Here is a 57,671-nt window from a genome sequence, read left to right as displayed (position 1 = left end):
AGGACCTAAAATCAGGCACTGGAGGTTTAGCAGATTCGGCTGCATTTTGGGCAGATGATTTAAAATCATGCGCTGCATCTTTAGCAGATTCGGTTGCATTTTGGGCAGATGACTTAACATCCTGCTTAACATCCTGCGCTGCACGTTTAGCAGATTCTGCAGCATTTTGGGCAGATGACTTAACATCCTGCGCTGCAACTTTGGCAGATTCAGCGGCGCTTTGAGCAGATGACTTCATTGATTCCGCTGCACTCTTACCAGATGACTTAAGCGATTCGGCTGCGCTTTTTATAGATGGCTCAACTGCTTTCGCTGTATCTTTTACAGTCGATCTCAGATCCTTAGTTGCCCCCTCAATTTCCTGAGCTACAGCTTTGGCAGAAGGCTTAACTTCATCAGCAGTACTCTTAATAGAATCCGCTGCACTTTGTATAGAAGGCTTGATACCTTCGACTGTCTGCTTGACTGAATCTTTTACTTCTCTAATCGTAGGTTTGACTTCCTCGGATGCGCTCTTGACTGCATCTACTACAGAAGGCTTGGCTTCCTTAACTGTCCGATCGACAGATTCGGCTATACTTTTAATCGAAGGCTTGGTTTCCTCAACAGTCTCCTTGACTGCTTCTGCTGTAGCTTTGATAGATGGTTTAACTTCCTCAGCCGTTTCCTTTACGACTGTCCCTAGGTCTTCTACAGTGTGTGTAATACCGTCTGCTACAGCGTGTGCTGCATCCCCTAAATTATCTACAGCACGGTTAACAGTATCAGCAGTACCTTTACCAATCATAGCGCCAGCAACTGAGCCTGCTACAGCACCAACAATGCCTCCAGAGCGAGCACCGAGTATACCACCGACTGCTGCTCCAGCTATCCTCGCACCAAGGCCTGAGCCTGATGATTGCTCTTCCTTTGATTCTGAATTTTCGTTAGTCTGAGCCTGAAGCTGCGCGTTTTCGCTATTGTCAACATTCTTTTCCTGGAAGTCAGGATTGGCTTCAGGTTGGTTAAAAGGCTGCTTATTATCAGTCATAGATATCCTTGGGTATTACTGTTACATTTACTAGGCTAACTATATACTTCTCATAAAATCTACTGCCTAAGAACTAGATTTTGACTGTTACTTAAGAAGTAGATTCTCAAAAATACTTACCGCTACCGCGCTAGGGACTCGCTGTTCATTCGACCTTGAACAAGTTGGAGGCGCGCGATGGCACATCGGGAACAGTCTTAGCTTAGCGATGCAAAAATAACTCATGTATACAGACTTGTTTACAGATTAAATGATTAATAAATATTCTAAAAATATGTGGAGTGCCAGCTTATAAATTAACGGTTTTTAAGAAAATATCTTATATTTGTTTAAAAAAATTAGCTATTAAATTATTGAATTAAGTGATTTGTTTTGTGGACGTTGCTGATTTACGCTAGGAAAGGTTAAATATGCAAGTCAGAGAAACCAGTATCCACAAAGATTCGGGATTTTCAACTGATTTTTTTGATACCCTGATTAAGCAAGGCCAGATTTTGGAGTGATCTAACTCACGAGGAGAGCTCTTTGAACAGCAACTTGACCGCTTTAGCCGCCAGAGGCGATCGCACTTACGTGTAATTGGGCATAAGTGCGATCGATCCCTAACTTTTAGCGTGACATACGGCACTTTGCCGTATATAATGGATAAATGAGATAAACCGTATTTTGTATGACTAAAACTACTAAATCGGAACCGTCAGCCCGATTGGAGGCTCGTATCAGTCCAGAGATTAAAGCCCTTTGGCAAAAAGCCGCTGACTTAGAAGGACGTACATTAACAGATTTCGTCATCGCCAGCGTTCAAGCAGTCGCTTCCAAAGTTATTGAACAGCACCAAAGACTGAAACTTGACCTTGACGACAGCGAGGCTTTCGTAAATGCCCTCCTGAATCCAACCCAGCCGAATCAAGCTCTCAAAGCAGCAGCCTTGCGCTACAAACAAGTGATGGGCGATGGTACTCACAATTGAACTCTTAGATAGCAGCAGACATCACAGAGAGCTTTTTTGTTGTGGACAAGATAGTTTGGACAACTACATCCGTAAACAAGCTTCTCAGGATCTCAAAAAGAAAGTCGCAATCGTATTCGTTTTAGTGGAGTCTCCAAACACTGATGTGATTGCCTATTATACGCTTTCTGCATACACCATTGAACTCGCAGATTTGAATGAATCTTTTGCAAAAAAGCTGCCCCGCTATCCCCTTCTACCTGCTACATTGCTAGGTCGTTTGGCAGTCGATCGTACTTATCAAGGTCAACATCTCGGCGAGTTGATTCTGATAGATGCTTTGAGAAAAGCACTCTTGGCAACTGCACAAGTTGCATCTCTCGCTGTCATTGCAGAAGCTCTGGATGAGCCAGCAGCCAATTTCTATCAAAAATATGGTTTTCAAAAGTTTAAACAAAACCCGATGAAGCTTTATCTACCAATGAAATCGGTTGAAGAACTTTGTCAAACTTCTAACATTTAGTTGATTTTGTTAAAAACCGATCGCCAATCCCACTCTCCAACCCCGCCACCGCAGACGCGCGATCGCACTTACCTGTAATTGGGCTAAGCTCGATCGCCCCCAACAAACTCAACACAATCCAATTACTACCGGATCAGCGCTCAAAGTACCCGATATCGACTACAGTAAACACAAAATATTATTGGCGGTGATTTGAGTGATTGAGACTTTAGCAACAGGAATCGCAGCAGCCGGTTCGCTGCTAGCATTGGGCGGATTGGGCCTAGAGTTGAACTATCGCCGGACTGGGAGTGCAAATAAACTAGAACTAACAGCCGGAGAATGGCACTTAGCCATCTCCGAACCCAACCGCTATCTTTTAGTCGGGGAAATGGAGTTCCGCAACCTGACACAGCGGTTTGAGATTATGTTGCCGGAAGTGCGGGCACAAGTGAAACTGCTGTCAGACGGAAGTTTGGATGGCGTTACCTCCGAGACAAAGGTGATTCCTTGCCACAAAGACGCAGCAGCCAGAGCAGACGATTACTGGTTCGGCTATATTGTTAAAGCCCAAAAAAACACGAAAATTAAAGTTTCTGTAGACATTCAAGGGCAAGATTTAACCAAATTGCAGTCAGCTTGGGTGCAAGTACATTACGTCACCTACGGCCCGGGCGGCCGCATCCCCAAAGTCCGTAACGTAGTAGTTCCCCTGCAATTTCCCAACTCGGAGACAGTACCTAATGCCCGAAATGTAGGAGTTGCCGAAGTTTTGCCGATTCGCACCCACATCCTGACGGAATTGGACAATCCCGTCGAAATTGTCAAGCGGTACGTGCTGCCACGCGCCCAGAAAGGCGATATTGTCGCCCTCGCAGAGACTCCCTTGGCTTTGATGCAGGGACGCTATCGCCATCCCAGCGAAGTCAAACCCGGATGGGCGGCAAAGCGAGTGTGCTTGTTTTTCTTGCCGATGTCGAGTTTGGCCACGGCTTGCGGGATGCAGACGTTGGTTGATGTAGTAGGCCCTTGGCGCGTAGTCGCAGCATTTGCGATCGGCGCTGTGGCTAAAATATTCGGTAAACCGGGAGTCTTTTACCAACTTGCAGGGGAACAAGCCAGACTGATTGACGACGTTACCGGGACTTTGCCTCCCTTCGACCAATTTATTGTCCTAGGCCCGGACAATCCCCAGCAAGTTGTAGAAGAAATTCAACGAGAAACCGGACTTGCGGCGGCGATCGTAGACGCTAATGACTTGAAAGCAGTTAAGATATTAGCAGCGACCTCCGATTTATCGGTAACATTCTTAGAGCAAGCCTTGCGAAGCAACCCCGCCGGGAATGCTGACGAGCGCACACCAGTCGTTGTAATTCGACCTCTGCCACAAAAATCTTGAGTTGAAAACAGAAAATTAAAAATTCAAAAAGATGATTTGCAATTTTTAATTTTCGATCGAGCAAGAAAGGGAGAAGAATCAAAAGTTATAAGTTTTGAACTCAAAATTTACCCATTCAAAACTCAAAACTTCTCTAACTCTTCCCCTTTCTGAATTTTTATTTTTAAATTTCCATTCTCCACTTTTATGCTATGACTTCATTTCCCTCCCAAAACCAAAACCAGGTTGTGATTCGCCCGTTTCAGTATCGCGACATCGAGGTGATGGAACAACTGTGCGCGGAAACAGCCGAAGAGCCAGAAAACCGCAAGGGCGCAAGCTGCGACGTGGTACTAGGTAGAAAGTTGCAGCAGATACGTCGCTGGTACGGACTACTAAAGATTTTTAGCTTGTTTCCCAACCCCTGTCAGTCCCTGTTCCGGGCCCACGTTGCCGAAGAAGAGGGGAAAGTTAAGGGCATAATTCAGATTTCTCCTTTCAACCGCACCCGCAGCACTTGGCGGATAGATCGCATAGGAGTAGACCCGGAAGCCCGCAGCAAAGGAATTGGTTCCATGCTGCTGCGGTACTGCTTTGAGGCAGTCTGGGAGGCGCGGACATGGCTGTTGGAAGTGAATGTCGGCGACAAAACTTCCTTGGCTTTGTATCGGCAAAACGGGTTTCAGCCTTTGGCCCAGATGACTTACTGGACGATCGCCCCAGAACGCCTGCAAGAAATGGCTTCCTCGACGCCAGATTTGCCCAACCTGCTGCCGGTGAGCAACGCCGACGCTCAGTTGCTATACCAACTGGATACCGCGTCTATGCCGCCCCTGGTGCGCCAAGTATTCGATCGGCACATTCAAGATTTCAAAACCAGTTTTTTCGGCGCTTTAGTCGAAGGTGTCAGACAGTGGCTGGCCAAAACCGAGGTAGTCAGCGGTTACGTGTTTGAACCGCAGCGCAAAGCCGCGATCGGCTATTTTCAGGTGCAGCTATCCCGCAACGGCCAGCAACCGCACGTCGCCCAGTTGACTGTACACCCGGCCTACACTTGGCTTTACCCGGAACTGCTGTCTCAGATGGCGCGCCTTGTTCAAGATTTCCCGATTCAAAGCCTGCAACTGGCTTCCGCTGACTATCAGCCGGAACGGGAAGCTTATTTAGAGCAATTTGGAGCTGTGCGCGTGGAACACAGTTTGCTGATGTCTCGATCGGTGTGGCACAAATTGCGCGAGTCCAAGTTGGTCTCTCTCGAAGGACTCCAGCTATCAGAAATGCTGCAAAGCTTCCAGCCAACTCGCAAACCCGTACCGGGCCGGATGTCCTGGCTCGGCCCGATGGCTGGGGAAGCAGCAGCAGGGCCCGCATCCTCCGAGATAAAACCCCTCTTGACTGACTCAGGAAACAGCCAAACGAATCAAGTTAACCCCTTGAACTTCCAAAATTCCGAATCCTCGGCAACAGATAGCAGCAGCATTTTGCCTCTAAAATTGCCCGAATTGCCTCTAGACGAAGGCTCCCAAGACAAAAGTTAATACTTAATAGTTAAAAGCAGAAGGTAAAAGGTAGAAGGCAGAAAAAAAGAGAATTAATCATCAAAGAAATTCCTTTTTTCTGTCATAATTCCAAAACCTCCCTTCTGCTTTTAATCTTTTAATTATTAATATCAACCTAAGATTACCTATCTTATTCTTACTTTCTTCACTTCTTCCTTCGCGTCCTTCGCGTCTTCGCGGTTCGTTAAATAAGATTATTTCCGCAAAAAAATAGTAAATCTAAAATCTAAAATCTAAAATCTAAAATCTAAAATTGAATGTCCAACGATAAATTATGGATTTCAGCACTGGGATTAGATATCGGCCTCAAACGAGTCGGCATCGCCGGATGTGACGGCACCGGTTTAATAGCTACGGGAATTACAACACTGGTACGATCGTCCTTCGATCGAGACGTAGCTTATCTCCGAGAACTCGTGCGAGAGCGGAGAGTGCAAATTTTAGTGGCAGGCTTGCCCTACTCCCTGAGCGGAGAATTGGGTGCTCAAGCCCGACAGGTGCAGAAATATGCCAATCGCATCGCCACAGCCTTAGAGCTCCCCCTAGAGTACGTGGACGAGCGCCTGACTTCGGTTGAGGCAGAGGAATTGATGAAAACACAAGGGATTTCGGTGTCGCAAAATAAGGGTGCGATCGATCGCAAAGCAGCAGCCCTGATTTTGCAGCAGTGGCTAGACGAACGGAGGCAAAATATCTCCGCCCTTCCCAATCCTTGATAGCTGGTAACAAAGGCGTGATATCCTGGTTGTGCAAGTTTGCTACGCACACCTGTAACCCTTGACAAACTGGAGAAAATTCTGCTGTACCCTCGGTACTGAAGAAGCACAAAATCGTGATTTGTCCTCAGTGTCGCTTGCTGACTCGACTGAGATTTAAACGCTGCACTCGGAGCCTGTCGAAAAGGCAGCGAGTCTCGCGGTTTAAGCTGGTGGACTGGCGATCGCCCATTTAGCCAGAATATCGCCACGAAAATTCCCAATTGTCAAGCCAACGTTACTGAATTATTGACGGAAAACTAAGATACACGCGATGTCCTCATCCCCATACCGCAAAAAAGAGAATGGCAATTCCAACGAAGAGTCCGTCACCTTGACGGATGAAGTTGGGCGATCGCTAACTTGCAACATAGAATATTCTATGAACCTAGAAGGTCAAGAATACGCTTTGCTGCTTCCAATTGACTCACCCGTAGAAATTTTTACCTGGCAGGGAGACGAGACGGACGAAGCAGCAATTCCTGTAGAAGACGAGACCGAAATTGACAAAATTTTTGAGACTGCTAAAGTTGTCCTGCAAGAGCAGAACTTGACGCTCCGACGCACAGCGGTGACGCTGACTGTAGTTGGCGAATTGCCGGAATTTCCCGAAGAGGATATGGCATCCGATGTCGATCCTGATGAGGAGTCGGAGTTCGAGGAGCTGATGTGGCTGACCAGTTTCTACCACGAAGAACAGGAATATGCGATTTATACGCCTCTAGACCCGTTCTTTATCTTGGCTAGAATGGATGATGACGGCAAGCCAGAATTGCTCTCGGAAGAGGAGTTCCAAAGGCTGGAACCGATGTTACCTATGCTGGAAGACCAGTTTTTTGACGAGCTTGATTAGATATGAATTGCAGGCAAAAAACCTGATGGCAAAAAGCAGAATTTTTTACTATTTTATAAAACAGTAAACTGCTCGCCCGATCGAACTTTTTCGAGGTGGCAGCTTCTGCCTTCGCGATCGGGCTTTTGAATTGGGCCGCGTGGATTGGGTCTTTTAAAGGGCTTGTATTCGTAACTTTTCGGTCATCAATCGCAGGTCATCAGTCATTAGTCGCTAGTTAACCGCCGCTTATCCAGGACAACGGACTATGAATAAAGAACAAATGACAAAAGGCAGCGCGCGCGAGAGCCGAAAAGGTACTCCGCAAGTCTCTAAATGGTTGTTTTATCTGGCTTTGCTGCCGGTAATCTGGGGAGTTTGCGCTTGGCAAGGCTGGGCTTGGTGGAGCTGGGCTTCGGCGCCTCCTAAAATAGCTGAAACGTCAACTTCCACGGCAGAGGAGGATGCTGTTTCTATCCAAATCCCGGAGGGTACTCCCAGTCAAAAAATCGGCCGGGATTTAGAGGCTGCGGGGTTGATTCGATCGAGCTCGGCATGGAATATGTGGGCCCGCTGGATGACTCTGCAAAACCGCGAGGGAGGTTTTCAAGCAGGAACTTACCAACTGTCGCCGACTCAGCCTCTGAGTGCAGTTGCTGACAAAATTTGGAAGGGCGAAGTCGCACAGCAGAGTTTCACGATTCCCGAAGGGTGGTCGCTGCAACAAATGAGCACTTATTTTGAAGCGCAAGGCTTTTTTCCGGCTAAAGAGTTTATGGCGGTCGCGAGTCAAATTCCTTACGCTCAATACCCTTGGCTGCCGAGCGGATTGCCTCATTTGGAAGGTTTTTTGTACCCGGATACTTATCAGCTAGACGGCGATAGAATTACTCCTCAAGCTGCGATCGCACAAATGCTCACCCGTTTCGAGCAGACAGCTTTGCCGGTATATCAAAAAAATCAGAATAATACAACGCTATCTCTCAAAGAATGGGTGACTTTGGCCAGTATTGTAGAAAAAGAAGCTGTGGTTGCTTCCGAGCGGAACCGCATTTCTGGAGTGTTCAACAACCGTCTGAAAAAGGGTATGGCGTTGGGATCTGACCCGACAGTTGAATACGCTCTCGGTATCAGGCAAACTAAGGAAAAGCCTCTGACTTTTAAGCAAGTAGAAACGCCTTCTCCTTACAATACTTATATAAATCCAGGACTACCCCCAACTCCGATCGCATCTCCGGGAATAGCAAGTTTGGAGGCGACTCTGACTCCAGAAAATACAGAATACCTGTATTTTATGGCGCGGTATGACGGCACTCACATTTTCAGTCGCACTCTGGCCGAACACAATGCTGCTGTGGCTCAAGTTGACCAAAAAGTGCGATCGGGTCAATAGATGGGCAATGACTAATAAAAAAGTAAAAAGTCAAAAGTAACCCAGGAAAAGCAATAATTATTCACTTTTGATTTTTTACTTTTTCAATCTTTAACTCCCAATTTCTTATTTCTCAATCTAAAATCTAAAATCTAAAATCTAAAATCATTATGACTTGGGGTAAATTACTACAGCCTGACTTAGTTCTAGGCGATTCAGTCATGAAGTTAACGGCTGATATTCTGCAGAAATATCAGATAAAAGGATTAGTATTGGATGTGGACGAAACTCTGGTTCCCATTACGGCAATGAATGCTTCTCCTGAACTCAGCTTGTGGGTACAAGAAATTAAACCGGTGGTATCCCTATGGTTGGCGAGCAATAATTTAAGTCAAAATCGGATCGGTCGAATTGCTGAGTCTTTGAATTTACCATACATCACTGGTGCGGCTAAACCGTCCCGCCGCAAGTTGCGAACAGCAGTGACGGCGATGAATTTGCCGGTGGAACAGGTGGCGATGGTGGGCGATCGACTTTTTACTGATGTTTTAGCAGGCAATCGTTTGGGTATGTTCACTATTTTAGTGGAACCAATGGTTGATGCTGGGTATGCGCTTCGCAAGTATCCGGTGCGCTCTTTTGAAGTTTGGGTTTCTCAAGCTTTGGGGGCTTCTCTGAAAATTAAAGATTAGTCATTAGTCATTAATGCGGAGGGGGGGTTTATAAATATCCAGGACGTGAATCATAGAAGTTGGTGAACCCGCCCCTACAGTATTTGTTATAATCAACTAGACATTTCCCGAAAAGCCAGCTTTGAACAGGCAGGATGCCTGTTCCACAATAATAATTATTGGAGATGTCTACTGGAAATGATATTATCACTAATAACTAATAACTACTGACTGCTGACTACTGACTATTGACTACTGACTAATGACTAAAACTATTGTTGTTAAAATTGGAACTTCGACTCTGACTCGATCGACTACAGGAAACTTAGCTCTTTCAACTATTGCTGCATTGGTCGAAATTTTAGCTGATTTGCGGCAGCAAGGCCATCGAGTAGTTTTGGTTTCTTCGGGTGCGGTTGGGGTTGGCTGCGCCCGCTTGGGTTTGACGGAACGCCCGCGAAATATTGCTATGAAACAGGCTGTGGCGGCTGTGGGCCAAGGGCGGCTGATGCGGGTGTACGATGACTTGTTTACTACTCTACAACAGCCGATCGCTCAAGTATTGCTCACCAGGGGTGATTTAGTGCAGCGTAATGGTTATGTTAACGCTTGCAATACTTTTCAACAACTGCTCAGATTGGGCGTGATTCCGATCGTCAATGAAAACGATACAGTAGCGGTAGACGAGCTTAAATTTGGCGATAACGACACGCTTTCGGCGCTAGTAGCGAGTTTGGTAGAAGCAGATTGGTTGTTTGTACTCACAGATGTCGATCGACTGTATTCCGCCGATCCGCGCAGCAATCCCGACGCACAGCCGATCGCCCTAGTCCAAAGTATGGCACAGCTCACAGAATTTCAGGTGCAAACAGGAGATTCCCGCAGCGGTTGGGGAACCGGCGGTATGGTGACAAAAATTGAAGCAGCCAGAATAGCAACTGCATCGGGAGTACGGACTGTCATCACTGACGGCTGCTTTCCTGGTAATATCGAGAAAATACTTAACGGAGAGTCGATCGGTACGCAATTCGAGCCTCAACCGCGCCCTGTAAACGCTCGCAAACACTGGATAGCTAACGTGCTAATTCCCGCCGGAAAACTATATTTAGATGCGGGTGCTGTCAAAGCAATTTCCCACGGCGGAAAATCGCTTTTAGCTGCGGGTATTGCTCAAGTAGAAGGAGAATTTCAAGCTGATGATTCCGTGCAGTTGTGCGATGCGGCCGGCAAGCAAATTGCTAGAGGACTTGTGAATTATAGCAGTTTAGAACTGAGACAAATCCAAGGCTGCAAGTCAGAGAAAATTGCTGAGATTTTAGGCTATGCAGGCGTCGAAACGGCGGTACACCGAGATAATTTAGTGATTGTTTAAACTAACAAATATCGAGAAAGTCGATCGGGCAATGAGCAAAGGCAGAAATTGAGGATATTTGCAGCACAGTCTTGCAAGAATTTGTTTGGCTGTGTCTGAACAGCTCGTTCATCGCTTCTGTAAACAGTTCAAATACATTTTGTGCTAATTCTAAAGCTGCTTGGCATTCCGCATTAGTAAGTTTAATCTCTGCTAAAACTTCCAACATCTCTGGCGTGTTTAAAAGGTGATAATTTTCTAAACCCCCATAAGATCCTCCAAAATCAACAGATTCTTTTTTGTTAATTTGCTGTAATTCCATTACCACTGCTAGCGCCGCTTCAAAAAAAACTTGGGCCGTTCCTTCGAGGGCTTCCACTAACACCAGTTTCTGAATAGGAGAGGCTTTCCAAGCGTAGCGTTCGATCACTGAACATAGCGATCGAGTTTTTTTAGTTTCTTCACCCCAAAGCATTCTGAAATCGCCGCAACTCATTAATTGGTTTAAGCCCAGCTCATCTAAGTATTCTAGATAGTCGTGCCAGTAATAGTTTTTTTTATACGTATATTTATTAATTAGTTCCTGAACTTGGCTATTACTAGAAGATTCTCGCAATACATATTTATTTAAATCGCTCAATCCTACAGCCAAAGGAGCGAGTACAGGTGCAAAAATTAGTCGTTGATTCGCGTGAATGTGTTTATTGGCTAGAAAGTCAAACAAGGGCAATTTGGCAAACTCTTGCTTTTTGGGTTCAATGAATGCTACAATGGCTTTCATACTTTTTTCGCCTGAATAGTTGCTGTCAAGATAATTTTCATACCTCTGTTAATTATCTATATTTTTGAGCATAAATAATTGTGTTTCTTATCATACATATTTGTATTTAAGATCGTAGGTAAGAGTGTTTGCAGTCACAGCAAATTGTGACCGAAAGCATACATGATACAAGCCCCCGGATTCATCCGTGGAAAAATAAAAAACCTGTATCCGATAAAGGAGCCCCGAATTTATCCGTGGGGTCGATGGCTTCAATTCTAAAATCTAAAATCTAAAATCTAAAATCGCGCAATCGATTGACTTGTATCATGTTGTGCCAGAAGTTCGAGCATATTGTTCCCTAGACATAAAATGTTCTAGATTTAAATTGGGTATTTCTGGCGTTGCTCAAAGCCACCCCACAAGAGTTTGATTATTTATTGACCGATAATTTAAAGACTGATTAACTTAATATAGGCAAATGAGCATTCTGCTCAAAGTCCTAAAAAATGCTGTTTACAAAATCGGGATGCTCCCTGCAAATCAGTCCTAGACGCATAGGAGTCTCGAAACCAGGTTTCTTTGCAGATTCATCCCTGCTCAACAAAAATTTATCGTAGAAACCCGGTTTCTTTAACCCTTGCTTTTATTAGACCTCTTGCAAAAATAGCTGGGCCGGAGATCCCGTCCGAAAATTTGCTTAAAAGGACTTTTGCAAAAAGTCTATTGCTTCTTCCCTCTTTTCTCTTCCCTCTTCTTATTCCTTCTTCCTTCTTCCTGCGGCAATAAGCCTCCAAATGACAATTTCCAATTCTCAGAATTGCCTTTAGGTGCGTTGTGAGTTACTCTATCTTTTGGATCAGTTAACACAATTATAGGAGTTAATCTTGGAACGGACTTTTTTAGCGATTAAGCCCGACGGCGTACAACGCGGACTCGTCGGCGAAATTATCGGTCGTTTTGAAGCCAAGGGCTTTAAGCTAGTTGGTATGAAGCTAATGACGGCGAGTCGCGAACTAGCGGAACAACATTATGATGTTCACAAAGAAAAACCCTTCTTTGCTGGATTGGTAAACTTTATCACTTCAGGCCCTGTTGTGGCGATGGTGTGGGAAGGCGACGGCGTTGTGGCATCGGCGAGAAAAATCATTGGTGCTACAAATCCTCTGAATGCAGAACCTGCGACAATTCGGGGAGATTTTGCCGTGAATGTCGGCCGTAATCTCATTCACGGTTCTGATGCTGTCGAGACTGCCCGCTCGGAAATTAGCCTTTGGTTCAAGGAAGAAGAATTGAGTGCTTGGACACCTTGTTTAACTCCTTGGATTGTGGAATAGTTTTGATATTCTCCCGATGGTTAATCGGGAGATATAACCTTTCTCAGACAGATGAAATATCCTGTTGCGGACTCACTCATAACTGTAAAATATAGAAGAGTTTGACAGTTTTACTCGTTACCAAGCTATTTCTAGTAACGAGAATAAAAAACGTTAATCGGAACTTAAAAACTCCAAATAATTATTAGTCAATTCTTTGACTGCTAATTCGTAAAACTGTTGACCGTGTTCGGCGGTTGCTAAGCCCGGATTTGAACCCATTCTCCCGTCGGGAAATCGGCGACGGAAGTCAGCGGCACCGTAAATTTTGTGCCCGGAAGCGACTTCTTCCGAAAGCGGAGCTTGCTTGATTGCTTCTGGATAAAGGTACTGGGTTAAGGCGATTTCGCTGGGGGTGGCGTGGGAGCCTTCTTGGTTTCCGTACAATTCTTTTGCTAGTTTGTAGACTGATCCGCACATAAACCAGTTGCCGATTTGACACTGGATTCGATCGGCATTCGGTAAATTCAAGTCAGACAAATGGGCGTATGTCTCGGAAAATGCTGCTTTCATCGTGGCAATGTTGCCGCCGTGACCGTTGATGAAGAAATATTTCTCAAATCCCGCTTTTGCCAAAGATGTGATGTAATCCCGGATTACCAGTATCAGCGTCTGCGGTCGGAAACTGATTGTGCCGGGAAAGCTGGTGTGGTGCAAGGCCATCCCGACATTAATTGTCGGGCCGATTAAGGCATTGGCAGCTTCGCCGACACCGTGGGCGATCGCCTTGGCAGCAATGGCGTCAGTGCCGATCAAGCCGGTGGGCCCGTGCTGTTCGGTGGAGCCGATCGGGATAATTATGCCTCGCGAGCTTTCGAGATAAGCTTCTACTTCGGGCCAGGTACTCAAATGCAGCAACATGATAGGCAGTCTACAGAATTTTTACTTGCTATCGTCGATCGTAGCCGGCACGGGAAGAATAAGGAATTTGGAGCAACTTATTATTGTATTCTTAAAAAAAGCTCTTAAAGTGCGATCGCTACTTTACTGTTATATTACTTAACGTTAATAATTTAACCAATTGATTACCAAAATTTTACCTTTTAATAACCTTTTAACAGTAGTATAACAAGCATATCCCTCTAGATTGGGTGTTACGTGGTCAATTAACAGCGGGCAATGTTTTATGAAATTAACACCGACCCCGAAAAATGACCAGACTTCTGTGGCCTGGACGCAGGCAGACAGCGCGGTTCCGGCAACTGCTCTACGGCTGTATTCCTTACACGAGCAAGTAGCAAAGGTCGAGCGCGTGTCTGTGGGATGGACTGGCGAAGGATTCTAAGCGATCGAACTTTTTGGCGATCGTACAAGCGATCGCAGCGCGAGAGTGCCTCAGCTACTGAAGAAGGTACCTCGCGCTAGCCACATACAAACATCACTCCCACTTATATTTATGTCTTCTGCTGAATTAAGCGAAAGTCCTTCAAGGTTGGCTGTTGGACAAGCCGGCCGTATCTTGTTATTGGAAGGTGAAGATCTGTTGCGGGAAATGCTAGCTTTAGCCCTTAAAGAACAGGGCTATGAGGTGGTGGTTACTAGCGACGGGCGCAACGCGCTGCCTTCTGTACAGGCTGCTTCGTCATACCACGGTGAATTTGCCTTCAACCTGTTAATTATGGATTCAATTAACGGTTTGGATCTGTGTCGAATGTTACGGCATCAAGGAAATCCCGTCCCTATTTTGATTATCGGTGCTAGAGGAAGTGCCAACAATTGCGCTTTTTACCTAGAAGCCGGATCGGATGATTATCTGACTAAGCCTTTTGGAATGCGGGAGTTTATCGCTCGCTGTCGGGCGCTGATGCGACGCCAGCGCCTCGGTCAGTTGCGACAACCGATGATGCTGCAATATAAGAGCATAACTCTGTATCCTGAAGAGTGCCGCGTGTTGGTTCGTGGTCTGGAAGTGAAATTTTCTCCTAAACAGTTTCGCTTACTAGAACTATTTATGAGTTATCCCCGGCGAGTTTGGTCTCGCGATCAGTTGCTGGAAAAAATTTGGGGTCAAGATTTTATCGGAGACAGCAAAACAGTTGACGTTCACATCCGCTGGCTGCGCGAAAAGTTGGAAATAGATCCGGGCCAACCGGAATATATCATTACAGTACGCGGGTTTGGCTATCGATTTGGTTAAATTATTAAATCAGTTGTAGGGTGGTAAATTGCAGTCGAATAGACAAATAAGGACACAACATTTTTGTGTCCTTATTTGTCTATGGAGGGGGGGCAATACAATAGCTTGGAGGTGCAAGCAGTAGAGCTATTCCAGCGACTGTTGCCGTTTTCTTTTACTCGCTCGCGATCGGTATAAACTCACATATTGCAGCATTTTCAAGAACAGGCAAGATGCCTGTTCCACAAATAGTGAATTTTCTTTCTTGTGGAACAGGCATCTTGCCTGTTGCTGATGCAAAATGCCTGTTCCACAAATAGTGAATTTTCTTTCTTGTGGAACAGGCATCTTGCCTGTTCATAAAAAGCTTATTGAGAATGCTGCAACATCTCAGCATAAATCAAAACTCCCCTGTCCACTCCCAACAATCAAGTTTAGAGCAATCTCCTGGAACCGCAACAGCCGCCACCATATCTGAACTGGGAATTAATTCAATTAAAGACCATCTCGATGCTTCTTCGGGGTTTTCTTCAACATTTAACAGCGCTGCAGGTTCTCCTGGTGCGAAGCTGACATCAAACTGATTCAGGGGAATAGAAAGTCCTTTACCAACTGCTTTGATATAGGCTTCTTTGCGAGTCCAGCAGGTGAAAAAAGCGCGGGGTTGGAGATGTTCTGGGAGCGAACGCAACACAGAATATTCTAAGGGTGAAAAAAACTTTTCAGCAATCTCCTGACAAGGAAAGTTGGGATTTATTCCTTCAATATCGACACCAATATCTCGATTTTTGGTAATCGCAATTAGAGCCATGTTTCCTGAGTGAGACAAATTGAAACGCAGCGTATTTCCACCTTGGGCGGCGATGAGAGAGGGTTTGCCGTAGGGATTGTAGTCAAAGCGCAAAATGTGAGGATTTATGTTAAGATAGCGACTCAGAATCGCTCTGAGTGCGCCACGACTCACAATAAATTGCGATCGACCTTTGGGAAAGTGAAAACCCTCGGCTTTTGTCCGCTCGTCGGTAGAGAGAGTCTGTTGTAAACTCTGCAAGCAAGATTCTGTTTGAGTCAGAGACACGCGCCAAACATGAATTTCGCCCAGATCCAATATCAGGTTTTGCGGTGGGGACTTCCACGAATCAAAAGCAGCAATCATGTATTTATCTTTTTTTCTGAGTCACCTCATTCAGCATTCCCAGAAACAGGCAAGATGCCTGTTCTACTTTTGTTCTACTTTGAGAAACAGGCAAGATGCCTGTTCTACTTTGAGAAACAGGCAAGATGCCTGTTCTACTTTGAGAAACAGGCAAGATGCCTGTTCTACAATAGATAAATTTCAATCCCAAGAATCAATTAATCCAGGTTTGTACAACTTTTCCTGCTAATTGCTGTCCCAACCAAGGCGTATTTGCCGATCGCGACTTCAGACTTTGCCCGTCAACAGTCCAACTCATTTGCGGGTCGAACAAAATTAGCTCAGCAGAGACTCCCGGTGCAACCGTGGCGGGGGTTTGTCCGATACAAACGGCCGGCCGGGTACTCAAAACTCGCCACAGTTCCAAAGCTGAAAATTCGCCCGTTTCTACGAGTCCGTGCCACAGCAAAGGCAAAGCTAATTCCAAGCCGATCGCCCCGGGCGGACTATCAGCAAAAGCCACAGTTTTCTCCTCATAAGTATGCGGGTTGTGGTCGATCGCGATCGCATCAATTACGCCATCTTTCACAGCTTGAATCAACGCTAATTGATCGCTGAGATTGCCCAACGGCGGTTCTAGGCGTAAATTCGGATCGTAGGGCAACGAAGCAGTCAGAGCATTTTTCCCGCCGGAATCTTGAGAGTTTCCTGAAATTGCCCCGACATTCAACAGCAAGTGCATCCAAGTCACACTCGCAGTCACCGGCAAACCCCGCGCCTTCGCATCTCGAATCAATTCCACGCTGCGCGCCGTAGAAACGCGCATAATGTGAACCGGAGTTCCCGCAGATGCCACCAACTCCAGGATTGCCGCCAAAGCCGAAGTTTCTGCACTCGCCGGAATTCCAGGCAAACCCAAGCGCACCGACACCGCACCCTCCCGCGCCGCCCCGTTTCCTGCCAAAGTTCGATCGCACGGCCACAAAGCCACCGACTTGCCCAAAGGCTTGATATACTCCAGCAAACGCCTCACCAGAGCCGGATTAGACAGCGGCGAACCGTCCGCAAAACCCACCACTGCACAGGAGGCCAGCTCGCCCAACTCGGCCATCTGCTGCCCTTTAACGCCCGCTGTCAGCGCGCCCCAAAAATACAAGCGGGGCAGCCCCGGCCGCAAATTGCGGATATGTTGCTGCAACAAAGCTAAACCGGCCAAATTGTCAACAGGTGGCGAAGTATCCGGCAAAATCGCCACTCGCGTAAAACCCCCAGCCGCCGCAGCCTGCATCAAAGATTCCAGCGTTTCCCGATCCTCGAAACCCGGTTCTCCGCTGTGGCTGTAGATATCAGTTAGCCCCGGCCCCAAAATCAGTCCCTGGCAATCCCGCACTTCTGTGTCAGCGGGAAACTCAGCAATTTTTTCCTCAACTGCTTTGATATTACCTTCAGCAATCAGAATATCAGCGATGCGATCGCTCCCTGAAACTGGATCTAGCACTCGTACATTTTGTAGCAGTTCGCGGCTCATATAGCAGAAGGAAGTTCGGCAACGGATTATGTAACGGATGTAACGGATGTAACGGATGTAAAGGATAGAAAGAAGAAGGAAGAAGGAAGAAGCAATCCAGCGCATTAGTTTCAGGAATTAAGAACTTCCAAAGCGTCGGGCGCGGTTGTTATCAAAATTCAAACATTTTTCAGGCGGGCGAAGCGTAGCGGTGGGCGTTCCTTCCGCTACGGGTTCGCGATCGGCACTTTACTAATTAGAGTGCTCCGGCTGCTGTTTTGTCAAAAACGCCGCCGCTCAAATGAGTTGTGACATTCATCGCTTGTAATACTGGCAAACCATCGGGGCCGTGGGGATAATCAATCACGCTAACGGCTCCGTTTCCTTGTTTGAATTTCCAGAAATGTTCGGGTTCTAAACCGAATAGGTGGCAGAGAATTGCTTTGTTAATGGCGTCGTGAGCAACGACAATGCCAGTACCTGAAACAGATTGTACGATTTCTCGCCAAGCTGCGATCGCCCGATCCCAAACTTGCTGCAAATTCTCTCCTTCGGGCATTTGCACTGTTTCAGGAGATGTTTTCCATTCTTCTAGCAAACCGGGATAGGATTGTTCGATTTCTGATTCAAACTTTCCTTCCCAAAGTCCGTGGCTAATTTCTCTCAATTCGTCGCGGAGTTCTAGTTGCAAACCGCCGTGATGTTGGAGAATAATTTCCGCTGTTTCTTTCGGGCGCAGCATCGAACTGCTAATCGCAAAATCTAATTTTACATTCTTGAGAAATTCTGCTGCCCGCCGGGATTGTTCGCGGCCGTTATCGTTGAGAGGTACGTCTATTTGCCCCTGAAATTTACCTGCTTTATTCCAGTCGGTTTCGCCGTGACGCACCAGCAACAAGCGGGGGCCTTGGTGTCCGTCCCTCGGTTTGGGAAAATTTTCCCCGGTATGGGAAGTTAAATTCACTGACTCTAATTGAACTGGAACTTTCTTTTTTGGCTCTCCTGGCTCGTCGTTGGTAACAGGGGAAGTTCCAAAATTAATTACGCTAATTCCGCAATTTGACTGTTGGATTGATTGATAGTAATCTGGGGTAATTTCTGAGGCTGTGGCGATGAGAGCGCGGTTGATTCCGTTGTGACCTACTACTAGAATTGTGCCGTCTTGGTGACGCGATAAAAGTTCTTGCCAAAAATGACGGGCGTTAGCAAAAACGGCTAATACGGGAAAGTGTTCGATTTCTCCGTCAGCAGATGGCAGTTTCATGGAAAATTTGTCGGGCTGTCTTTGCCACTGCTGATATGCTTCGGGGAATTTGTCTATAGCATCTTGCCGCAGCATTCCTTCCCACAGAGGCAAATCGATTTCCATCAAATTATCAGTTGGCTGGAGTTGTGGCGGATTTGTCAAGCGCGACAGGATGATTTCCGCTGTTTCTTTGGCTCGTTGCAGGGGACTGGTATAGGCGGCATCAAAGGCGATACTGCTGAGTGTGTCGCCTACTTGCAGGGCGGCGCTGCGGCCTGCTTCTGTCAAAATTGATTTATCGAGGCGGCCTTGGATGCGGCGTTCTTGATTGTATGTGCTTTTGCCGTGACGGACTAAGATAATGCGAGTCATTCGATTTTAGATTTTAGATTTTAGATTTTAGATTTAGCCTGTTACTGCGCTTCGGGTGCGGGGTGCACGCCTTACCCAGTATTCGGGTGCGAGGCGAGTCAAAAAGATGAGCCAGTGAAATTTTACCAGTTGTCGGGATACTCTCGTCTGCAACGACCTATGATTAAAGACGGAAAAGATTTAGCCACGGATTCGCGCGGGACGGAAAAGCAGGAATGACACTGAAGCGGGTTATTTTAGGTATTTTAACGGCGATCGCGATCGCCCTGGTCGGTTTATCTTTACTTGCTAGTTGGAATCAGCCGCAAATTCAAAGCCGGCTGGAACTCTACCAGACAAATTTGCTGCTGCACGCCTCGGAGTGGCAAGGAGAAAATAATCAGAGTGCTAATTTAAGTTCGGCGCGCAACAATATTGTCGGTGCAGATCCTTTAAATACGGCTTTGACGCAATATCAAGAAGCGCGAGACTCGACTCGCAAAACTCTCGAAACATCTCAAGCACAAGTTAAAGAAATTCAGTCGGCAATTGCCTCTAAGTCTGAGGATAATACTCTGAATTTGGCTCAAAATAAGGCGGCGTCCGAGTCGATCAAGCAACAGTCAGTGCTGCTAAACGAACTTGACTTGCGATTGGGAATTTTGCAGGCAAGCAGTGGTAAAACTGAGGCGGCGATCCAAACTTGGAAAAATTTAGTTGAGCGGTACAACACTCAAATTGATTACGATCCTGCGGCGGTAACTGCTAAAGTTTTAACTGGAATTTGGAGCAATCCGGCTCAACTTCTGCCGGATGCCGAGCAGAACATTCAAAAGTCTTTGGATGGCTGGTTTCGCTATCGCGCTCTCGCTCAACTTTACAAGCTGCAAGAACGTTCTAAAGAGCTGGTGGCGCTGCAAGCAGCAGAGCAAGTAACAGCCCAGCAAGCTGTAGAAAAGTTGGCAATTATTGTCGGCGTTCCGGCTATTTCGCTTTGTATTGGTACGGTTTTGCTGGTTGGTTTGAGCCTGCAGTGGCTGTTGCAGCGGCAGCAGTTAGATACAGCAGGTTCCGGCCCGGTGTTGGCGCGAAATGCAAGCTTGACTTGGGATGTGCCTTGGGATGGCGAGATTGTTTGGCAGGTGCTGGTGGTCGGCTTTTTCTTTGTCGGGCAAATCTTGATTCCCTATTTGCTGCTGCCTGTTTCTCTGGCTGTTTTAAAACTGAATCCTGCTACTTTTGACCCGCGCGAGAAGGCTTTTTATATCTTTGCTACTTATTTGTTGCTGTCGGCGGGGGGGCTTTCGGTACTGTATTTTTCGGTGAAGTCTTTTTTGCCTTTGCCTGATGGTTGGTTTCGGATTAATTTGCGGGGAAATTGGTTTTTGTGGGGTTTTGGCGGCTATTTTGCGGCTTTGCCTTTGGTGGTTTTGGTGTCGCTGATCAATCAGCAGTTATGGCAGGGACAAGGTGGCAGTAATCCGATTTTGCCGATCGTTCTCGAAGGTAGGGATAACGTGGCTTTGGCGGTGTTTTTCGGCACTGCTGCGATCGCGGCTCCGGTTTTTGAGGAAATTGTGTTTCGGGGCTTTCTACTACCTTCTCTGACTCGCTATTTGCCTGTTTGGGGGGCGATCGCAGCTTCTGCTTTCTTGTTTGCTGTGGCTCACTTGAGTGTGTCTGAGATTCTGCCTTTGGCGACTTTGGGTGCGGTTTTGGGGTTTGTGTACACGCGATCGCGAAATCTCCTTGCTCCTATGCTTCTCCACAGTCTTTGGAATAGCGGTACTCTCTTGAGTCTGTTTCTTTTGGGCGGCGGCGCGAGTTAATTGGGGCGGTTGTTAATAATTGTGAATTAACCGAGTTTTTTTGACAGTTTTCGTGCGGGCGATCGACTCTTGCCAAAAACAGCAGTAGGCTGTTCGCTGCGCCCCTGATATCTAGGCCGGTACAATAACCGGAACTCCCATAGGGGCGGGTTCACATTAATCTGTAATATTAGCCACAGATCCAGATAGACCCGCCCCGGTTCCTTACTTTAGCGGAAAAACAGGGTTTAAGATGGAAGTAATATCTTGTCGGCTGTTGATTGAGAGACTCACGCGGGCGATCGCACCCAGCGGAAGTTGACAATCCGGCTAATTTATAGCTAAATTTTAATTTAGGATGAGGCTTAAACCCATGAGCAATTTGAACAGCCGCAACTTAGAGGGAACGCCGAGTTGGATGCGTTTCGCACCCTACGCAGCCTTGGGTCTGTTAATATTTTCTTTCAATTCAGGCAGCGAACTCAATTATTTCTTGAGAGGCTACTTGGTCATTATACAAGCTCAAGCCGGTATTGTTCTGCTGTATTTTGCGATGTCTAAGTTTCGCAAAAACCCAAATAAATGAGTAAAAATTAGTAACATTACTTAGCTCGATCGTTCAAGGTCGTGCATTCAAAGTCGATGGCGGAAGTTAAAATAAAAAACTGGGGAAAGTAAAAATGGTAAAAGATAAAACCGTAGCAGTTCTGTTAGCTTTCTTTGTAGGAGGTTTCGGAATTCACAAATTTTATTTGGGCAATAACTTAGCAGGGGTATTATACTTGCTATTTTCTGGGACATTAATTCCGTTCGTGATCGCATTTTTCGATTTTCTGGGACTGCTGCTGATGTCGGAACAAGCTTTTCAGGTTCAGTACAATGGCGGCACGTTGCCGTCGGGCTATGTCCTCAGAGCGGCAAAAGATGTAACCGGGGCGATCGGCGAATTGAAAAAACTTTACGATATGGGCGCAATTACCGCCGAAGAATATGAGGAAAAACGCCAAAAACTGTTGCGAGAATTGTAATTAAGAAGGAAGTTCGGCAACGGATTATGTAACGGATGTAACGGATGTAACGGATGTAACGGATGCAACGGATGCAACGGATGTCAGTCCGATGGAAGAAGGTAGAAGAAAGCCCACTATTAAAAAAGTGGGAGTGAAATAAGTAAGTGTGAGATCACAACTATTATTTAAGGATAAAATTAAAGTGTCTCAAGATTTATACTGGCTACGTCAAACTCCAAATTGGGTGTGGTATTCTTTTATTCCCTACTTCGGCGGATTGGCGATCGCCTATGCCGGCCAAAAATCAAATATTCGTAGTTGGATGGGATGGGGTGTTGGCATTACTTTAGCAGCACTCGCGGTATCTTCTTCAACTAATTTGGGTACGATCGTGTGGATTGCTCAAATTGTTACTGCTTTTAGTTTGAAAAAGCGCTATCTCATCAAAACCGCACCCAGAGGTTTACTGGTTCCGGCGAGTGCGACGAATGCCGAAGAATTGGCAAACGTGCGCGGCAAAATAGATATTAATGAGTGTACCAAAGACGATATGGTCAGAATCTTGGGTTTGCCGATCGTCTACGCCAACGATATTGAATCTCTGCAAAACGAAGGCTACATTTTTACCTACGCCGAAGAGTTATCAGAAATAGCAGGAGTTCCCGAAAGTCACGTCAGACGCATCGCCCCGATGATTTGCTTCAGCTACAATTATCAAAAAGAATCGCAGTTTACTTGGAAACGGTTAAATATTCTTTCGCCGGAAGAGTTAATCGCCAGCGGTTTAGATCGATATGTTGCGGAAAAAATAGTTAGAGAAAGGCAGAGAAAAGGCGCTTACAAATCAGTTGTCGAAGTCAAGCGGCGGACGGGACTGCCTTTTGATTCATACCGCCATATTTGTTGATTTACAGTTGTTAAGTAAGTCCAAAGCAAAAAAAACAAACAATAATATGCGATCGAACCTTGTAGGGCCGGGTTAGACCAACAATAATTGCCTAAAACTAATCATCTCGTAAACCCGCCCCGGCCCAACTAAAAAGTATTATGACGACAAAATTAGAAGTAGAACGACAAAAATTGTATGATACAGATTACCTGAGATGGATTGAAACTACTGTGGAAAAGTTGCGGGATCGCGACTATTCAAACATCGACTGGGAAAATCTGATTGCAGAAATAGAAGACATGGGGCGAAGTGAACGCCGGAGTTTAGAGAGTAATCTGGTGGTAATTCTCCTGCACTTGCTTAAGTGGCAATTTCAACCGGATCAAAGAAGCGGTAGTTGGAAAGGCAGCATTGCCGAACATCGCAGACGCATTCGCAAAGCTATCAAAGATTCCCCCAGTCTCAAACCATATCTTGAAGAGGTATTGACTGAATGCTATGCGGATGCAGCAGAACAAGCAATTGCTGAAACTGGATTGCCTGTAGAAACGTTTCCGCAATTATGTATCTACACTTGGGTCGAGGTTCTAGATTCTGAATTTTTGCCAGATTTTCTGGCAGATGAGATGATTCAAGGGTAGTATGGCAAAAAACTCGATCGCCTCCTGGTAATTGACATTCAATGCACCGGCTGGCAAAAATCTCCCCAAGCAGGCGGGCCCAGCAAAATTATTAAAAAAAGTATTTATCCTCTTGACATTTACACAGAATAATGATATTAAAATAAGTTGATGAAACCCGTACTTTTCCCTAGCATTAACTCCAAGACGGGGTAAGTTTTCAAGACGATGCCTTAAATATCAGTGGTATCCTATCAGAATTATTATTGAAACGCAGAACGACACAATAGTAGCAGTACCGCTAACATCACACTTATGTCTGACTCTCCTCCCTCCCCAATCTCCCCAGAATCTGCACCGGAAAGTGCTGCTACCGAAAACCGCAGTTCCAAAACTCGGCAACTGTTGGGCATGAAAGGGGCCGCTAGCGGGGAAACTTCCATCTGGAAGATTCGCTTGCAATTGATGAAACCGATTACCTGGATTCCCCTGATTTGGGGCGTGGTGTGCGGGGCGGCCTCTTCTGGAAACTATGTTTGGAATCTAGAGAATTTCTCGATCGCAGCAGCTTGTATGTTGATGTCAGGGCCGTTGCTGACCGGGTACACTCAAACTTTGAACGATTTTTACGATCGCGAAATCGACGCCATTAACGAGCCCTACCGTCCGATTCCCTCCGGTATCATCTCGATTCCCCAAGTAGTAACGCAAATTTTGGTATTATTAGGCGCTGGCATTGGGGTGGCTTATGCTCTAGACTTGTGGGCGGGTCATGAATTCCCGATAATGACTGTTTTGACTCTCGGCGGCGCGTTTCTAGCTTATATCTACTCTGCGCCCCCGCTGAAACTCAAGCAGAATGGCTGGTTGGGAAATTATGCCCTGGGTGCTAGCTACATTGCCCTGCCTTGGTGGGCGGGTCAAGCTTTGTTTGGTACACTAGATCCGACCATTATGATCTTGACCCTGTTTTACAGTTTGGCTGGGCTGGGAATTGCGATCGTCAATGATTTCAAAAGTGTTGAGGGCGATCGGCAATTAGGGTTAAAATCTTTACCAGTGATGTTTGGCATCAGCACCGCAGCTTGGATTTGCGTTTTGATGATCGACATCTTTCAAGCTGGGATTGCAGGCTATCTGATCAGCATCCACCAAAACCTTTACGCTGTCATTCTGCTGCTGCTGATAATTCCCCAAATTACTTTTCAGGATATGTACTTTTTGCGTAATCCCCTGGAAAATGATGTTAAATATCAGGCAAGTGCTCAGCCTTTCCTGGTTTTGGGTATGCTGGTAGCAGCCTTGGCACTAGGTCATGCGAATTAAGCAGAGTTTTGAGTTTTGAGTTAAAAAATTTTGAATTAAAAAAATCTAATTCACTTCTCAAAAAAATACCAAGTTCTGCAGCGTTAAGAAAAGTTTTGAATTTTGAGTTTTGAATTAAAAACTTTTTAATTCAAAAAAACTAATTCAAGGCAGCGTGTTATTCAAGAAAAAATGTCGAATTAAAAATTAAGAATTGAAGAAGGCTAGCTTTTTTAATTTTTAATTTTTAATCGGACTTGATGAGGTTTGAAGGTCTGATCGTGGCAGAATTTTTCTCAAATATCAAAGATACATTGAGCAAAGTCACTAACGCAATAAGCGGTAATTCCGATCGAGAACCGCCGAAGGCAGCGAAGGGCAATAAGCTCAACTCGCCGGAATCCGAGGCGGAATTTTCTACACGGACAAGGGATGAGCGCTCCGAGTATGTGGTATCAGAAGATGCTGCATCTCTAGAAGAGTCAGAATATTTAGACTCAGAATATTTAGACTCAGAATATTTAGAGTCAGAATATTTAGAGCCAGAATACGCTCGATATCCAATAGTCAAACGCAATTGGCAAGGGTTGAAGCGCTTAATTGCTTGGTTGGAAATTGAACCTCAAGTTACCAGCTTGCAAACCAAGGGAAAAGAATTGTTGGGGCCGGGATTAAGTTTGCTGGGAACTAAATCACCCCAAAAATCCGATAGTAGCGAATTGCCGGAAAATAGCGAATCGCAGAACACCCAACTGCAGAGACATACGGAACTACAGGAAATTAGCACACCGCAGGAAAATAGCGCACCGCAGGAAAAAACTAAAAAACGGATCTCCCGCCGCCCTAGATTTTGGATAAGTTTAGGTGTGGTAAGTATAGGCGGGGGCGCTTTAATCTACGGTTTATGGATTTTGTACACCTTAGACAAAGGTTTGCCAGATGTTAACGATTTGTCAGCGTTTAACCGCGACGGAACGCTGACAATTAAGGCAGCAGATAATACGATTTTGTTGCAGTCGGGGCCTGCAACTAGAGATAAACTGAAACTTAAAGAAATTCCCGAACTCTTGGTTCAAGCTTTTATTGCCATAGAAGACCGCCGTTTTTATCAACATCGCGGGGTGGATTATCAAGGTATTGTGCGATCGATTGTTTCTAATTTGATCGCGCGAGATTTAGTGCAGGGCGGCAGTACAATTACGCAACAATTGGCTCGCGTTGTTTTTCTCAATCAGGAAAGAAGTATTAGGCGGAAAGTTCGAGAAGCTCTTTTAGCTCAAAAAATAGAGCGGGAGTTGAGTAAAGAGCAAGTTTTAGAAAGATATTTAAATCTGGTTTATTTGGGTTCAGATGCCTACGGAGTGGCAGATGCAGCGTTGGTTTTCTTTAGCAAAACAGTCGATAAATTAACTTTGGCAGAGATGGCAACTTTAGCGGGTTTGCCCCCGGCACCGAGCGAATATTCGCCTTTGGTTAATCCCGATATTGCTAAGCAACGCCGCAATCTTGTGCTGCAACAAATGCAGGAAGCGAAGGTAATTACAGAGGCTGAGGCGAAGGCGGCGATGGCGGAACCTATCGCCGTTAAACCAAGTCCGCCGAAGCGATTTAAAGTGGTCGCGCCTTATTTTGCTAGTTACATTCGGAAGGAATTGCCACGCTATGTTTCTCAGGATGCTTTGGAAGCTGGCGGTTTGACTGTTGAGACGACGGTGGATTTGAAGTGGCAGAAAATAGCGGAAAAGGTGGTTAAAGATGCGATCGAAGTTGATGGCCGCCGTCAGGGTTTTGAACAGGCCGCTTTAGTTTCTATGGACACTAAGACTGGGGAAGTTAAGGCCCTGGTAGGAGGTGGAAATTTTAAGGAAAGTGAATTTAATCGCGCTACGCAGGCTTTGCGGCAGCCCGGATCGACGTTTAAAGGGTTGGTTTATGCCGCGGCGATGGCGGCTGGTTTTTCTCCCTATGACGGTTACGAAGACGAACCAATTATTATCGACGGCTATCAACCGAATAATTATGGCAAAAAATTTAGCGGTTGGCGATCGATCTCTGATGCTTTGACGCGTTCGGTGAATGTCGTAGCTGTGAAGGTGTTGATGGATGTGGGGTTTGAACCGGCGATCAAAGTAGCCAACGATATGGGAATTAAGTCGAAATTGAGTCCGATTTATTCCCTGGCTTTGGGATCTTCAGAGGTGAATTTGCTGGAGTTAACCAATGCTTACGGTACTTTAGCAGCGCAAGGGAATTTTATTGAAGCCCACGGAATTAAGCGGGTGATTAATCAGCGGGGAGATGTGATTTATCAGGCTAATTTTAAACCGAAGCGGGTTTTGGATAAGGATAGTGCTGCGATTACTACTTGGATGTTGGAGGGTGTTGTGCAAGACGGTACGGGGGGGCCTGCGGCTTTAAACGATCGCGCTGTAGCAGGCAAAACTGGTACTTCGGAAAATGTCCGGGATTTGTGGTTTATTGGTTACATTCCACAGGTTGTGACTGGAGTTTGGCTAGGAAATGATGATAATTATCCCACCTGGGGAACTAGCGGTACGGCGGCCTACAATTGGCGCGATTTTATGAGTCAAATTGTTAAGGGAATGCCGGTAGAGAAGTTTCCTAAGTTGCCGGAGTTGGAGGGCCGCAAAGGCAGTATTAAGGCTAAACCGGTGGAGCCTAAGAGGATTATTCGGGGAATGATTGTGAATGAGGATGGTGCGATCGTACCTTACAATCCCAATCCTCAACCCCGGTATCGCCAGTGGGAAGAGCCTGCTTATCAAGAGCCTGCTTATCAAGAGCCGGGATATTAAGCGGGTTTTACCAACAATTGCCACCCGTAGGGGCGGGTTTCACGAACAATAATCGCCTAAAACCAATAATCTCATAAACCCGCCCTCACCCAACGGCAAATTTCAATATACCTCTCCCATAATTATTGTGGAACAGGCATCCTGCCTGTTCAAAACTGGCTTTTCTGGAGATGTCTAATATCATGTCCGCTCGATTGACCATAATATCCCGGCCGGGCGGGTTTTTGAGATTGTCCATTATTGGCAGATATTATTGGTGAACCCGCCCCTACCTAATTTCGGGCGAAGCGAAGCGGAGGGAATCGACCGGACATGATATAATGTACAAAAAAATCTAATCTCGTTTGATCCGCACCATAAAAAAGCCGTCCATGTGATGTCTGTGCGGCCAAACTTTCACCCATCCTTCGGGTGATGGCTGTACTGGTAAATCAATTGTTGGCGGTTCGATTTGCCAGTGAGGATTGCTGTCTAAGAACGATCGAATAACTGTTTCATTTTCCAAGGGATGAATTGTGCAAGTTGCATACACTAATACGCCGCCGGACTTGACAAATGTCGCTGCATTTGCTAGCAATTCCGATTGCAGTTGAGATTGTTGTTGAATGTTTTCGGGCGTGTGGCGCCAGCGGGCGTCGGCGCGGCGGTGGAGGGTTCCGAGGCCGGAACAAGGTGCGTCTAGTAAAACTCTGTCTGCGAGGTTAACAAACTCTGGGAAATGGCGGCTGTCTCCGGTATGAATTTTAATGGATTTCATCTGGAGTCTGTCTGCATTTTCTTTAAGTTTTTTGAGTCTGCTGGCGGTTTTGTCGCAGGCATAAATAGTGCCTTCATCCTGCATTAATTCGGCGCTGTGGGTGGTTTTTCCCCCCGGCGCGGCGCAGGCGTCGATGATAGTTTCCCCTGGCTGGGGCGCTAGTAAATGGCTGACTAATTGAGCGCTGCTGTCTTGGATTGTCCACCAACCTTCGCTGTATCCGGGGAGGTTTTGAATTGCGCCGATGCTGCCATTTAGTCTTAATGCTTGTGGCAAGTTGGGGATTCTGCTAACCCTAATGTTGTGGGATTTGAAGGCCGCTTCGATTTGGGCGATCGAGCTTTTTAAGGGATTGATTCTCAGGTCAATTGTGGGGGATTGGTTGAACCATTCACAGAGTTGTTCGGTTTCGGTTTCGCCTATTTGTTCGATCCACAATTCTATTAGCCATTCGGGGAAGCTGTGCAAAATTCCTAGGCGTTCAACGGGTGATTTATAATTGGTAACTGTTAATGGGTTTAAGTCGTTATCTGTTAAACGGATGTATTGGCGCAACAAACCGTTGACAAAACTGCTGAGTCCTGAAAATCCGTTTTCTTTTGCTAGTTGAACGGTGGTGTTGACGGCGGCGGAGGGGGGAATCTGGTTGAGATATTCGAGTTGATATAACCCTAAATGTAAGATTGTGCGGAGTTCGGGCGGTTGTTGGGAGGATTTCTTTGTCGCTAGTTTGTCGATGATGAAGTCGATCGATCGCATTCTCCTGACGCTACCGTAAACTAATTCTGTGACTAAACGCCGATCGAGGTCGTTGAGTTGAGAATTGCTGAAAGCGCGATCGAGTGCGGCATCTGCGAATGCACCGCGGCGGTGGACTTCGCGGAGTGCGAGAAAAGCTATTTGGCGGGGATTTTGCATGGTTAAGATATGGAGACCTAGAAACCGGGTTTTTTACGATAATACTTCGTTACAGCCCGCAGATTCGGTGAAAAACCCGGTTTCTGACCACCCGTGCGTCCAGGACTCTAAAAGTTTCAAATTTCCTCTGGATTTATCCCCATTTCTCGGAGTTTTTCTGAAAGGCGATCGGCTTTTTGCTGTACTAACTCTTTCTCCTCTCGTTCTTGTTCCATTTGTCTTGATAACTCCACATAAGACAAAAACTTGAGTCCATCGGGACGATAAATTTCTAAATCTCCCGATGCAGTTTCAAAACGTGTCTGCAAACGCGGACTTACCCAACCCTCCATTGATTCAATATAGTTGAGTTCTCCGTCACTTCGCACCCAACCCATTAACTCATTATCCTTTAAATCGTAGAAATAACATTCTTCAACCCCATAATTATCGTAAAACTTAAAAAGCTTAAATATTGTTCCCATGCGGTTGCCAGGGGAAATGATTTCAAAGACAACTTGCGGCGCAATATTATCTTCAAGCCACTGTTGGTAGGAACCTCTGTAACCTTTCGGTCTGCCAAACACTACCATAGTATCAGGTGCTTGGCAAGTTTTGTTATCTCCTTCGACAGGATACCACAGCAAATCACCTGCTACAAAGACATTTTCGTGGTCTTTGAATAAGGCATCTATTCCGCCTTGAATTTTTACTATTAATTGGAACTGTTTGGTGTTGTCAGACATGGGTTTTCCGTCGCTGTCTGGGTAGATGATTTCTGGCAAAGTTTGAGAGGGAATTGTTGTTGTCATGGGGATGACTCCATTGCTAGTAGCATCAATTTCTATTTTAGATCGATTTTATAGGACTTACCCAGGGGGCCCAGAAACCGGGTTTTTCACGAAAAGACTTCGTTGCAATCGGCAGATTAGGTAAAAAACCCGGTTTCTTTGTCGGAGTGCGTAAGTCCTGTTTTACTTATTCGGGTTTTGTTGACACCCATGGTTCTAATACAGCGGCTTCCAGGTTTATAAAGTACACCCCAGAAACCGGGTTTCTTCTGGATTTCTCGCCAGAAACCGGTTTTATTCAAGAAACCCGGTTTCTCTGTACTTCACTTACCTGGAAAGTGCTGTAAATTGCGTTCTTCTATGAGAAGTTCTAGCAAAACTCGTCTGTCGCCCTTTGTTTTCTTAGGAACGCGAATTAAATAACTTACAATTTTAATTGTTATTGTGGGATGGGCGTCCCGCCCGTCCAAAAAGGATGGGCGTCCCGCCCATCCCAATTTCAAGAGTGGAAGTTATTTAATTCTCATTCCTTATAGCGGACAAACGATCGCTATTTTTGATCGACAATTACCCCCTCGGAGTTATCTCCTAGCAGCTTTTCTTGAAGAAGCTCGGTCTACGAAAGGACAAATATACCTAGAAATTATTGATAAAATTGAATGTAGCAAAATATGAGGGATGTAAAAGTAACTGAAGTGACTGGCAATTGTATAGATGCTGAACTTTATACCGACCGTATTGTAATTACAGAACTATGGCCCACAGGTGAAGAAGATGCAGAACCAGAAAGCACGGAGATCCTTTTGACAGAAGCAAAAAGGCTACTGCGGGAGTGGTAAGCAATTTTGAATCTGTGGTGTGAACAGCAGGCACAATAAATCATTAATCAGCAGATTAAGTGGTTCTCAGGCTCTGCCGGGGAACCGATATCACTCTTGAAGAGCCTCGCAAGTCATAGACTCGCGGGAGGCAGAGCCTCCAAATCTGCGTCCCCCGGCAGAGCCGGGGAACAAAAAAAATATAAAAAATCTACTTTAAGATTTGTTACAATACACAAAACTTCATACTTTCCCCAACACTGGATGACCTTTTTCAACGCCTCCGAACCCCTAATCCGCTGCAAACAGGAACATCTCGACGTACAAGACATCGAAGGCCTGTTGCAACTCCGCTGGCAAATTGGAAATATTACTCTTTTCTCAGGATTTTATACCCGCATCGACCAAACTTTTCTGCTTTGGGGTTTGGTGACAGGGGGGATTTTTTTTACGGCTCAGTTTTTCCCCCTCAGTTGGAGCTTTCAGGCGATTTTGTGGTCAACTTTGACTCTAATTGGCACTGCGGTAATGGCCGTTTTGACTTTGTTTTGGGTAAGAGTCGAGCGTGTTAGCTGGATTCTTTACTCTTGGGCGATTTTGATGATAACTGGTTTGGTTCTGACGGATTGCAGTATTTTTGCCGGTTGGGGAGGTTTGTTACTGCACCTTTGCGATTTGTGGTTGGGATTGAGCGCGATCGGCTATTTGTTGACGGGACTCGGTTTGCGATCGCGCACTTTTCTCCTGATTGGACTAACTCATTTATTTAGCATCCCTCTATTAACTTTTGTTGCACCTTGGCAATATCTAACCACAGGCATAATTATGGCCGGCTGTTTGTTGTTATTGTCCGAATTGCAGTGGGATATGCGATCGCCGATCGACAATAGTTTGCTAAGCGCAGAACAGAAAGAATTTAATAGAATTCAACAGCAACTGCGACAGAGTGGCGCGATGGTATCCAAATAAATCACAAATGTAAAGAATTCTGAACGAGTGCTGACACTTTCCACAAATCGTACACAATAGTAAAGATACAGCATCAATAAAAAACAAAGTTTAACCAGAACAGGTGTTTTGCTGTTTTACCTGTGAATCGCCAACTTTAGGGGAACGGTGTCCGGGAGGCGACGGGCTAACAATGCTGTACTTGCGACGAAAAAAGTTAATTCCGGTTGAGAGTAGTTGTTAAAACAAAAAAAGTGGTGCAGGGTTTTTACCGTTTCCCCTGCTTCGCAGTCTCTGAGGAGAGGCTAAACCCTCTACTAGAACAGCCCGACGAGATTGACACAAGTTTTGACAGTTGCTCATGCCGATTTATGAGTTCAGTGTTTAAGAAAATTGAGGAAATGCTCGCTGACGAGCATTGCAGGACTTAGGATTAAATAAGTCCTGCTTTAGTTTGGGAAATTTAAGTTCTGTTTTACTCTGACGTGCGTTTTCGCAATATTTCCCTTACTTCCATTAAAATCTGGCCCAACATATTTTTGCCGCTGCCATCTTTACCGCAACCCCAATAGTAATCAACTGGGGAATTTTCGACTATTTCCTCATCCGCTGTAGCGAGTAAAATTTCTCTAATTTCGGCATGAGTTTCAAATTTTCGGAGTACGGCTTTTCGCATGATATCATCTTTTACTTTTTCCCAATCTTTACGGAGGGGACGAGAGCGATCGCGCCCCATTTTTGCGGCATCTTTCGGCGTTTTTGCTTGGCGAATTTGGTCGCAATGAGCCGTTTTGGGAAACTTTTGTGCTTGAAAATAATGCTCGGTAGTTGGCCAATATTCTCCGTCTAACTCGAATCCATGACTGGAAAAATTAGAAAAACAGCCGTATTCGCTGGCAGTGGTGTAGAAGTATATAGCCATAAAGTCTGCGATTTCAATTTCGTTAATAATCTTGGTTTATAGTCAGTTTTACCTCTGTGGATTATCCACTATCTTCAACCGCAAATCAATAGTTTCAAGATAGGAACCGATGTAAGACAGCAGGGCATAGATAAATACTATCACCCCTACCATTTCCAAAATTTCCTCAACAGAAGCCAACAAACCGTAGATCAAGTTTCGCTGGCCAACCGCATCTGCATAATAGCCACAAACCATTTCCATGCCAAGTGCTCCACCGACATATATACTGCCTGCCAGTAAAAATAAATCCCTTGTTTTTCGGGGTAGGTGCCGGAGAAACTTGAGATAAGCCAGCGCAGTAACCGCAACAAAAATCGCCCCCGGAATTACCCAAATGAAGTAAAAAATGCCCCCTAAATCCAGTGCTTTTCGCAAGTCGTTAATAATTAATATTTCGTGCAAACTCAAGATTTCATCTAAAGAAAAAAATACAAAGATGAACGCCAGCGCTTTCCAGTGTCCAAAATACCGATCGCCCTCCTTCTTCTTAGCACTAGCAATAATACCTAGCAAAATCGCGCAAAACAGCAAAGTAAATGACGAGTACCACGAAGGATAATTTATTTCTCTGTCTAAGTTAAACAAACTAATCCAGCGTTCTTGATAGTTGAAACCGTACCGCAGAACTTGTACGATGCAACCAGCAACAGCAAAGAAGAGCACCCAAATGCTGAGAGAGAAAGCAACTCTCTTCGGCGAAACAGAAATAATGAATTTCATCAAATTTTTGATAAACTAGAACAAGCAAAATCAAACTATAAAGTAAAAAGTAAAAAATGGCAATAGCGGCGCAATCCGTCCCCTCGGATTTTTATCTACAAAAAATTACCAATCACTGACAATGCACGTTCAAATTGAAACTTTCACTGTCCGCAAGCGGTTTGCCCTTACCATCAGCCGCGGTACAACAACCCAAAGTACGAATTTATGGGTAAAATTAGCACACGAAGGCATCGAAGGTTGGGGAGAAGCATCGCCTTTTTCCACAGGTTCTCGGCCCCAAACTACCGAAATTCTGCTAGCTGCATTGCAGGAAGTTGCACCGCTGCTAGAAAAGTTTACTCCGTTCGATCGCCAAAAAATCGAACAAGTATTAACAGAGGTCAACTTACCCTCAGCCGCCCGCGCCGGCATCGACATGGCAATGCACGACTGGCTGGGCAAAAAAGCAGGCTTGCCGCTGTGGAAAATGTGGGGATTAGATCGATCGCGCATCGTCCCCACCTCCGTCACAATCGGCATTAATTCGCCGAGGAGTGCAAGAGAAAGAGTGCGCGATTGGTTTGGTAAAGATGCGACAGATCCAGCAAGCATCAAATACCGCGCCGTTAAGGTTAAATTAGGAAATCCCGCAGGAATCGAAGCCGACAAAGCTATGTTAATAGCAGTGCTAGAGGAAGCACCAGCTAACCTTAAAATCAGTGTAGATGCTAACGGCGGTTGGAGTTTGAGCAGCGCGATCGAAATGTGTCGTTGGCTGGAAAAATACCAGATAAATTATGTCGAACAGCCGCTTTCACCTGTCGCAGATATGGAGGAATTCTCAGAACTGTACCGTCAATCGCCCCTGCCAATTTTTGCTGATGAAAGTTGCTTTAATAGTTCCGATATACCCAAGCTAGCGCACTGCGTTCACGGCATCAATATCAAAATGATGAAGTCAGGCGGATTGACTGAAGCAATGCGGATGATTCACACAGCCAAAGCCTGCAATTTGCAAGTAATGTTCGGCTGCTATTCAGATAGCGCGATCGCAAATACAGCAGCAGCACAACTTTCACCGCTAGCTGACTATTTGGATTTGGACAGTCACTTAAATTTATTAGACGATCCTTTCACCGGTGCGATCGTCGAAAATGGGTGTTTGTTGCCAAACGGGCGATCGGGATTGGGAGTGCAGCGAATGAAGATTGTAGAATAGAAGTATCGCTCAAGATAAATCTGGAGATAGTATGATACCAGTAGAATCAATAGGACAGGGAATTGATAGAGAAGCCAAACTTTTTTTTGAAGAACATAAACCACCGACTGATTTAATTTTTGATGATGGTGCAGAAATGGAAAGCAACCGCCACCGTATAGCAATGACCGTTTTAATCCGTTCCGTAGAACAAGGTTTAGCTAACCGGAACGATTTTTTTGTCGGTGGCAATATGTTTATTTATTACAGCGCTAAACAGATTCGGAATCAGGATTTCCGAGGCCCGGATTTTTTTGCTGTGTTGGGTGTAGACAGCAATACTTCTCGACAAGGCTGGGTAGTTTGGGAAGAAAACGGACGTTACCCGGATGTCATTGTGGAACTGCTGTCGCCGTCAACGGCAAATCAGGATACAGGGAAAAAAAAGGATATTTACGAGCAGGTTTTTAGAACTCCTGATTACTTTGTTTTCGATCCTTTCGAGCCCAATTCTTTGCAAGGATGGCGTTTAGATTCCAACCTGCGCTATCAGCAGTTAGTACCCAACGAACAGGGTTGGCTGTGGTGCGAAACGTTAGGTTTTTGGTTGGGCACATGGGAAGGAATTGTCGATCGAGAAACTGCGACTTGGGTGCGTTTTTTCGATGAATCTGGCAATTTAGTTTTGTTGCCGGAGGAAGCCGCTCAACAACAAGCCGAAGCCGCTCAACAACAAGCGGAACAGGAACGCCAGCGAGCCTCGCGACTAGAGGCCAGATTGCGAGAATTGGGAGAAGATCCGAATGATCTTACCATGAACCCAAATCACAGCTAACACCCAATCGATTTTAGATTTTAGATTTTAGATTTTAGATTGAAGCTAAAATCTAAAATCGCCCGTCTCAAAAGTGAACCAATGACTAAAAATTATTCGATCAAAAATGGTAAAGTTGCAATCCTGCTGCACGAGGGAATTCTCGGCCATTCCGGCAAAACAGGTTTAGCATTTTTGCGCTACAGCGAAGCACAAACTGTAGCAGTAATAGACAGCCAATGTGCCGGACAATCTTTACCTGAATTAACTGGCATTCCTCAACAAGTACCGATAGTTGCTTCCGTTGCAGAAGCACTGCAATTTGCGCCGGATATTCTGTTAATTGGTATCGCTCCTTCCGGCGGTGTTTTGCCGGCAGAATGGCTGCCAGAAATTAATCAAGCGGTAGCAGCGGGTTTGTCCGTTGTCAACGGTTTGCACGCGAAACTTGCACCTTTGGTAACAGTTCCATTAACCGAAAATCAATGGATTTGGGACGTGCGTCAGGAACCGAAATCTGTCGGTGCGATCGCCTCTGCTGCTGCGGCTAAATTAAGTTGTCGCCGCGTATTAACTGTCGGCACAGATATGAGCGTTGGCAAAATGTCAACCAGTCTGGAACTCAATCGCACTTGCTTGCAGCGGGGTTTGCGTTCCAAATTTTTGGCAACCGGACAAACTGGTTTAATGATCGGAAATGAAGGCCTTCCTTTGGATGCAGTGCGAGTTGATTTCGCCGCTGGTGCTGTCGAACAAATGGCGATAAAATTGGGTTCTGAATGCGATATTCTGCACGTAGAAGGGCAAGGTTCGCTATTGCATCCCGGTTCGACGGCGACTCTGCCGCTGCTGCGGGGTTCGCAGCCAACTCACTTAATTTTAGCGCACAGAGCCGGACAAACTAGCATTCGCAATCACCCGCACGTATCGATTCCCAGGTTATCAAAAGTGGTGGAATTGTACGAAATGGTAGCTGCGGCTGCGGGTGCTTTTGCAGGGGGAAAAGTGAGCGCGATCGCCCTCAACACTCATCACTTAAATGAGGCAGATGCGCTGTTAGCAATAGCTGAAGTTCAAGCAGAAACGGGATTGCCTTGTACCGATCCGGTAAGGTTTGGCGCGGAGGTTTTGTGGGAGGCGATCGACAATTAGTATGCTACAATAAATTTCAATTGAAGATGCAAAGCCATGACACAATCAATTCAAGCAAAAACACTGACTCTGCACGATGTCAAAACAAAATTTAACTTCCAACTTTGTGAAGACGAGCAATTTTTCCGGGAGTGGATGGACGATTTACCAGAAATTACAGATGAAGAAAAGCGATATCTTGACAAAGTAAAGGCTGGCTATACTAACAGTGCCGACCACTCCATGATAGAAGATACCGTAAAAATGGTGGTACTTGCTCCCTTGCTATTTTTAGCAGATTTATACCTGAATCCCTTTCATATAGAAGCAGAAAAATCGGTGGAACTTGTCACCGTGGATGAAGGTATACTTGTCAGGGGAAGTATTGATGTTCTGCTTTTAATTGAATCTTTTTGGGTAGTTGCGATCGAAGCGAAGCGAGCACAATATTCCGTTGAAGCTGGACTTCCTCAGTTACTATTTTATATGCTGAATGACCCCAGTCCAGAACAAGTAACATTTGGGCTTCTGACAAATGGCAGCAGCTTTCGATTTATCAAAGTGACCAAACAAGGCACACCGCAGTATGGCGTGTCTAAACTTTTCGATATTGGGAGTCCAGGAAACGAACTTTACGAAGTCTTTCGCATTTTGAAGCGGCTAGCTGGTATAATTTCCAGTAACACCTCTTATACTTAAATACATAATATGGAACTAGATTCTGAAAGTAACAATAAATTCACTAAAGCTCACTTTGACTTTAACAATTTGCCCCAACTCACCAACCCTTGGCGACAGCTAAATCTACAAGGAGTAGCTTTAGGTTTGATTCGCTTGCCTGCTGGCGATGGCTACACATTTACTCACAGCCACGCAGAACAAGAAGAAGTTTATATTGTAGTTGAAGGCAAAGGCCTGATGGTTGTAGATGGGGAACTATTGACACTTGAGGGCGGCGATATTGTGAGAGTTTCTCCCGCAGCAAAGAGAGCATTAAAAGCTGCTGAAAATACAGCCTTGTTTGTTATCTGTACTGGAGGATTGGCTGCAGGTTATCCCAAGCAGCCCAACGCGCGCTATCTGATAGATGATGGAATTCCCGATTATGACGATGTTCCGCCTTGGTATGAGGGAAATCCCGAAATTGCCGAGAGAAATGTGCGGTTAAAAGAAAGGATGTTGAAAGCTCAATCCAAACGAGACAGTCAACAGGAATCACAATGAATGAAAGTTCTTTTTCGTTGCCCCCACAATGCGCCATCCGCCCGGCCTCAGAGCAAGATATGAGGTCAATTAGAATCTTAGTTTGGGGCGCCAAACTCGATCCAACTCAGTTGCGCTGGGAGCAATTCTGGGTCATCGAATGCGAGGGAAAATTGGCAGCTTGCGGACAGTTGCGGAATTTTGCGGGGGCGCAAGAATTGGGCAGTTTGGTGGTGGCGAAAGATTGGCGCGATCGAGGTTTGGGAAGCTACCTCACAAAATATTTAATTCAACAAGCTACAGAACCGCTATATTTAGAATGTTTGGGAAAGCGACTCGCATCATTTTATACTCGCTTTGGCTTCACAGAAGTTTCCGTACAAGATTTGCCGCAGTCGCTTAAATTCAAGTTCGGTTTGTCTCAATTAGCTAAAACTTTATTCAAAATTCCTGTAAGAATTATGCAGTATCAAGCAGGTTGTCTGTAATTATGACTTTTATGAATTTAAGATTCTGAATTTATGAATGGATTTTAAGTTCGACCTGTTCAATAATTGGATAACAGGGTGCGATCGACCTGCATCGATCAAAAACTCCTACCGCCTCCTGATATCTGCGTCAGTCTCGATCGCCTATTGTCTATGCCTAAATAGGTAGGTACACCTCAATATCGCATGGGGAGGGTGGGTGAGTTGCCAAGTTTACTTGCTTATATCATTGATCCGCTTACGGGCCCCTAATGGCGCACTGGCTGTCAGAAACCGGGTTTTTAGAGGTTTGGTGCGTCAGTTACGGACTAGATATTTATGGATATTCCTGATTGGGCGATCGAGAAGGCGTAAGTTCATAATTCACTGTTTGCGGTAGTCCAGTTAGCTAAATTGGCACAGCTACCAGCCTGATATTTAGGCAGAAACCCTTGCAAAATCGTTGTTTGCAGGTTAACCAGTGTCATGTGCCAGTACCAGACTCGGAAAGTGGACTGGCGATCGCACCAAAGATATTGGACTCCTGGCAAATTAGTAAGTGTAAAGCAAGTGAGTCACAACCCAATCAAAAAACTCAACCCCAAAATTCAAGCCAAAAATAAAACATTTTCACAGCAGCAGTAATGCGGAATCAGACAATCTCTAATGTAGCTAACCACATCTACCCTTAAGGTAAATCCCACCAACTGCTCAACCACTAAATCCTTAATTCAATACCTCGGAATTACTGGATTTAGACTCCCCGCAACCGCTTCTCAAATCCCCTCAACATTTCAAAAATTATTTGCCTTTTATCCTGATAAAAGCACGGAAGGCAAGAACAATGAAATATCAAGGCAATCAATCAATCTTAACCGAGGAAATGCAGCCTCTCAAATAGCATAAACCGACAATTACACATCCCCATATATTTTAACACAACAGGAGTAAATATCATGTTCAACGTAGTAAAAGCTTTCGGCTCGATTTTCTCTACCCAAGGATACAGCACAGCTAACAATATGCTCATCAAAAATTACATCAACACCAATTTTAACTACTTCAACGAAGAAGCAGTAGTTGATGAATCTATTTACCCGAATCAAACAGGTCGCGTCCGCTTTCAAGGTAGCTGGTGGCCCGCACGGTGCGATCGCCAAATCACCCTCACACCGGGAGACACCGTTTATGTCATCGGCGTTGACAACATCACTCTGTTAGTTTCCCTCGCTCCCGCAGACTAAATCAGAGCATGAACAACCTGGTAATCAATTTTAACCAGGAAATGCTAGTTTTCAAAGAACACAAAATCGGCGATTAAACTTCGATATATTTTAACACAAAAGGAGTCAACAAAATGTTTAACGTAGTAAAAGCTTTCGGTTCTATTTTTTCTCTTCACACCTACAGCACAGAAAACAATCTCTTAATGGATAACTACATCAACACCAATTTTAACTATTTCAACGAAGAAGCTGTCGTCGATGAATCCATTTACCCGAATCAAACTGGTCGCGTCCGCTTCCAAGGTAGCTGGTGGCCCGCACGGTGCGATCGCCAAATCACCCTCACACCCGGAGACACCGTTTATGTCATCGGCGTTGACAACATCACTCTGTTAGTTTCCCTGGCTCCTGCAGACTAAACTAGAACTCGATCCAAACTGCCTAACTTTTCACACCCAAATCTGATTTCGGCAGGGTTTATGCAAATAAACCCTGCCTTTTGTATGCTTAAATAAGTTGAGACACTCGCTAACCATATTTAAACCAGTGAACTTTCAATCAGTCATTGCCACCTTAAACAAATTCTGGAGCGATCGAGGATGCCTGATCGCCCAATCCTACGACACAGAAAAAGGTGCAGGAACCATGAATCCCCACACCTTTCTCAGAGCAATTGGCCCCGAACCTTGGTCAGTCGCCTACATCGAACCCTGTCGCCGCCCCACCGACGGACGCTACGGCGAAAATCCCAACCGCTTCCAACATTACTATCAATATCAAGTTTTAATTAAGCCCTCTCCTCCCAACATCCAAGACATCTATTTAGACTCCCTCAGAGCATTAGGAATTAGCCCAGAAGACCACGACATTCGTTTCGTAGAAGACAACTGGGAATCGCCCACCCTCGGAGCTTGGGGCGTGGGCTGGGAAGTCTGGCTCGACGGCATGGAAATCACCCAATTTACCTATTTTCAACAGTGCGGTAGCATTGACTGTCGCCCCGTATCCATTGAAATTACCTACGGACTAGAACGCCTCGCAATGTATCTCCAAGAAGTCGATGCCATGACGAAAATTCAGTGGAAAGATGGCATCACTTACGGCGACGTTCACCTGCAAGGAGAAATTGAACAGTGTACTTATAACTTTGAAGCTTCTAATCCCGAATTGCTGTTTACTCTATTTGGATTGTACGAGCAAGAAGCAGAACAATTGACAAAAAAAGGATTGGTTTTGCCGAGTCTTGATTATGTGTTAAAATGTTCTCACACTTTTAATTTGCTCGACGCTAGAGGTGTGATTTCGGTAACGGAAAGAACCCGCTACATCACCAAAATTCGCAATTTGGCGCGGCGAGTTGCTCAGCTTTATTTGGAACAGCGCGAAAAGCTGGGTTTTCCATTGGAAAAAGCTGTAAAAGTTTGAGCAGGAAGCATGGCACGACACGGATTCGGACACGGATACACGGATTAATTTAGCTGTTAGATCCCCGACTTGTTAAAGAAGTCGGGATCTGGGTATCCGGTTTTTTATATTTTTAATTAATTCAATGCGTAATTCTTCAGAAAATAATACAGAAACAAATCCTCAACTGCGAATTGACAGTGTTAGTTTAAAAACACCGATCGCCTCAAGTCATTTGTTGGAAAATATATCCTTTCAGGTACACAAGGGAGCTCGCGTGGCAATTGTTGGCCCTTCAGGTGCGGGGAAAACAACGCTGTTGCGACTGCTAAATCGACTCAGCACTCCCACCAGTGGCTCGATTTATCTGGAAAATACAGAATATCGCCAAATACCTGCGATCGAACTCCGCAAACAAATCACCCTCATCCTACAAGAATCCAAGCTTTTGGGAATGTCGGTGCGAGAAGCATTGGCTTATCCTTTAAAGCTGCGGGGCGTGACTTCATCAAACATTGCTGAGAGAATTAGCGGGGCGATCGAACAACTGCACATACCCCAAGAATGGCTAAATCGCACCGAATTCCAGCTTTCTACAGGCCAAAAACAGCTCGTGGCGATCGCCCGCGGCATCATCCTACAACCAAAAGTCTTGCTTTTAGATGAGCCAACATCCGCCCTCGACGCAGGAAAAGCTGCCCACCTTTTGCAAGTATTGACACAGCTAACAAACGGCAAAACCACTATTGTAATGGTAAACCATCAATTAGAATTAGCTGAGCAATTTAGCACGCGAATTCTGCATTTACAGCGCGGAAAGCTCATCGAAGATTTGCCCTCTCATCAAATTAATTGGGTGCAACTGCGGCAAAATTTAATTCAAGCTGAAGCTGAAGCCCAACAAGAATGGTGAACTCTGGTTGCGTAATTAATTTGGATGTTTTAACCGCAGAGGGCGCAGAGGGCGCAGAGAAAGAGAAGAGAGAAGTTTACAAATTGTTGAGGGTTGCTAGAGAGACAGTCAGATATTAGCTTTGGGAATTTTGTTTAAGGTTGGCTTTTGTGATTTGACGGTAAATTGTTACTGGGAAATTAAACCCATTTTTTGATAAATTGGCCGAACTAAGTTTTTTAAAGCTGGCAACTGTTTGGTAAAAATTATGGAGCCTACAACACAAATTATTCCTCCAATGATGACTGTATTGGGAGCGCCGATATAATTGGCCAATCCGCCGGCAACTAAATTCCCAAAGGGTGTCACTCCAAAAAATGCCATCGTGTATATGCTCATCACTCTTCCGCGTTTGTCGTCTTCTACAATTGTTTGCAAAAATGTGTTTCCTCCTGCAAATTGGATAATGAAACCAAACCCCACAAACAACATCATGATTAATGAGAGCCATAAGATGCGGGACAAGCCAAAACCTATCAGCCCAAATCCCATAATTGCCGGTGAAATCGCAATCAATTTGCCGAGGCCAACTATACTTTTGCGGGAAATCAAATAAATCGCGCCCGCGAAGGCGCCAACTCCCGAAGATGCCATCAAAAAGCCGAGGGTTTGTGCGTCGCCTTGCAGAATTTTGGTGGCAAAAATTGGGACTAATACTGTGTGGGACATTCCGGCAAAACTGACTAATGCTAATAGCAGTAAAATTGCTCTAATCGGGGGGAACCCGAAGGCATAAACGAATCCTTCTTTTAATCTTTGTAAGGGTTTGGTATTAGTTGCGGCAATTTTTCTGGGCTTGATTTGCATCGCTAATAAGCCTGCAATTACAGCGATGTAGCTGAGTCCGTCAATGAGAAAGCAATAACTTGCCCCGACTGTAGCTATCAGCAAACCTGCAATTGCTGGGCCGATTAATCTGGCTCCGTTGAACATGGAAGCGTTGAGGGCGATCGCATTTGCTAAATCTTCTTTCTTTTCTACAAGTTCCGGTACAAAAGCTTGCCGTGCCGGCGCGTCAAAGGCGTTAATTGCGCCTTGAAAGAAACTCAGTACCAGGATCTGCCAAATGTTAACGACTCCTGTTAGCGCTAAAAATGCTAGCGCTAAGGATTGAACCATTGCTAATATTTGAGTGGCAATTAGGACTCGGTGGCGGTTCCAGCGATCGATTAAAACTCCTGCAAAAGGCAGTAAAATTAATGTGGGGATTTGACTTGTAAATCCGACCACGCCGAGCATCCAAGGTGAATCGCTCAAATTGTAGACAAGCCAAATAGTAGCGACTTGCGTCATCCAACTGCCAATCAGTGAGAGGCCTTGTCCTGCAAAAAACAGGCGATAATTTCTCGATCTCAGCGCTGGAGGCAGTTTTATTGTTTTGATTTTTGCTAGTAGATTCATGCTGCAAGTACGGCCTTAGCAATCCTATTTGATTGGTAAACATTTTTTAGGGGTAGCGCCCCTAAGCCTACCCCTAATTAGCGAAGGGCAACTATCGGGGGACTGCCCCTAGACTCATTATTACGAATCATTGAGAATTGCGATATGAGCCGGAGGTTCTATTTTACAACTCCCGAAAACTGAGATGTTGCACCATTCTCAATAAGCTTTTGATGAACAGGCTTTCCGGCCTGTTCCACAAGAAAATTCACTCTTTGTGGAACAGGCCGAAAAGCCTATTAAGCGAGAATGGTGCAAGATGTGAGGAAAACCAAGATTTGAGTAGAGTTAAATTTTTCCACCCAGGAAAACGATCGCCACAGTTAAATTTTTATGTCGCGATCGCTTGACTAACGAGAAATTCCTTCCCTCAATTAATGCTCAACAGCCAAGTACCGAGGTAACGCAGCAAGGGAACATCCCCAGGGGTGCGGATGCGGACGTTGAAATGGTACATTCCGCCAGGGGATGGGTTTCTGACGTTGGAGAGTACAACCTCAACATTGTTGCCGGCGGCAATTGGTTCTGTGGGATAAATTTCTATGAATCGATTTTCTTTGTCCCAGATTACTTCTTGCAATTCTATTGTTTTGTTTCTGACGCGCACTTTAATGTCTTTTTGGTCAAATTCGCCTTTGTAGTAGTCTGGATAGGATATGTTGAGTTGGGCGATCGCCAAACTTACTTTGTTGGAAGGAATTCGCAGCCGATATCTATCGCCACTCATCCCGGCTGTACCGTAATCCAAGCGATAGTTTAATTGGTTGGCGCGTTCGGGGCCGCCGAAAATCGTGAATCCTGGCATGGACTGGGCTAAACTGATGGCGGGTAATCCAGCCACCAAGCAACCTGTAACTGCTAGTGCTGAAAATAATCGTCGCATAACAACTCCTCTAATTAAACTCTTGGTGAACCTTTAATATCGATCGCCCGAAATTTGCGATCGTGCCTACAATATATCGAATGTCTCAGCAATTTGATGAGGGCGAGCCGATTTTAGATTTTAGATTTTAGATTTTAGATTTACTCCCGTCTGCTTTGAGAATGAATCTGGGGGCTGGTTAGAACCCGACGCTTTTCTGTGCCTCCATCCTAAGTCTCCGAAACGCTGAATCTGGGAACCTCCGAACAAATTGCTCGATCGTCAATTATTTTTTGCGTATTTTTTGCGTAATACTGATAACTGACATTCTAACTACAGAATTAGGCGACATAAAATTGTATCATAATCTGTGGCTAACTTAACAATTTAGCGAATTTGAATGTATAAGATAAGTTAAAGATACGGGTCGAATTTGGGCGATCGGCTTTAGTATCAACGAGAGAAGTTTAGGGGAACGGCTGCTTCAATGTAAAGCAAGGCATCGGGCGATTAAAAATCGCACTTCAAGAAACCTGCAGAGGCAGGTTTTGTCTGTGTAGGCGCGGTTTCAACCGTCCTAGGAAGGCTTAAATAAGGAGAGTTCATGAAATTAGCGATCGCAAAAGAAATAGCAGCAGGGGAACGCCGGGTGGCTTTAGTACCCGACGCTGTAGCCCGATTAGTCAAACAGGGGGTCGAAGTTTGGGTTGAGGCGGGTGCCGGCGCACAATCCTTTTTCTCGGATCGTGCTTACGAAGAAGCGGGAGCTCAGGTTGTCGCCGATACCGCTAGGCTGTGGGGCGAAGCCGATATCGTCGTCAAAATCGGGGCCCTGCAAGAATCAGAAGTTCATCAACTCCGCGAAGGAGGCGTTTTCATCGGATTTTTGAATCCTCTGGGAGATCCGGCTTTAGTGCAGCGTTTAGCCGATCGCAAAGTAACGGCATTCAGCATGGAAATGATCCCGCGCACCAGCCGCGCTCAAAGCATGGATGCGCTGTCATCTCAGGGTAACGTCGCCGGTTACAAAGCGGTACTGATCGCAGCCGCCGCTTTGCCGAAATATTTCCCAATGCTGACAACGGCGGCGGGTACAATTCGCCCCGCGAAAGTATTGGTAATGGGTGTGGGCGTTGCTGGCTTGCAGGCGATCGCCACGGCGCGCCGTTTGGGTGCGGTAGTCGAAGCCTTCGACATCCGCCCGGAAACAAAAGAACAAGTGCAAAGTTTGGGCGCTAAATTCCTTGATGTCGAACTCAAGGAAGAAACCGTCGCCGCCGGAGGTTACGCTAAAGAATTATCAGAAGCGGCTAAAGAATACACCCGCCAAGTGCTCACCCAACACGTCAGCGCTTCCGATGCAGTGATTACAACCGCTCAAGTTCCCGGCAGAAAAGCACCTATTTTAGTTACTAGAGAAATGGTTTCTCAAATGAAGCCCGGATCGGTAATTGTTGACCTCGCGGGCGAACAAGGCGGCAATTGCGAATGCACGGAAGCGGGAAAAGATGTTGAATGGAACGGCGTTAATGTCATCGGCCCGATTAATGTGCCTTCGTCGATGCCTGTCCACGCTAGCGAAACTTACTCGAAGAATATCTCCTCTTTACTTCAGTTGATGCTGAAAGATAAGGAACTCAATTTGAATTTTGAAGACGATATCATTGCTGGTGCTTGTGTTGCCCGCGACGGTGAAATTAGCAACCAGCGAGTGCGGGATGCTTTGGCAGCTCAGGCATCAGCCGTTAGTTAGATTCGGTCGTTATGAGGCAAAGTCCGGCAGTCCGATAGTCCGGCAGTCCGATAGTCCGATAGTCCGGCAAGGGTTGAAACCCCTGCCTCAAAGCTCAAGTCCTCGCTATGAGGACTGAAGAACTGATTAAATATCTCCAAAAAAGGCTTTTTTGAACAGGCAAGATGCCTGTTCCACAAGAATTATTGGAGATGTTTATTAGTCCTCTTAAGAGGACTTTTGCTATGAGTCAGGGAATTCATTCCCTGGCGGACTGGCGGACACAACCGGGAACGAGTTATAACCAATTACCAATTACCAGTTCACACTTGTTATGGCAGAAGGATTGATTGCAGGTTTAGTGGTGTTTACTCTAGCATCGTTTGTGGGATTTGAAGTAATTAATAAAGTCCCGCCGACGCTGCACACACCTTTGATGTCGGGATCGAATGCGATTTCGGGAATTGCGGTTTTAGGTGCAATTCTGATTTCTGGCCAAGGCAATGTGACTGTTACTTCGATTTTGGGGACGATCGCGATCGCCCTAGCCACAATTAACGTTGTCGCAGGTTTCTTAGTAACCGATCGAATGCTGCAAATGTTCAAGAAAAAAGAGGTTAAAGCGTGAGCGATTTTCTGCCCAGTGGCATTCAACTAGGTTATTTAGTTGCCGCATGTTTGTTTATTATCGGTTTGAAACAGTTGGGTTCCCCTGCAACTGCGCGTCAAGGGAATGTGTTAGCTGCGATCGGGATGTTAATTGCGATCGTCGGTACTTTGCTGGAAAAGCAAGTCATCAGCTACGAATTGATTGCTGTCGGAATTATCATCGGTTCCATTTTGGGAACAATTATGGCGAAAACCGTCGCGATGACGGATATGCCGCAGATGGTGGGTTTGCTTAACGGTTTTGGGGGCGCGGCTTCTGCACTCGTTGCTGTGGGCGAATTCTGGCGCTATCTCAGCATCCCGCAATCGCCGACGCCAGACGCGACAATCACGATCCTTTTGGGTGTGTTGATTGGCGGAATTACTTTCACTGGTAGCCTTGTGGCGTTTGCGAAACTGCAAGAATTGCTGCCGGGTGCGCCGATGACGTTTCCGCTGCAACAGCCGTTTAATGCCATGCTGGCGATCGCGCTTTTAGCCGGCAGCGGTTATATGTTGTTTAACCCGGAGGATGTGCCGGTATTCCTGGGTTTGGTGGCGATTTCCAATATTCTGGGAATCATGTTTGTGCTACCCATTGGGGGTGGCGATATGCCGGTGGTGGTGTCGCTGCTTAACTCTTATTCGGGGATTGCTGCGAGTGTGGCTGGGTTCATTTTGATGAACAATATGCTGATTATCGCTGGTGCATTGGTGGGCGCGTCGGGGATTATTTTGACGCAAATCATGTGCAAGGGGATGAATCGATCGCTTTCTAGTGTGCTGTTTAGCGCCTTTGGTAGCGGTGGTGCTAGTGCTGGGGCTGCTGCTGGGGCTGCTGGTGGTGCGATCGACAAAACTGTTCGCAGCATCAATCTCGAAGAAAGTGCGATGATGTTGGGTTATGCGCGATCGGTTGTAATTATTCCGGGTTACGGGATGGCTGTAGCGCAAGCACAGCACGCCGTGCGCGAGTTAGCCGACGGTTTGGAAAAAATGGGTGTTGACGTGAAATACGCGATTCACCCGGTGGCTGGGCGGATGCCGGGGCACATGAATGTGCTGTTGGCGGAAGCAAACGTGCCTTATCCGCAGTTGTACGATATGGACGATATCAATCCGCAGTTTGAAGAAACGGATGTGGCGTTGGTGATTGGTGCGAATGATGTGGTGAATCCGGCGGCGCGTCACGATACGGCGAGCCCGATTTACGGGATGCCGATTTTGGAGGTTGATAAGGCCAAGCATACGATCGTGATTAAGCGCGGGATGAGTGCTGGTTTTTCCGGTGTAGACAATGAGTTGTTTTACAAGGATAAGACGATGATGTTGTTTGGTAGCGCTAAGGATGTGGTTGCCAAATTGGTTTCTGAGGTGAAGCAATTGTAGGATTTTTTAACCGCAGATGAACGCGAATTAACGCGGATGATTAAACCCGGTTTCTTGTAGAAACCGGGTTTTTGTTTTGGGTTTGTATAGATGCTAATACTTCTCTTTCTTTCAGTCTCTTAGAGAGGGAATTCGTGTGACAAGAAGCAATTTTAATCGCCGAATTTTATAAAAAGATACTGCTATATTGTCCGCCCTGCGAATTATCTCAGTGGGATAAATTCAATCCTATCTTGATATTCATTTTCAAAAGATGCTCCCGCAATTTCAATTAACTCGTCAATCACTTGGCCCATATCTGCATTCAAGCGGATTGTGAGAATTCCTAAAACGTGGCGACCTTGGGCTGTATGATCTGACAAATGAACTGGCATTGAACGTCGGTTATTAGTAACGAGGATAAAGTTATTCTCCTCGCACCAACACAAGATTTCTGGATCTTTCGTTCCTTTAGGCGGAACACCTTCATCGCCAACCATTAAAACGACGATATCGGATTGATGATACAAAAGCTGCACCCGATATTCAGGGTCTATATTTTCGTCTAACAGGTATTTAACAGTCATTAATGAACTTTATCCCGTTGTGTAGATATGTTTTTTTGTTCCTTAATTTGACGCATTTTTAAGACAAAAGGTGATGGATTGCGATCGTATTCAGCTTCAGCTTTGAGGCAATATTCTAACCAATCTCCTACATATTTACCGACAGTTTTTGTATTTTCCAGATAGTAGAGAATGGTAGCATAAACTTGAGCCATAGTCACTGTCCGAAATTTTTGAGCTATGGCTTCTGGAGTTTGGCCGCGGTGGATGTATTCGTAGAGAATGTGTTCGATACCGACGCGGGTTCCTTTGATGCGGATATCTTCGGGTGTTAAAAATTCAAAGTAATCTTCTAATTGCATGATTGTTGTTCATTTTCACTGTGAGCTTTGAGCGTATACTGAGTGTAACACATTGGCTACTTCAGGCTGAGTGGGGTTAGTTGAAAGGGCGCTATGCAGCCGATTCTGGACTTCCGAAGAATCTGCTGTCTCAAAAAATAGTTCCAACGCTTCGATCAGATTCTGTCGCGCTGCTTCTATATTGTCACCTTGGCTGGCAATATCGAGTTCCGGGCAAAGGGATACATATCCGTCGCCTTCTCGTTCAATAATTGCTGTAAACTGTTGTGTTGACTTCATACTTTGAAGTGGCGGACTGCCAAGCTCAAACAATTATAGTTTTACTTGAGATTATATCATATCTTTCGCTGTTCGGTGGAGACGGGCGATCGCCCTATACAATGCTAGCTTGGTTTAAATAGTCACGGGCGATCGGTGCTAGTCAAATATACCTGCGATCGGAGATTTTTTAAATATAATGAAATCCTAAAGAATTAATAGAACTGCAAAAATTGTACTAACCTTAAAGCTAAAGTCAATTAAATTAAAAAATTTTCAACTATGTCAGATCAACCTTTTAATATCCGCCAACTAAATGGCCTAGATTATGACGAAGCAGAACCACTCCTGGAAGATTATCAGGAAACGCTAATCGAGCTATTTGTCAATGCTCCCGAAGGAGAAGAATACTGTAAAACTTATCCAGACGTGGGATTTTGGATCTCGCAGTTCATTTATTACGGTTTCGGCTATGAAGGTTTTACGCTGCCTCGCATGAAAGTGGAAGATGTGGCAACTGTAGTCGAAGAGTTGTTTCCCAGGAAAGTGAGTTTGCTTTCGCCGGAAGAAGGTGAAAATGCTATCCCGGAATTATTGGCGTTCTGGCAATTTTTGAAGCGAGAATTTAAACTGCGAAATGCCACTTCAATTATCAAATACCTGCGGGATATCGAGCCGGAATTTAAGGAGATTATGGAAGATTCCTCTAAATTTGGATTTGCCAAATCCTTTGTAACGCTGGGTCATCAAGCAGGGTTTGATATAAGTACGGGGGAAGGTCTAACACAATTTCAGGAGATATATAATGCTAGCATTGCTCCTCTAATTGCAGCTAAAAACTCCGATACATCGGGATTTTCCAGCCAACCGATAAGTGATAGTGCTGTCAATGAATCTAAAGCAAGTAAAGAAAAACAAAAAAAAGCAAAAAATACGGCGGCTGAATCGAGAAAACGCAACCGCACTAAGAAAAAATGAGGTTTAGCAAGTATCTATCCTCACTTCACTCTTCTTCTGATTCTTCTCAGCATCTTGTTAGCTTCTTCCCTCCCGCGAAACTTCCAAACTAATAAATAACACATCAAACAAAACCCGAAGATTCCTAACACGATCGCACTTTCTTCCGGTGAGTTGGTAGTTCTATCGAACTTCCCACTCTTCGGACTTGCTTGGATGTTGTTAGTTCGATCGACCGATCGATCGCCCGCTTGCAAGTTAAAATTGTGTTGTTCAATCGCATTACTATTTTTAAGTTTTCGATCTATTGATTGAAATGACTTCGCCTGTTCGCAGCTTGTTAAGGATAATCCAATAAGGATAAAAATTAGGAAATAACAGCGACATTTCATGATTTTTACCTTTCGGTCAGCGAAAAAGAGAATAAATCCATATAGGGCTTACTGACTCCGACAAAGAAACCGGGTTTTTATCTAATCTGTCGGTAGCCACGAAGTATTTTCCTAAAAAACCCGGTTTCTGGGCCCCTATCTCCAGGACTATTCTATCTACTATAATAGCATTAAACGAATTCAGGAAACATTTCCAAACTAAACCAGGAAACTGATTCAATGCCATCTATATCTTTTGATGCTTACCTCAAGTCGATTCAAAATAACCTGCAAAAAGGTAGCGAGCGCAGCCATTATCCAGCGCTGAAAAATTTGCTGGATGACTCAGACAAGGGCATTGATGCCGTCATTGAAGAAAAAGGCAATAAGGCAGGGATTCCAGACTTTACCGTGAGGCGGCGGGAACTATTGGTGGGTTATGTAGAAGCCAAAGACGTTGGGCTAGACCTGGATCAGATAGAAAAATCGGAGCAATTGCAGCGGTATATAGAAGCGTTTCCGAATCTAGTATTGACCAATTATTTAGAGTTTCGTTGGTATGTGAATGGGAAGCGCAGGCAGAAGGAAATTTTAGCAGATCGTAATGAGAATAAGCTGCAAGTAAGGGCTACAGAAAAGATTGCGGCTTTGCTGGATCAATTTCTCAACTATACAGGCGAGATTATCAGCAGTCCTGAAGACCTGGCGCGACAGATGGCGAGGTTGACGAAAGCAATCCGGTTAGCAACAACAACTGCACTGGAGGGAGAAAATAAAGACGGGGAATTGCATCAACTGAAGCAGGGCTTTAGTGAGGTGTTGTTGCCCGATTTGAATGATGCTGATTTTGCTGATATGTATGCTCAAACGATTTCTTATGGGTTATTTGCGGCAAGAGTTGGTCATGCTCAAAATCCAGGGTGTGAACCGTTTACTCGGCGCACGGCTGGCACGTATATTCCAGCAACAAACCCATTTTTGAAGCGATTGTTTAATACGATCGTCGAAACGGATGCAGTCAGTCAGCTCGATTGGGCGATCGACGATCTGGTGCAATTGCTGTCTCAAGTTGATATGGGCAGCATTCTCGAAAACTTTGGGCAGCGCACTCGTCAAGAAGACCCGGTGGTGCATTTTTATGAAACATTTTTGGCGGCGTATAACGCGGCTTTGCGAAAGAGTCGAGGCGTTTATTATACACCGGAACCTGTGGTGTCGTTTATTGTGCGATCGGTTGATGCCATTCTCAAAGACCGCTTCGATTTGCCATTGGGATTAGCGGATAACGCCAAAGATCCAGTAACACAAAAGCCGAAAGTGCAAATTCTCGACCCTGCAACGGGGACAGGTACATTTTTGTATGAAGTGGTAAAGCAAATTTACCGCAATTTAGAAGAAATTGGCATGGCGAATCAGTGGGATAGCTATGTGCGAGACAATTTGCTGAATCGGTTGTTTGGATTTGAGTTATTGATGGCTCCCTATGCCATTGCTCACCTGAAGCTAGGGCTAGAACTTCAAGAACTTGGTTACAAATTTAAGGGCAAACAACGATTAGGCATTTACCTGACCAATACGCTGGATGAGGCACTGAAAAAATCAGAGATTGTGTTTGGTCAGTTTGTGGCACAAGAAGCAAATGAAGCTTCGACGGTGAAGCGAGATGTGCCTGTGATGGTTGTGTTGGGCAATCCACCTTATTCTGGACATTCCGCAAATAAAAGCGAGTGGATCGCGGGTTTAGTTAAAGATTATTACTATGTGGATGGTGTGCCATTAGGTGAAAAGAATTCTAAATGGTTGCAAGATGATTATGTTAAATTCATTCGCTTTGGACAATGGCGAGTCAGTGAAACTGGTTATGGTGTTTTAGCGTTTGTTACTAATCACGGTTATCTGGATAATCCAACGTTTCGAGGAATGCGCCAGAACTTGATGCAAACCTTTACTGATATCTACATTTTAGATTTACACGGTAATTCTAAGAAGAAAGAAGTTTCTCCCGATGGTTCACCCGATCAAAATGTCTTTGATATTCAACAGGGTGTGAGTATTGGAATTTTTGTTAAAGAACCTGGAAAGGATACACCAGCTAAAGTTCACCATGCAGAGTTATGGGGCGATCGCGCATCTAAATATAAAAGCTTAAATTTATTAGATATTAATGAGGTTGAATGGAAAGCTATTGAACCTCAATCATCATTTTATTTATTTTGCCCCCAAGACCGAAATGTTTTAGAAGAATATGATGAAGGTTGGAAAATCACAGATATATTGCTTGTTCATTCGGTGGGAATTGTGACTGCAAGAGATAATTTGACAATAAAATGGTCATCCCAAGAAGTGGAGACTACTGTTAAGGATTTTGTCTCACTACCAATAGAGGAAGCCCGAAAAAAATATGAACTGGGTGATGATTCAAGAGATTGGAAAGTCTCACTGGCTCAGGATGATATTCGCAGTAATGGTACTGAGAAGGGCTTGATTACTTCTATTATGTATCGCCCTTTCGATAAAAAGTTTACTTACTATACAGGGCAGACAAGGGGTTTTATTTGTATGCCTCGTTCTGACGTAATGAGCCATATGCTAAACAAAGCTAATTTGGGATTTTATACTTGTCGTCAAACTATAAGCGAATCTTGGCAACACATCCTAGCTACTAACAGCATTACTGATGATTGTTATGTTTCCAACAAAAGCCGAGAACGAGGCTACTTATTTCCTCTCCATACTTATCGGGATTTATTTGGTGAAACAACTCCCAATTTATCCTCAGATTTTATTGCAGCAATTCGTGAAAAACTTGGCTACGTCCCCACGCCAGAAGCCATCTTTTACTACATTTACGCCATCTTCCATTGCCCCACCTATCGCCAACGCTACGCCGAGTGTCTCAAAATCGACTTTCCCCGTGTGCCGTTAACCAGTAACGATCAGCTATTTAAAGACTTGGGTGCAAAAGGTCAGGCATTGGTAGACCTGCACCTGATGAAATCGAAAAAGCTTAATAAGCTGATTACTAAAATGAATGGCGATGGTGACAATGCCGTTACCGAAGTTATCTATAAACCCGCTGAACAGCGAGTTTATATCAACAAAACCCGCTATTTTGAAGGCATCGCCCCCGAAGTTTGGGAGTTTAAAATTGGGGGTTATCAGGTTTTAGATAAATGGCTCAAAGACCGTAAGAAAGCCAAACGCACCTTATCTTTTGATGATGTACTGCACTATCAAAAGGTGGTGGTTGCGCTCAAAGAAACCATGCAACTGATGGTAGAAATCGATCTACTGATTCCTGGTTTTCCCATAGAGTAAGATTCAGGACTTACTGACTCCGACAAAGAAACCGGGTTTTTACCTAATCTGTCGGTAGCAACGCGTCTTTTCGTAAAAAACCCGGTTTCTGACCTGGTGTGCGATGATCGGAAATCAACCCATTTACACTTACAACACTCAACTCATCCAATCAGTCGTTGTCGAAATTCTTTAACTGCTGCGAGGGAATTCGGATATCGAACATATTCTGCCAACAATTCTATATCTAAATTAGGCAGGATTTCACTGCGACTGATTTGCTCATAACCGCAGGTTTGGACAAATTGAACTGGAATTTCTTCTCGCAGGTAGTAGAGGCTAAAATTTTCATTTTGCCAAAACCAAACTTCTTTAACATTTAACCGTCTGTAAACTTCCAATTTATTCAGGCCACCACTGGTAACAACAACCTCAATTGCTAAATCGGGAAATTCTTTGTCTGTACCAATGCAGTAAGCTTCATCAGGTTCCGTCCCGCCTCTTTTTTCCTCTTGCCGTAGGCTGGTAGAACCAAATGGAAAATAGTCTATATCTGCTTCTAAAAAGTAAATGAGTAAAAGGTCTCCAATGCGAGTTTTTCTGTTTTCATGGCGGCGGGAAGGTGACATAATTTCTAAGACTCCATCTAAATACGTGACTCGATATGCGGAAGTATCCCCACTTCTGGTGAGTAATGTTTCATATTGTTCCCAGTTGACGCGATCGGTAATATAGCGACATTCGGAATCTTGGCGTTGGAGTGCTTGTTGGTCAAGTAGAGCATTGAGATCGCTTGTCAACATACTATTACCTCCTTTAGGTTGTCTTGATTGTAATGAGAGTTAATGCGATCGTGATGAATACTATATAATAATTTAAATATTATCAAATCTTAGGGACTCCGACAAAGAAACCGGGTTTCGACTTCGCTCAACCACCAGGAGTTTTTATCGAATCTCTGAACAGCAACAAAGTATTTTCGTAAAAAACCCGGTTTCTGGGCCGCCATGCGTAAGTCCTTATAATTAAATCCCCAATTGCTCCCAAGATTAGGTAAAATTATTGGCGTGTCTGAGGATAAACTATATGCGTTTGGTTAAATATATTGCGATCGCCATTATCAATGGTTTCGGTGTCGTCATCGGTATTATTTGGGTTGCAGTCCCCACAACAGTGGCTCAACCTTCCCTAAACTACCAACTCGCACTCTCTGGGCGACAGTCAGAGGGCGAAAATCCGCAATCCCTTTCCGAACTCTACAAATTGCGCGATCGCCTGAAAGTACAATTAGATAACCTTGCCAAAAATCCCGACAGCGCTTCGTTTCCTGCAGAACTTTGGAAATCAGCAATCCACCGTCAGCAATCTCAAACTCTGACGCAGCAACTCCAAAACGTTCAAAGTCAGATTCAAATAGAAGAAACAGCCAAATATAATTGGGACGAGGCTGCTAAATTTGCCGCCCAAGCAGTCTTAATTGGACGCACTTCTAATCCTTCTTCTGCTACTTGGGAACAGTCGCAACGCCTGTGGCAAATTGCTATCAATACGCTGCGACTCATTCCTCACGATTCTTTTTTGGCCGATCGGGCGATCGACAAAACCATCGAATATCAAGGAAACCTCAGTGTCGCAACCTATGAAATGCAAGTCGCACGTTCGGTAGAGAAAATTAGAGCCGAGGAAGAAGAGATAAGAGAGCGAGCCCGACAAGAGCAAGAGAAAAAAGAATTTGCTCGTCGAGAAATAGAGAGAAAAGAGCAAGAGAAAAAAGACCGGGCTAGAAAAGAGATTGAAAGGCAAGAGTTTGAAAAGCAAGAATTAGCCCGTAAAGAACTTGAAAGGCAAGAATTAGCCCGTAAAGAACTTGAAAGGCAAGAATTTGAAAGGCAAGAGTTAGCCAGAAAAGAACTGGAAAGGCAAGAATTTGAAAGGCAAGAGTTAGCCCGTAAAGAACTTGAAAGGCAAGAATTAGCCAGACAAGAATTAGCTAGACAAGAACTTGAAAGGCAAGAATTAGCCAGACAAGAATTAGCTAGACAAGAACTTGAAAGACAAGAACTTGAAAAGCAAGAGTTAGCTAGACAAGAACTTGAAAGGCAAGAATTAGCCAGACAAGAATTAGCCCGACAAGAACTGGAAAGACAAGAGTTAGAGAGAAATCAGCAAGCAACTCCTCAACCAACTCCTGAATCAACTGCAACACCAACCCCCACCCCAGTTACACCCGCCGCGTCCCCGTCGAACTTTTTCTTTGCGGGAGATACCAACAGAGATGGCCAAATTAACCAGCAAGACGAAGCTGGAAAAGAACAATGGTCTTTGTCCAGTGGTGCGCTAATTTCATTTAACGATCGCAATAACGATCGCGGCAAGATACCGACTTGGAAACAAACCAAAGTTATGGTTCCCCGCCGTGCAGCAATGCTTTCTCAAGTTAACTTAAACCTGTCTGAAAGCTTCAAAACCTCTCAGTTATTTATCACTGCTGATAGCATTGCTAGCCCTCACATCAGCGTTTTCCAGAAGACGGGGGACGGCTGGCAACCTGTAGATATATCCGGTGCTAAACCTCTAGTTTTCAGCACCAATATTGTTTTAGGTGTCGAAGCAAAACAATTTGCCGATCGCAATTGGAACGGCACTGTAAATCTCAAAGCAACTGCCCAAAACAACGGTCAAGAAATCGCCTCCACAACAATCCAAATGGGCGTTAGTCCTTGGATGATAGCGCCCAATACAGCACCAGTAACCGAAGTTCAGGTCAGCGACAGAGGCGCGGTAAACAGCGAATTTATCTCCCAACTCAAACAAGCAGTAGAACCCACGGGCGCTAAAGTAAAAATTATCCAGGGCGATCGCACTTGGATGCAAGATACCCAGAAAAACGGATACGTTCAACTCCCCGAAAAATCGGAGATACGCCAGTTTAATGTCGCCCTAAAAAGCAATAGCGAGCCAGAGAAAAACCCGCCTATTAAATCAAGTCAAAACCGGGATTTGAAAGTAGTTAAAATTGGCAATCCTCGTTCTTTAGACCCTGTAAGTCAGTGGTCTGACGGATACGGCAATTTGCAGGTGACACCGCCGATTCCCGGACACCCAATGGGTCGAGTTTATTACGGGAATTCGGGAAATGCTAGTTTTAATCCAGAGGTACTTGATTTTATTCAAGCTCAGAGAATTCAAGGGCCGCCAGTGGATATTGATACTTCTTGGCTTTTGACTCGCCAAGTCGATGAAATTATCAATTTTATTCCCACTCAAACTCCCGGACAATATGTAATGGCGATCGCCAGTCCCGAAGCCGGAGTTAAGCTGTTGGAAGAATTGGAGGGAAGAGGTTACGGCGATGTGGCGATCAATCGTGGTTTGAGCACTCAAACAACTGTCAGCGCCGCCTTGAAAAACCGTGCTTTAATTCAACACAATCTCTATTTGCAAAATCAGAAACTTAATCCGATTATAGAGAAGTTGAAAAGAGAGTTTTTACTCGGAGACGACCAAATTGTTCAAGTTCCAGTGATGTTTGGCTACAGCGGTTATGCTTGGTGGCCGAATATGGTCAATTCGGTGCCAGTTAACGGCAAGTTGTTAGTTTCAAATCCGCGCGGGCCAATGATTGACGGTGTAGATTACACTCAGGAAAGATTGCGCCAACTGCTGCTTCCTGCTGGGGTCAGCGTTAGTTTTCTGGATGATAGGTATTATCAAGAATTGAAAGGAAACGTGCAGTCGGCGACGAATACTGTGAGGAAGCCAGAAGAGCGGCCTTTTTGGCAGTCTTTGCCTAATAATTACTAATTGGGAATCGGGAATGGGGAATCGGGAATCGGGAATCGTGAATCAGGAATTTGTAGGGGCGGGTTCACCAACAATACTCGCCTGTAACTGACAATCTCGTAAACCCGCCCCCACCCAACAGTAAATCTAATTGGGAATCGGGAATGGGGAATCGGGAATCGCGAATCAGGAATTTGTAGGGGCGGGTTCACCAACAATACTCGCCTGTAACGAACAATCTCGTAAACCCGCCCCCACCCAACAGTAAATCTCAATATACCTCCTAAACCCGCCTCCCTAGTACCATTTTTATGAACAGGCAAGATGCCTGTTCCACACAAGTACCATTTTTATGAACAGGCAAGATGCCTGTTCCACACAAGTACCATTTTTATGAACAGGCAAGATGCCTGTTCC

Annotated in this window: 57 protein-coding genes (1 of these 57 only partly in view); 36 read left to right on the top strand and 21 right to left on the bottom strand. The window is 45.1% G+C overall.

All coding sequences use genetic code 11. The features are described from left to right. Positions 1-1,030 carry the 5' portion of a hypothetical protein gene (locus QUA88_RS03725; protein WP_333231294.1) on the bottom strand. 227 nt of this gene lie to the left of the window's left edge, so the window shows 1,030 of its 1,257 coding nt (coding positions 1-1,030); it begins with the start codon at positions 1,028-1,030; its stop codon lies beyond the left edge, outside the window. 670 nt (positions 1,031-1,700) lie between these two features. Between QUA88_RS03725 and QUA88_RS03720 the strand changes: the two genes are divergently transcribed. The 9 genes from QUA88_RS03720 to proB all read left to right on the top strand — a co-directional run bounded on the left by QUA88_RS03720 (position 1,701) and on the right by proB (position 10,420). Next, entirely contained in the window at positions 1,701-2,000 is a 300-nt protein-coding gene (locus QUA88_RS03720) for a DUF1778 domain-containing protein (protein ID WP_333051545.1), read from the top strand. After that, positions 1,984-2,502, top strand: coding sequence for a GNAT family N-acetyltransferase (locus QUA88_RS03715; protein ID WP_333051548.1), 519 nt, complete (start codon positions 1,984-1,986; stop codon positions 2,500-2,502). Before QUA88_RS03720 ends, QUA88_RS03715 begins: the two co-directional genes overlap by 17 nt. A gap of 196 nt (positions 2,503-2,698) precedes the next feature. After that, positions 2,699-3,880: a F420-0:Gamma-glutamyl ligase gene (locus tag QUA88_RS03710; protein ID WP_333051551.1), complete on the top strand. Its 1,182-nt coding sequence runs from the start codon at positions 2,699-2,701 to the stop codon at positions 3,878-3,880. A 191-nt stretch (positions 3,881-4,071) separates the two neighbouring features. After that, complete coding sequence (locus tag QUA88_RS03705; protein ID WP_333051554.1) at positions 4,072-5,397, top strand: GNAT family N-acetyltransferase; 1,326 nt, start codon at positions 4,072-4,074, stop codon at positions 5,395-5,397. A 278-nt stretch (positions 5,398-5,675) separates the two neighbouring features. Beyond that, positions 5,676-6,134: a Holliday junction resolvase RuvX gene (gene ruvX, locus QUA88_RS03700; protein ID WP_333051557.1), complete on the top strand. Its 459-nt coding sequence runs from the start codon at positions 5,676-5,678 to the stop codon at positions 6,132-6,134. Between the two features lie 313 nt (positions 6,135-6,447). Then, a complete protein-coding gene (locus tag QUA88_RS03695) occupies positions 6,448-7,026 on the top strand; it encodes a DUF3727 domain-containing protein (protein ID WP_333051560.1) in 579 nt (192 codons plus the stop codon). A gap of 247 nt (positions 7,027-7,273) precedes the next feature. After that, positions 7,274-8,398 carry an endolytic transglycosylase MltG gene (gene mltG / locus QUA88_RS03690; RefSeq protein ID WP_333051563.1) on the top strand — a complete coding sequence of 375 codons (1,125 nt, stop codon included), beginning with the start codon at positions 7,274-7,276 and terminating at the stop codon, positions 8,396-8,398. Between the two features lie 149 nt (positions 8,399-8,547). Next, the gene (locus QUA88_RS03685) at positions 8,548-9,069 is read left to right on the top strand and encodes a YqeG family HAD IIIA-type phosphatase (RefSeq protein WP_333051566.1); all 522 of its coding nucleotides are present in this window, start codon (positions 8,548-8,550) and stop codon (positions 9,067-9,069) included. Positions 9,070-9,310: 241 nt separating this feature from the next. Beyond that, positions 9,311-10,420 carry a glutamate 5-kinase gene (gene proB / locus QUA88_RS03680; RefSeq protein WP_333051567.1) on the top strand — a complete coding sequence of 370 codons (1,110 nt, stop codon included), beginning with the start codon at positions 9,311-9,313 and terminating at the stop codon, positions 10,418-10,420. 1 nt (position 10,421) lies between these two features. Here proB and QUA88_RS03675 read toward each other — a convergent pair whose 3' ends face one another. Beyond that, the gene (locus tag QUA88_RS03675; RefSeq protein WP_333051569.1) at positions 10,422-11,180 is read right to left on the bottom strand and encodes a hypothetical protein; all 759 of its coding nucleotides are present in this window, start codon (positions 11,178-11,180) and stop codon (positions 10,422-10,424) included. A gap of 866 nt (positions 11,181-12,046) precedes the next feature. Between QUA88_RS03675 and ndk the strand changes: the two genes are divergently transcribed. After that, the gene (ndk, locus tag QUA88_RS03670; RefSeq protein WP_333051572.1) at positions 12,047-12,496 is read left to right on the top strand and encodes a nucleoside-diphosphate kinase; all 450 of its coding nucleotides are present in this window, start codon (positions 12,047-12,049) and stop codon (positions 12,494-12,496) included. A gap of 153 nt (positions 12,497-12,649) precedes the next feature. Here the strand turns inward: ndk and QUA88_RS03665 are convergent, their stop codons facing one another. Further along, a complete protein-coding gene (locus QUA88_RS03665; protein ID WP_333051575.1) occupies positions 12,650-13,396 on the bottom strand; it encodes a creatininase family protein in 747 nt (248 codons plus the stop codon). Positions 13,397-13,931: 535 nt separating this feature from the next. On the opposite strand from QUA88_RS03665, the gene QUA88_RS03660 reads away from it, so the two are divergent. Then, positions 13,932-14,672: a response regulator transcription factor gene (locus QUA88_RS03660; RefSeq protein WP_333051578.1), complete on the top strand. Its 741-nt coding sequence runs from the start codon at positions 13,932-13,934 to the stop codon at positions 14,670-14,672. A gap of 126 nt (positions 14,673-14,798) precedes the next feature. Here QUA88_RS03660 and QUA88_RS03655 read toward each other — a convergent pair whose 3' ends face one another. The 5 genes from QUA88_RS03655 to QUA88_RS03635 all read right to left on the bottom strand — a co-directional run bounded on the left by QUA88_RS03655 (position 14,799) and on the right by QUA88_RS03635 (position 18,911). Continuing rightward, complete coding sequence (locus QUA88_RS03655) at positions 14,799-14,999, bottom strand: hypothetical protein (RefSeq protein WP_333231288.1); 201 nt, start codon at positions 14,997-14,999, stop codon at positions 14,799-14,801. Between the two features lie 52 nt (positions 15,000-15,051). Continuing rightward, entirely contained in the window at positions 15,052-15,807 is a 756-nt protein-coding gene (locus tag QUA88_RS03650) for a 4'-phosphopantetheinyl transferase superfamily protein (RefSeq protein WP_333231286.1), read from the bottom strand. 4 nt (positions 15,808-15,811) lie between these two features. Beyond that, entirely contained in the window at positions 15,812-15,961 is a 150-nt protein-coding gene (locus QUA88_RS03645; protein ID WP_333231284.1) for a hypothetical protein, read from the bottom strand. A 39-nt stretch (positions 15,962-16,000) separates the two neighbouring features. After that, positions 16,001-17,314, bottom strand: coding sequence for a dihydroorotase (locus QUA88_RS03640; RefSeq protein WP_333051584.1), 1,314 nt, complete (start codon positions 17,312-17,314; stop codon positions 16,001-16,003). A 235-nt stretch (positions 17,315-17,549) separates the two neighbouring features. Beyond that, positions 17,550-18,911, bottom strand: coding sequence for a histidine phosphatase family protein (locus QUA88_RS03635; protein ID WP_333051587.1), 1,362 nt, complete (start codon positions 18,909-18,911; stop codon positions 17,550-17,552). 215 nt (positions 18,912-19,126) lie between these two features. Here QUA88_RS03635 and QUA88_RS03630 point away from each other — a divergent pair, with 215 nt between their 5' ends. The 7 genes from QUA88_RS03630 (at position 19,127) to QUA88_RS03600 (ending at position 27,338) form a co-directional block, all read left to right on the top strand. Beyond that, positions 19,127-20,719, top strand: a complete 1,593-nt coding sequence (locus QUA88_RS03630) for a CPBP family glutamic-type intramembrane protease (RefSeq protein ID WP_333051590.1) — start codon at positions 19,127-19,129, stop codon at positions 20,717-20,719. A 352-nt stretch (positions 20,720-21,071) separates the two neighbouring features. Continuing rightward, entirely contained in the window at positions 21,072-21,284 is a 213-nt protein-coding gene (locus QUA88_RS03625; RefSeq protein WP_333051592.1) for a hypothetical protein, read from the top strand. Positions 21,285-21,378: 94 nt separating this feature from the next. Continuing rightward, entirely contained in the window at positions 21,379-21,726 is a 348-nt protein-coding gene (locus QUA88_RS03620) for an NINE protein (RefSeq protein ID WP_333035309.1), read from the top strand. 184 nt (positions 21,727-21,910) lie between these two features. Continuing rightward, a complete protein-coding gene (locus QUA88_RS03615) occupies positions 21,911-22,615 on the top strand; it encodes a helix-hairpin-helix domain-containing protein (protein ID WP_333209923.1) in 705 nt (234 codons plus the stop codon). A 140-nt stretch (positions 22,616-22,755) separates the two neighbouring features. After that, positions 22,756-23,238, top strand: coding sequence for a DUF29 domain-containing protein (locus QUA88_RS03610; RefSeq protein WP_333051598.1), 483 nt, complete (start codon positions 22,756-22,758; stop codon positions 23,236-23,238). 294 nt (positions 23,239-23,532) lie between these two features. Then, complete coding sequence (chlG, locus tag QUA88_RS03605) at positions 23,533-24,543, top strand: chlorophyll synthase ChlG (RefSeq protein WP_333051601.1); 1,011 nt, start codon at positions 23,533-23,535, stop codon at positions 24,541-24,543. Positions 24,544-24,782: 239 nt separating this feature from the next. Continuing rightward, positions 24,783-27,338, top strand: coding sequence for a penicillin-binding protein 1A (locus tag QUA88_RS03600; RefSeq protein ID WP_333051603.1), 2,556 nt, complete (start codon positions 24,783-24,785; stop codon positions 27,336-27,338). 334 nt (positions 27,339-27,672) lie between these two features. Here QUA88_RS03600 and QUA88_RS03595 read toward each other — a convergent pair whose 3' ends face one another. From QUA88_RS03595 to QUA88_RS03585, 3 genes are all read right to left on the bottom strand, one after another. Continuing rightward, on the bottom strand, positions 27,673-29,013 hold the full coding sequence (locus QUA88_RS03595) for a 16S rRNA (cytosine(967)-C(5))-methyltransferase (RefSeq protein WP_333051606.1): 1,341 nt from the start codon (positions 29,011-29,013) through the stop codon (positions 27,673-27,675). A gap of 116 nt (positions 29,014-29,129) precedes the next feature. Continuing rightward, positions 29,130-29,804 (bottom strand): Uma2 family endonuclease, encoded by a 675-nt coding sequence (locus QUA88_RS03590; RefSeq protein WP_333051608.1) that lies wholly within the window; start codon positions 29,802-29,804, stop codon positions 29,130-29,132. A gap of 302 nt (positions 29,805-30,106) precedes the next feature. Then, on the bottom strand, positions 30,107-30,286 hold the full coding sequence (locus QUA88_RS03585; RefSeq protein WP_333209917.1) for a hypothetical protein: 180 nt from the start codon (positions 30,284-30,286) through the stop codon (positions 30,107-30,109). Between the two features lie 579 nt (positions 30,287-30,865). Here QUA88_RS03585 and QUA88_RS03580 point away from each other — a divergent pair. Further along, positions 30,866-31,570, top strand: coding sequence for a hypothetical protein (locus QUA88_RS03580; protein WP_333051610.1), 705 nt, complete (start codon positions 30,866-30,868; stop codon positions 31,568-31,570). A gap of 454 nt (positions 31,571-32,024) precedes the next feature. Here QUA88_RS03580 and QUA88_RS03575 read toward each other — a convergent pair whose 3' ends face one another. After that, positions 32,025-32,471, bottom strand: coding sequence for an NADAR family protein (locus QUA88_RS03575; RefSeq protein ID WP_333209916.1), 447 nt, complete (start codon positions 32,469-32,471; stop codon positions 32,025-32,027). Between the two features lie 48 nt (positions 32,472-32,519). After that, a complete protein-coding gene (locus QUA88_RS03570; protein ID WP_333051615.1) occupies positions 32,520-33,233 on the bottom strand; it encodes a hypothetical protein in 714 nt (237 codons plus the stop codon). Positions 33,234-33,354: 121 nt separating this feature from the next. On the opposite strand from QUA88_RS03570, the gene QUA88_RS03565 reads away from it, so the two are divergent. The 10 genes from QUA88_RS03565 (at position 33,355) to QUA88_RS03520 (ending at position 41,571) form a co-directional block, all read left to right on the top strand. Continuing rightward, on the top strand, positions 33,355-34,434 hold the full coding sequence (locus tag QUA88_RS03565) for a dipeptide epimerase (RefSeq protein WP_333261184.1): 1,080 nt from the start codon (positions 33,355-33,357) through the stop codon (positions 34,432-34,434). 31 nt (positions 34,435-34,465) lie between these two features. Next, positions 34,466-35,248, top strand: coding sequence for a Uma2 family endonuclease (locus QUA88_RS03560; protein WP_333051621.1), 783 nt, complete (start codon positions 34,466-34,468; stop codon positions 35,246-35,248). 81 nt (positions 35,249-35,329) lie between these two features. Then, positions 35,330-36,379: a DUF1611 domain-containing protein gene (locus QUA88_RS03555; RefSeq protein ID WP_333209912.1), complete on the top strand. Its 1,050-nt coding sequence runs from the start codon at positions 35,330-35,332 to the stop codon at positions 36,377-36,379. A 36-nt stretch (positions 36,380-36,415) separates the two neighbouring features. Then, a complete protein-coding gene (locus QUA88_RS03550; RefSeq protein WP_333209910.1) occupies positions 36,416-37,057 on the top strand; it encodes a type I restriction endonuclease in 642 nt (213 codons plus the stop codon). 9 nt (positions 37,058-37,066) lie between these two features. After that, positions 37,067-37,582, top strand: coding sequence for a cupin domain-containing protein (locus QUA88_RS03545; RefSeq protein WP_333270288.1), 516 nt, complete (start codon positions 37,067-37,069; stop codon positions 37,580-37,582). Beyond that, positions 37,579-38,049 carry a GNAT family N-acetyltransferase gene (locus QUA88_RS03540; protein WP_333270286.1) on the top strand — a complete coding sequence of 157 codons (471 nt, stop codon included), beginning with the start codon at positions 37,579-37,581 and terminating at the stop codon, positions 38,047-38,049. The genes QUA88_RS03545 and QUA88_RS03540 overlap by 4 nt, the downstream gene beginning before the upstream one ends. Positions 38,050-38,984: 935 nt before the next feature. Further along, positions 38,985-39,272 (top strand): NfeD family protein, encoded by a 288-nt coding sequence (locus QUA88_RS03535; RefSeq protein ID WP_172191372.1) that lies wholly within the window; start codon positions 38,985-38,987, stop codon positions 39,270-39,272. 113 nt (positions 39,273-39,385) lie between these two features. Continuing rightward, a complete protein-coding gene (locus QUA88_RS03530) occupies positions 39,386-39,673 on the top strand; it encodes an NfeD family protein (RefSeq protein WP_333051632.1) in 288 nt (95 codons plus the stop codon). A gap of 127 nt (positions 39,674-39,800) precedes the next feature. Continuing rightward, a complete protein-coding gene (gene glyQ / locus QUA88_RS03525; RefSeq protein ID WP_190660228.1) occupies positions 39,801-40,679 on the top strand; it encodes a glycine--tRNA ligase subunit alpha in 879 nt (292 codons plus the stop codon). Between the two features lie 124 nt (positions 40,680-40,803). Beyond that, positions 40,804-41,571 carry an ATP-binding cassette domain-containing protein gene (locus tag QUA88_RS03520; RefSeq protein ID WP_333051635.1) on the top strand — a complete coding sequence of 256 codons (768 nt, stop codon included), beginning with the start codon at positions 40,804-40,806 and terminating at the stop codon, positions 41,569-41,571. Between the two features lie 168 nt (positions 41,572-41,739). Here the strand turns inward: QUA88_RS03520 and QUA88_RS03515 are convergent, their stop codons facing one another. After that, positions 41,740-43,011, bottom strand: coding sequence for an MFS transporter (locus QUA88_RS03515; protein ID WP_333051638.1), 1,272 nt, complete (start codon positions 43,009-43,011; stop codon positions 41,740-41,742). 409 nt (positions 43,012-43,420) lie between these two features. Then, entirely contained in the window at positions 43,421-43,933 is a 513-nt protein-coding gene (locus QUA88_RS03510) for a DUF2808 domain-containing protein (protein WP_333051640.1), read from the bottom strand. 583 nt (positions 43,934-44,516) lie between these two features. Here QUA88_RS03510 and QUA88_RS03505 point away from each other — a divergent pair. The 4 genes from QUA88_RS03505 to QUA88_RS03490 all read left to right on the top strand — a co-directional run bounded on the left by QUA88_RS03505 (position 44,517) and on the right by QUA88_RS03490 (position 47,681). Beyond that, positions 44,517-45,665 carry a Re/Si-specific NAD(P)(+) transhydrogenase subunit alpha gene (locus tag QUA88_RS03505; protein ID WP_333051643.1) on the top strand — a complete coding sequence of 383 codons (1,149 nt, stop codon included), beginning with the start codon at positions 44,517-44,519 and terminating at the stop codon, positions 45,663-45,665. 164 nt (positions 45,666-45,829) lie between these two features. Further along, positions 45,830-45,994, top strand: a complete 165-nt coding sequence (locus QUA88_RS03500; protein ID WP_333270283.1) for a hypothetical protein — start codon at positions 45,830-45,832, stop codon at positions 45,992-45,994. Beyond that, on the top strand, positions 45,979-46,272 hold the full coding sequence (locus QUA88_RS03495; RefSeq protein ID WP_106150865.1) for an NAD(P) transhydrogenase subunit alpha: 294 nt from the start codon (positions 45,979-45,981) through the stop codon (positions 46,270-46,272). The genes QUA88_RS03500 and QUA88_RS03495 overlap by 16 nt, the downstream gene beginning before the upstream one ends. Next, complete coding sequence (locus QUA88_RS03490) at positions 46,269-47,681, top strand: NAD(P)(+) transhydrogenase (Re/Si-specific) subunit beta (RefSeq protein WP_333270280.1); 1,413 nt, start codon at positions 46,269-46,271, stop codon at positions 47,679-47,681. The genes QUA88_RS03495 and QUA88_RS03490 overlap by 4 nt, the downstream gene beginning before the upstream one ends. 203 nt (positions 47,682-47,884) lie before the next feature. On the opposite strand, the gene QUA88_RS03485 is transcribed toward QUA88_RS03490, so the two are convergent. The 3 genes from QUA88_RS03485 to QUA88_RS03475 are packed head-to-tail and all read right to left on the bottom strand — an operon-like array spanning position 47,885 to position 48,867. After that, on the bottom strand, positions 47,885-48,247 hold the full coding sequence (locus QUA88_RS03485; RefSeq protein ID WP_332947362.1) for a DUF5615 family PIN-like protein: 363 nt from the start codon (positions 48,245-48,247) through the stop codon (positions 47,885-47,887). Beyond that, a complete protein-coding gene (locus QUA88_RS03480) occupies positions 48,247-48,588 on the bottom strand; it encodes a DUF433 domain-containing protein (protein WP_333270276.1) in 342 nt (113 codons plus the stop codon). Before QUA88_RS03480 ends, QUA88_RS03485 begins: the two co-directional genes overlap by 1 nt. A 15-nt stretch (positions 48,589-48,603) precedes the next feature. Beyond that, complete coding sequence (locus tag QUA88_RS03475) at positions 48,604-48,867, bottom strand: type II toxin-antitoxin system HicB family antitoxin (protein ID WP_333270273.1); 264 nt, start codon at positions 48,865-48,867, stop codon at positions 48,604-48,606. A gap of 261 nt (positions 48,868-49,128) precedes the next feature. On the opposite strand from QUA88_RS03475, the gene QUA88_RS03470 reads away from it, so the two are divergent. Beyond that, a complete protein-coding gene (locus tag QUA88_RS03470; protein ID WP_333270270.1) occupies positions 49,129-49,824 on the top strand; it encodes a hypothetical protein in 696 nt (231 codons plus the stop codon). A gap of 20 nt (positions 49,825-49,844) precedes the next feature. On the opposite strand, the gene QUA88_RS03465 is transcribed toward QUA88_RS03470, so the two are convergent. Further along, complete coding sequence (locus tag QUA88_RS03465) at positions 49,845-50,195, bottom strand: hypothetical protein (RefSeq protein ID WP_333270267.1); 351 nt, start codon at positions 50,193-50,195, stop codon at positions 49,845-49,847. A gap of 219 nt (positions 50,196-50,414) precedes the next feature. On the opposite strand from QUA88_RS03465, the gene QUA88_RS03460 reads away from it, so the two are divergent. Then, entirely contained in the window at positions 50,415-53,492 is a 3,078-nt protein-coding gene (locus QUA88_RS03460) for a type ISP restriction/modification enzyme (RefSeq protein ID WP_333270264.1), read from the top strand. 143 nt (positions 53,493-53,635) lie between these two features. Here QUA88_RS03460 and QUA88_RS03455 read toward each other — a convergent pair whose 3' ends face one another. Beyond that, positions 53,636-54,274, bottom strand: a complete 639-nt coding sequence (locus QUA88_RS03455; RefSeq protein WP_333051665.1) for a Uma2 family endonuclease — start codon at positions 54,272-54,274, stop codon at positions 53,636-53,638. Between the two features lie 283 nt (positions 54,275-54,557). Between QUA88_RS03455 and QUA88_RS03450 the strand changes: the two genes are divergently transcribed. Continuing rightward, positions 54,558-57,275 carry a protein-arginine deiminase family protein gene (locus tag QUA88_RS03450; protein ID WP_333270261.1) on the top strand — a complete coding sequence of 906 codons (2,718 nt, stop codon included), beginning with the start codon at positions 54,558-54,560 and terminating at the stop codon, positions 57,273-57,275. On the opposite strand, the gene QUA88_RS03445 is transcribed toward QUA88_RS03450, so the two are convergent. After that, positions 57,272-57,577: a hypothetical protein gene (locus QUA88_RS03445; protein ID WP_333051672.1), complete on the bottom strand. Its 306-nt coding sequence runs from the start codon at positions 57,575-57,577 to the stop codon at positions 57,272-57,274. The genes QUA88_RS03450 and QUA88_RS03445 overlap by 4 nt on opposite strands. Positions 57,578-57,671 lie beyond the last annotated feature (94 nt).

The sequence above is a fragment of the Microcoleus sp. D3_18_C2 genome (assembly GCF_036702395.1).
GTDB lineage: Bacteria > Cyanobacteriota > Cyanobacteriia > Cyanobacteriales > Microcoleaceae > Microcoleus.
This window is presented reverse-complemented; position numbering and strand designations above follow the sequence as displayed.

Excerpts from the sequence above, each read along its gene's own strand:
- mltG (WP_333051563.1), top strand. The coding sequence starts at position 7,274 with ATGAATAAAGAACAAATGACAAAAGGCAGCGCGCGCGAGAGCCGAAAA.
- chlG (WP_333051601.1), top strand. The coding sequence starts at position 23,533 with ATGTCTGACTCTCCTCCCTCCCCAATCTCCCCAGAATCTGCACCGGAA.
- QUA88_RS03630 (WP_333051590.1), top strand. The coding sequence starts at position 19,127 with ATGACACTGAAGCGGGTTATTTTAGGTATTTTAACGGCGATCGCGATC.
- QUA88_RS03560 (WP_333051621.1), top strand. The coding sequence starts at position 34,466 with ATGATACCAGTAGAATCAATAGGACAGGGAATTGATAGAGAAGCCAAA.
- QUA88_RS03540 (WP_333270286.1), top strand. The coding sequence starts at position 37,579 with ATGAATGAAAGTTCTTTTTCGTTGCCCCCACAATGCGCCATCCGCCCG.
- QUA88_RS03640 (WP_333051584.1), bottom strand. The coding sequence starts at position 17,314 with ATGAGCCGCGAACTGCTACAAAATGTACGAGTGCTAGATCCAGTTTCA.
- QUA88_RS03555 (WP_333209912.1), top strand. The coding sequence starts at position 35,330 with ATGACTAAAAATTATTCGATCAAAAATGGTAAAGTTGCAATCCTGCTG.
- QUA88_RS03635 (WP_333051587.1), bottom strand. The coding sequence starts at position 18,911 with ATGACTCGCATTATCTTAGTCCGTCACGGCAAAAGCACATACAATCAA.
- QUA88_RS03715 (WP_333051548.1), top strand. The coding sequence starts at position 1,984 with ATGGTACTCACAATTGAACTCTTAGATAGCAGCAGACATCACAGAGAG.
- QUA88_RS03675 (WP_333051569.1), bottom strand. The coding sequence starts at position 11,180 with ATGAAAGCCATTGTAGCATTCATTGAACCCAAAAAGCAAGAGTTTGCC.
- QUA88_RS03595 (WP_333051606.1), bottom strand. The coding sequence starts at position 29,013 with ATGCAAAATCCCCGCCAAATAGCTTTTCTCGCACTCCGCGAAGTCCAC.
- QUA88_RS03450 (WP_333270261.1), top strand. The coding sequence starts at position 54,558 with ATGCGTTTGGTTAAATATATTGCGATCGCCATTATCAATGGTTTCGGT.
- proB (WP_333051567.1), top strand. The coding sequence starts at position 9,311 with ATGACTAAAACTATTGTTGTTAAAATTGGAACTTCGACTCTGACTCGA.
- QUA88_RS03570 (WP_333051615.1), bottom strand. The coding sequence starts at position 33,233 with ATGAAATTCATTATTTCTGTTTCGCCGAAGAGAGTTGCTTTCTCTCTC.
- QUA88_RS03695 (WP_333051560.1), top strand. The coding sequence starts at position 6,448 with ATGTCCTCATCCCCATACCGCAAAAAAGAGAATGGCAATTCCAACGAA.
- QUA88_RS03465 (WP_333270267.1), bottom strand. The coding sequence starts at position 50,195 with ATGAAATGTCGCTGTTATTTCCTAATTTTTATCCTTATTGGATTATCC.
- QUA88_RS03575 (WP_333209916.1), bottom strand. The coding sequence starts at position 32,471 with ATGGCTATATACTTCTACACCACTGCCAGCGAATACGGCTGTTTTTCT.
- QUA88_RS03600 (WP_333051603.1), top strand. The coding sequence starts at position 24,783 with ATGAGGTTTGAAGGTCTGATCGTGGCAGAATTTTTCTCAAATATCAAA.
- QUA88_RS03545 (WP_333270288.1), top strand. The coding sequence starts at position 37,067 with ATGGAACTAGATTCTGAAAGTAACAATAAATTCACTAAAGCTCACTTT.
- QUA88_RS03480 (WP_333270276.1), bottom strand. The coding sequence starts at position 48,588 with ATGCAATTAGAAGATTACTTTGAATTTTTAACACCCGAAGATATCCGC.
- QUA88_RS03460 (WP_333270264.1), top strand. The coding sequence starts at position 50,415 with ATGCCATCTATATCTTTTGATGCTTACCTCAAGTCGATTCAAAATAAC.
- QUA88_RS03655 (WP_333231288.1), bottom strand. The coding sequence starts at position 14,999 with ATGCCTGTTCCACAAGAAAGAAAATTCACTATTTGTGGAACAGGCATT.
- QUA88_RS03505 (WP_333051643.1), top strand. The coding sequence starts at position 44,517 with ATGAAATTAGCGATCGCAAAAGAAATAGCAGCAGGGGAACGCCGGGTG.
- QUA88_RS03625 (WP_333051592.1), top strand. The coding sequence starts at position 21,072 with ATGAGCAATTTGAACAGCCGCAACTTAGAGGGAACGCCGAGTTGGATG.
- QUA88_RS03510 (WP_333051640.1), bottom strand. The coding sequence starts at position 43,933 with ATGCGACGATTATTTTCAGCACTAGCAGTTACAGGTTGCTTGGTGGCT.
- QUA88_RS03580 (WP_333051610.1), top strand. The coding sequence starts at position 30,866 with ATGACCTTTTTCAACGCCTCCGAACCCCTAATCCGCTGCAAACAGGAA.
- QUA88_RS03685 (WP_333051566.1), top strand. The coding sequence starts at position 8,548 with ATGACTTGGGGTAAATTACTACAGCCTGACTTAGTTCTAGGCGATTCA.
- QUA88_RS03500 (WP_333270283.1), top strand. The coding sequence starts at position 45,830 with ATGCCTGTTCCACAAGAATTATTGGAGATGTTTATTAGTCCTCTTAAG.
- QUA88_RS03475 (WP_333270273.1), bottom strand. The coding sequence starts at position 48,867 with ATGAAGTCAACACAACAGTTTACAGCAATTATTGAACGAGAAGGCGAC.
- QUA88_RS03515 (WP_333051638.1), bottom strand. The coding sequence starts at position 43,011 with ATGAATCTACTAGCAAAAATCAAAACAATAAAACTGCCTCCAGCGCTG.
- QUA88_RS03535 (WP_172191372.1), top strand. The coding sequence starts at position 38,985 with ATGTTCAACGTAGTAAAAGCTTTCGGCTCGATTTTCTCTACCCAAGGA.
- QUA88_RS03530 (WP_333051632.1), top strand. The coding sequence starts at position 39,386 with ATGTTTAACGTAGTAAAAGCTTTCGGTTCTATTTTTTCTCTTCACACC.
- QUA88_RS03665 (WP_333051575.1), bottom strand. The coding sequence starts at position 13,396 with ATGTTGCTGCATTTGAGTACCTGGCCCGAAGTAGAAGCTTATCTCGAA.
- QUA88_RS03485 (WP_332947362.1), bottom strand. The coding sequence starts at position 48,247 with ATGACTGTTAAATACCTGTTAGACGAAAATATAGACCCTGAATATCGG.
- QUA88_RS03495 (WP_106150865.1), top strand. The coding sequence starts at position 45,979 with ATGGCAGAAGGATTGATTGCAGGTTTAGTGGTGTTTACTCTAGCATCG.
- QUA88_RS03650 (WP_333231286.1), bottom strand. The coding sequence starts at position 15,807 with ATGATTGCTGCTTTTGATTCGTGGAAGTCCCCACCGCAAAACCTGATA.
- QUA88_RS03550 (WP_333209910.1), top strand. The coding sequence starts at position 36,416 with ATGACACAATCAATTCAAGCAAAAACACTGACTCTGCACGATGTCAAA.
- QUA88_RS03705 (WP_333051554.1), top strand. The coding sequence starts at position 4,072 with ATGACTTCATTTCCCTCCCAAAACCAAAACCAGGTTGTGATTCGCCCG.
- QUA88_RS03720 (WP_333051545.1), top strand. The coding sequence starts at position 1,701 with ATGACTAAAACTACTAAATCGGAACCGTCAGCCCGATTGGAGGCTCGT.
- QUA88_RS03620 (WP_333035309.1), top strand. The coding sequence starts at position 21,379 with ATGGTAAAAGATAAAACCGTAGCAGTTCTGTTAGCTTTCTTTGTAGGA.
- QUA88_RS03520 (WP_333051635.1), top strand. The coding sequence starts at position 40,804 with ATGCGTAATTCTTCAGAAAATAATACAGAAACAAATCCTCAACTGCGA.
- QUA88_RS03660 (WP_333051578.1), top strand. The coding sequence starts at position 13,932 with ATGTCTTCTGCTGAATTAAGCGAAAGTCCTTCAAGGTTGGCTGTTGGA.
- QUA88_RS03590 (WP_333051608.1), bottom strand. The coding sequence starts at position 29,804 with ATGACAACAACAATTCCCTCTCAAACTTTGCCAGAAATCATCTACCCA.
- QUA88_RS03565 (WP_333261184.1), top strand. The coding sequence starts at position 33,355 with ATGCACGTTCAAATTGAAACTTTCACTGTCCGCAAGCGGTTTGCCCTT.
- QUA88_RS03610 (WP_333051598.1), top strand. The coding sequence starts at position 22,756 with ATGACGACAAAATTAGAAGTAGAACGACAAAAATTGTATGATACAGAT.
- ruvX (WP_333051557.1), top strand. The coding sequence starts at position 5,676 with ATGTCCAACGATAAATTATGGATTTCAGCACTGGGATTAGATATCGGC.
- QUA88_RS03455 (WP_333051665.1), bottom strand. The coding sequence starts at position 54,274 with ATGTTGACAAGCGATCTCAATGCTCTACTTGACCAACAAGCACTCCAA.
- QUA88_RS03470 (WP_333270270.1), top strand. The coding sequence starts at position 49,129 with ATGTCAGATCAACCTTTTAATATCCGCCAACTAAATGGCCTAGATTAT.